The following is a 40,650-nucleotide window of genomic DNA, read 5'->3' as shown; positions in this document are numbered from 1 at the left end:
GCTCCCGGTCGGCGAGTCCAGCATCGACCGGACCTCCGCCTGACTCAGCGCCCGGTCGAAGATGTGGAACTCGTCGATGCTCGCGTCCAGGAACGGATCGCCGTACTGCGACCGCCCGATCCACCGGTTACCGGGATTCCCGAGGTTGGCCGGGCTCAGCGTCATGGCCGTGTTCTGGCCAGCCTGCTGACCGTTCACGTACAGCGTGCCGGTCTGCTGGGTGAGCGTGACGGCCAGGTGCACCCACTGGTTGGTCGGCAACGCCGCGTTACCGTCGATCCGTTGCTCCCCACCACCACCGCTGACCGTGATCGCGAACCGCGGCACGTTTCCGGTAACCCCAGCACGCGGAGTCAGGAACATGTTGACCGTGGTGTTCTGACCGAAGTCGAACAGCCGGCTCCAGCTCTGAGTGGCCGCGAGGTTCACCCAGGTGGCGATCGTGAAGTCGGCGAGCTGGCTGATCGCCTCCTGCGGAAGGGTCACATGCTGCGCCCGACTGGGACCATTCAGACGCAGCGCGCTGCCAAAGCGGCCCGGCACCCGGCCAATCTGCGGCTCCTGCGGCTCCTCACCGCCCGGACCGCCATCGCCCATCCGCGCGGTGATCGCGGCCTGGCACGCCGCGAGTTCGCCGACCATCCAGTCGAGCTTGGTCTTGAAGATCGGCTCGCCAAGGTCGGCGTAGCCCTGCGCCAGGGCCGTCATGAAGTGGCCGGCCCAGTGGCCGCTGAGCAGACCGCCGTCCTCCCACCCGCCAGGGACGGAGACGCCCGCCGGGTTCGGCCGACCAGCCTGGTTGTTGAACAGCACAAGGAAGCGCCGCTCGTCGAACTGCCGGAGCCAGGCCTTCATGCGGTCGCGCTTCTCCTGGAGCAGTCCGTCGCCCAGCTTCACCTCCCGCAGCTGGAACGGCCTGACCGGGGCGGTAGCGCCGGGGCCGAGATCGGCCGGGGTCGCGGCGAGCGCGCTCAGGCCTGCTGCCGCCTCGACGGCTGGTGCCGCCTCGGCGGCTGTCGCTGGCAACGCGCCTGCGGTGGCCGCCGCGGCCACACCGATGGCTGATGCCTGAAGAACTTTGCGCCGACTGATGGGGCGCTTGTCGGGTTGGGTCACTTGGAATCGTCCTCACATGTCGGTCGGTACTGACCGCTCGGCCAGCCTCTTGCTCGCGGTCGATCCGCTTGATGGATTGGCCTCGGCCGGGGTGGTCAGCTGTCATGCCGGACGGAGGTAGCGATGACCGAGCGAATGATGGGCCCGGATGACAGCGGTCGGCCAGTAGCGGGCGGGATGCCGCTGGGCGTGTTGGGGTAGTCGCTCAGGGAGTTGTCGACGGTTGGCCCCCGTGGCGGTCCGTCTCGTGTGCAGGTGTCATGCGTGCGGCGCGAGCCCGGCGACTGCAAGGAGGGACGCCGCGGTGCTCGGCGCGTTCCGCCCTCCAAGCCGTGACAAGGCTCGTCGATGGGTTGGCGCTATCTCATCGAAGCTCCTCCACTAAACCGTTGTGCTGGCCCACAGACGCCGGTGCCCGCGGCGGCCCACGGAAGGCGCTGAGTCAGCGGCGGGGGGCCTTGATCACCAACCAATGTGAGCGCTAACTCTAAGGTCGACAGTGCCGTCGGGCAAGCAAAAACGCTCGATTGACACGTGCTGGAAACATCTCTATGTTAGCGCTCAACAGGCCTGGCTGGTCGGCCGTCAGCCGTCCGCTCCGAAGCCAGACACACGACGTGGTGACCAGGCGTGCGCCATCCGACAGGATGCGCAAGGCGACCGGAGCACACAGTGCACTTCCCGCTGATGGAGGCGACGTGGCCACCGAGTTCGGCGTCTCGGAGTTGTGGGATCCGGTGGTGCGCCGTGACCCGCACAGGTTCTACGACCGGGTGCGAGCCACTGGCAAGCCGGTCCTTCAGATCGATCCCGCAGGCAACCGGTTCTGGATGATCGCCGGACATGCCGATGTGCTGGAAGGGCTGCGTCACCCGGCGATCGGACACGAGATTCACCGGCGTTGCCCCGGCGGTAGGCAACCCGCCCGGCACGAACTGTCGGAGGTAGCGAGGATCGAGGCCCGCCAGCTCATCAGCCTTGATCCGCCCGACCACACCCGCCTGCGAGGGCTGGTCAGCGGCGGCTTCACGGCACGGGCAGTGGCCCGGTTGGAGCCGTGGATCAGCCAACTCGCCGACCGGCTGGTCGCGCGGGCGCGCCAGCAGGGACGGATCGACGGGATCGCCGACCTTGCCGACCCGGTGCCGGTCAACGTCATCGCCGAGCTGGTCGGCATTCCGGAACCGGACCGGCCACAGTTCCGCGCCTGGTCGGCGGCGATCGTGTCGGCCAGCATCGACAGCTCGGCCGCCACGCTGGCATTCGCGGCATACCTCGACGAGCTGGCGGCCCGGCGGCGGGCCGTCCCCGCCGATGACCTGATATCGCAACTGGTGGCCCACGAGGAACAGGGCGACCGACTCGACCGGGACGAACTGGTGGCGCTGGTGCAGCTGCTGCTCATCGCCGGCCAGGAGACAACCGTCGACCTGATCAGCAACGGCATTCGACTCCTGCTCACCCATCCCGACCAATGGCAGGCACTGCGGGACGATCCGCTGCTGGCGGCAGCGGTGGTCGAGGAGACACTCCGGTTCCGGGGCCCGGTCGAGATCGTGCCACCGCGATTTGCCCTCGAGGACGTCGAGATAGCTGGTGGGCGGATCCCTGCGTTCGACCGCGTGGGACTGTCGTTGTGGGGAGCCAACCGTGACCCCACAGTGTTCGACCGGCCGCACGTGTTCGACATCCACCGCACCGACGTTCGCAAGCACATCGCCTTCGGGCACGGGATCCACTTCTGCCTCGGCGCCCACCTGGCCCGGCTGGAGAGCCGGATCATGTTCGAACGAATCGCGCAACAGCTTCCTAACCTGCGTCTCGCGGTCGATCCCGCTGTTCTTGACGGCTTTCGTCTACATCACGACGGACTGCCGCTGCAGGTTTGAAGCGGGACGCTCGGTCACGCCGTCCCGCGCACACCAGCGAACACCACCGCACAACGGGAGCTGCTGACCACGTTCATCGCGGCCGCCCGCTCGGGCGACATGACCGCGCTGGAGCGGCTCTTCGCGGCGAACGTGACCAGCCTGTCCGACGGCAACGGCGCGTTGGGCGTCGCCCGCCGGCCGCTGGCGGGAGTGGTACGCGTGGCGAAGTTCCTGAACGCGATCACCTGGTTCTGGGACGGCCTCGATGTGGGGTGGGCGAACACGAACGGCCAGACCTCGCCGTGCTGCGGCGCGACGGCACCTTGGCCGCCGTGCTCATGGTCAGCGCCTCGACCGAGGGCATCAATCACGTGCTGTGGATAATGAACCCCGAGAAGACCGCAGCGGTGTCCGGACTGGCCTGATCCGCCGACGTCACAAACCAGCGCGCTACCTGGTCATATAGGTGTCGACTGCGAGAGAAACAGAGGACACCGTGCGAACGATTCTGGTGGCCGGCGGCGGCTACGCCGGCTTCTACACGGCCTGGAAGCTGGAGAAGAAGCTTCGGCGGGACGAGGCACGGGTCGTCGTGGTCGATCCGCGCCCGTACATGACGTATCAGCCGTTTCTCCCCGAGGTGCTGGCCGGATCGGTCGAGGCGCGACACGCCGCGGTGTCGCTGCGCCGGCACCTACGCCGGGCCACGCTCATTTCGGGTACGGTCGTCGCGGTCGACCATGCACACCGGACGGCTACTGTGCAGCCGGCCGAGGGTCCGGAGTTCGCGCTCGGCTACGACATCATCGTCGTCACCGCCGGCGCGGTGACCCGCAAGCTGGCCATTCCCGGCGTGGCGGAGCAAGCGATCGGTATGAAGCACGTCGAGGAAGCGGTGGCGATCCGGGATCGGCTGCTGACCGCCTTCGACCGGGCGTCGACGCTCGAGCCGGGGCCGCTGCGCCGGCGGCTGCTCACCGTGACGTTCGTGGGCGGTGGGTTCTCCGGCGTCGAGGGCTTCGGTGAGCTGCTGTCCCTGGCGACATCGCTGATGCGGGCGTACCCCGAGCTGAACCCTGCCGAGCTGCAGTTCCACCTGGTGGAGGCCCGGGACCGGATCCTTCCCGAGGTCTCCGACGGACCCGGGCAATGGGTAGTGCGGTCGCTGGAGAAGCGCGGCGCACGCATACACCTCAATGCCCAATTGATCTCCGCGCGCGACGGTCACGTGGTGCTGTCGACTGGGAAGGAGTTCGACTCCGATCTGATCGTGTGGACCGTCGGCAACGCCGCCAATCCGATGGTGCGCAGCCACACCGATCTGCCCATCGACGGGCGCGGGATGCTGATCGTACGAGCCGACCTGCGGGTCGGCACCGAGAGCGACCCGGTGCCGGACGCCTGGGGTGCCGGCGACGACGCGGCGATTCCGGACCTTGCCGTGAGCCGGCCCGGCGCCGTGACGGTGCCGAACGCCCAGCACGCCGTGCGGCAGGGAAAGCTTCTGGCGAGGAACATCGTGGCCAACCTCCGCGGGCGGAAGCCGAAGCAGTACGTGCATCACAGCCTCGGCACCGTCGCCACGCTGGGCCTCGGTCGGGGCATCTTCCAGTACCGGGGCATCGTTATCAAGGGGCTGCCGGCCTGGCTGATGCACCGGGCGTACCACGTCCTCGCCGTACCGAGCTGGGAACGGAAGACCCGGGTGCTGGCGGTTTGGCTGACCGCCGTGGTGTTCGGCCGCGACATCGTCTCGCTGGCCTCGGTGCAGGATCCCCGCCGCGCGTTCGTCACCGGCGACGACCCGGTGGAGCCACCCGCGCAGCCGCCTATCCGGTCCCAGCATGTTCAATCGGCATGACGATGTCGTGCGCAGGTTCGCCGAGGCCTGCCGGCTAGGAGACATCGCCGCGCTCGGGGCGGCCCTGGACGCTGACGCGATCGCGGTGTGCGACGGCGGCGGGCTGCTGCCCGCCGCAATGAGCCCCATTCACGGCGCGGAAGACGTTGCCCAGATGGCCGCGGTCCTGCTGTCCGGGCAACCGGACGCCGAGCTGACCATCGAGGCCGTCAACGGCCGGGCCGGGCTGGCCCTGCGCCGCTCCGGCCAGGCTATCGCGGTGGTCGGCATCAAGACGGCCGACGCCAGGGTCGCCGTCCTCTGGATTGTGCTTAACCCGGCCAAGCTGAGCGGCTGGCACCGCCGTTGATCGTGGTCAGGGTCGCACCGTGCAGGGCCTTCCCGTACGTCGGGTAGGAGCCGGTGACGACTAGGAGTTGCCCGGCGGCAAGGATGATCGCCACGGTGACCACGGCGAGCCAGGCCAGCCGGTCGGGCAGCAGCCGGCCCGCCGATCGGGAGCCGCGGACGGCGGCGGCGACCACGCCGGTGCCGCGCGCGGCCCGCAGCGCGTTGGCGGCGCGGGCGAACCGCAGGAAGGGTACGGCGAGGAAGATCGCCTGCCACCAGTTGCGCTCCGGAACTCGCGGGCGCGGCGGCGGGCCAGCCAGGCACGCAGCGCGAACTCGGCGACGAAGGCCGCCCACAGCGCCCAGCTGGCGGCGGTCAGCACGCCGGTGAGTGGCTGGTCGCGGGTGACGGCTTGGCCGAGCACCAGCAGCAAGAACAGGATGCCGAGTACGCCCATCGGCTTGTCCAGCCGACGGGCGAGACCGTTGAGCCGGTCGTCCTCCTTCTCCTGCCGTGCCAGGCGCGCCCCCTCCTCGCGAGGCGCTTGGTCGGTCATGGTTCTGCCCCGGGGGTCACGCCGGTCCGAGTGCTTCGGATCGACTCGGCATGTGCAACCGGTACCCGCTGCCGTCCCCGTCATACCGCCGTGTCCGGCGGTGTGTGTCGGTGCCTTCGGGTAGGGATCGGGGAACCATGAGAGAGGATTCCCTGATGCCGAGCACCAGATGCTGATGCGGTAGATGTACCCGAAGTCGATCAACGGACCGCGCGAAGCTGGCGGCGGCGATCGACGCCCTCAACGACTGCGCCCAGGCCTGCACCGCGTGCGCGGACGCCTGCCTCTCAGCGAGGACATGGTCGCCGAGCTGACCAAATGCGTACGGACGAACCTGGACTGCGCACCCGTCAGGGTGCCGGCACCGCTCGTGCGCTTACCGCTTGGTCTCGTGCTTGGCCATCTGGGGCCGCTCGCCCTTGCCGACCTTGCGCAGCGCGTCGCGCAGCTGCTCCTCAGTCATCTTGGAGTTGCCCTCGATGCCCGCGTCGTGGGCCTGCTGGCGAAGATCGTGCAGCCGTTCCCGGTCACTATGTCGGCCTCCCCGTGTGTGCGATGGCGCGGGCGGCTCCGCGCGCCACTGTCCCCGTCGCCTTCCCGGCGCCGGGGGGCGCAAACGGCGTCAGCTAGCACCTCGTCCCGGGAGCTTGCCGGCGTCGCGGGTGATGACGCTGATGTGGCCCTCGGACTCCATCCGGACCTCCTTGACGTCGTCCAGACGCTCGACGCCCTGCTCGGGCCGCCGCCTTTCGATCGGGTGTTTCCCTCTACACGAGGCGGGCATGCACCTTGTTGCCCACCTGGGGAGGGCATGAGTTCCTGCGGGGCGGCTGCCGCGCCGGGCGTTCCGTTCCGCCGGCATCACCAGGAGAGAGGCGTTGTCATGCCCGACAAGCACGAGCAGGCCGAGCAGATGCGCGACGACGTGCCGTCGACCATCGCCCGCTCCGACGACAAGGCGGTACGGACCTACAAGAAGACGCTTGAGTCGGCGGAGGAGTCCTACGGCGACGGCGAGCGCGCCCACCGCACCGCGTTCGCCTCCCTGAAGCACACCCATGAAAAGGTCGGGGACCACTGGGAGCCCAAGGAGCACAAGGGCCCATCGGACCCGCAGGCCGAGCAGGGGACGCCAGAGTCGGCGCGTGGACGGCGGGACACCGCCCAGGGGGTCGACGCGAACGCCAGCAAGGAACACCTCGACGATGTCGCACACCGGGTCGGCATCGACGACCCGGAGAACCTGAACAAGGGCGACGAGGTCGGCGCGATCGAGAAGGCCAACGCCCGGGCCACCGCGCGGGCCCGGAAGCGGTAGCGCCGAAAGATGCCGGATCAGGTGACGGTGGTTGCGGCACGGGCGACGAGCTCGGCGAAGACCGACGGGTCGTCAACGTCCACGACGGGGAAGCCGGCGCCGGGCTCGCCTTCCCAGTGCATCGTGATGCCCGGGTTGTGAACCTGGTGTCCGCCGGCGAAGAACAGGTGGGGACTGCCCCGCACGTCGTCGCGGTGCCGCTGGTAGTCCCGCATCATCGTGCCCCGGGCCTGCCCGGTGTCGAGGGCGTCGGCGAGGCGACTGCTGTCGACGCTGCGGCAGCGTCGGCGATGTCAAGAATCTCGTGGCGGAGGGAGATGCACCGGCTGTCGCGGATGAACGCCATCCGTAGCGCGAGATCGATCTCCTCGGCGGCGGCGGCAGACTGTTCCTTGGCGACGTGGACGGCCCTCGTTGGGCAGCAGGGTGGTGACCGGCCAGGTGGATGACGATGCTGCCGAGGGCGACGTCCGGTTTGACCGATGAGCGCGGCGGCCACACGTGAGAACGGTGCCGCTTTTGAAGAGTTTGAGGAGGGTCTTGATCCTCGTACCTCCGCATGGTGGTCGCCGGAACGGGAAGGTCAGGGCCGCCAGCGGGACTGACCGAGGAGGATGCGCCATGACGGACACACGGGGCACCGGGTCTGGTAGCGCCGGGCCGCCGGGCCGCGGCGGCTTCGCAGTCGTGGAGATGTTCACCTCCCAGGGCTGCAACAGTTGCCCTCCGGCCGAGGACGTGTTGTCCGAGATCGACCGCGACGCCCGGGATCGGGGCGAGCCTGTCTACGCGCTCGGGTTCCACGTCGACTACTGGGACCACCTGGGCTGGGCCGACCCGTTCGGCGCCGAGGCGCACACCCTGCGTCAGGAGGCGTACGCGCGGGCGCTCGGCTCCCGGGGGCTGTACACCCCCCAGATGATCGTCAACGGCGTCGTTGAGTTCGTCGGATCCGACCGCCGGCAGGCTTCGTCTGCGATCAGCTCCGCCCTTTCGGAGGCGGCGGATACCACGCCGCTCGCGCTGTCCTTGCAGGATGCTCCCGAGGGCACGGGCGATGGACGCCGGGTCGTGGTGGAGTACCAGGCCGGGCGACTGCCACAGCCGGCGGCGTTCAACGTGGCGGTCGTGGAACGTGGCTTGGAGAACGAGGTACCCCGAGGCGAGAACGCCGGGCGGCGGCTTCGGCAGGACGGCGTGGTGCGCGCCTTCACGTCGATTCCAATGAACGTGGAGCGCGGGCGGGTCGACCTCGAGATGCCGCCAACTCTCGATCCTCGAAAGGCCTCGGTGGTCGGCTATGTCCAGAACGACGGCGACAAGGCCATTGTCGGGGCTGCGTCCGTCGATGTGGCGGCGCGACGACGGAGGTGACCTTGCTTTCGAGAGCCCGGATGGGAGGGCGAAGCGATGGCTGACACGACTGAGATGGCGGTTCTGGCCGGCGGTTGTTTTTGGGGGATGCAGGACCTTATCCGGAAACGCCCTGGCGTGCTCGCCACCAGGGTGGGATATACGGGCGGGGATGTGCCGAACGCGACGTACTACAACCATGGTTCCCATGCCGAGGCGATCGAGATCGCCTTCGACCCTGCCGAGGTGTCCTACCGGGACATCCTTGAGTTCTTCTTCCAGGTTCACGACCCGACCACGAAGGATCGCCAGGGCAACGACGTGGGAGTCAGCTACCGGTCAGCCATCTTCTACAAGGACGACCAGCAGCGGCAGGTCGCGGAGGACACGATTGCCGACGTCGACGCGTCGGGCCTGTGGCCGGGCAAGGTGGTCACCGAAGTTAGTCCTGCCGGCTCGTTTTGGGAGGCCGAGCCGGAACACCAGGACTACCTGGAGCGGAACCCCGGCGGATACACCTGCCACTTCGTTCGGCCGGACTGGAAGCTGCCCCGCCGAGGGGGGAACGCCGCGTAGTGGCCCCGGTCGTGCGGCCGGCTTACTCCCAGGTACCAGGAGCGATGTACGTATCGGTCTTCCTCAAGTAGGGCACGGCTCGCGTCCACTCGCTGAGGATCTTGGCGAACTCGTCATCGTCAGTAGCCCAGACCACGCCCGGCTCGACGGGGCTGGAGTCCCAGAGCGACTCGACCGCCACCAAGCTGAGCTGCTCGCGGACGTCGACGTTGAGACCGCTACTACCGACCCGCACGAGGGGGTCAATTTTCACCCGTCGCGTCGCCTGGGGTTCAAGTTCAGCCGCCGTTGACGATCAGGAGAAGTGCGTCTTCGGCCGGGTGAGTCGCTCCCCGTCGATGATCAGGTCGACCTTCTCGTTGTAGAAGGCGATCAGCCCGGCGATCGGCAGGAGCGCGCTTGTGGGGAAGCTGTACGACCAGGCCAGGTCCGGGTGGACCGTGCCGTCGACGCGCACGGACCAGTAGCGGCTGGTCCGGCCCTTGTACGGGCAGGAGGTCGTCGTCTCTGACGGCACGAGGTGCCCGAAGGCCACCTCGGTCCGGTTGAGGTAGTAGCGAGTCGGCAGACCGGTCTCGAAGACCAGCACCGGCGACGCCGATTCGGCCAGTACGACCCCGTCGAGTTCCACCCGTACGCGTCGGGTGGACCGCATTGCGTCCACCCGGGCATACGGATTCCGGGGGTGCACGAAGACCTCCTCGTCCTCCTCGAACCAGCTGTCCATGGCGGCCCCACTCGAACCGGACGGTGTCGGCCAACCCGGGCAGCGCGTCGTCTCCGTACCACCGAGCGGACGAAGGACGAGTCGTCTCGCCGACCCGCAGCCCATGCACCCGCCCGGTCCCACACCGGACCCGCTCCGTGCGGTGCTCGTCGACCAGGAGGCTCCGGTTCACGTCGGCGGCCGGGATGTAGTACTGGGGGTAGAAGGGCCACTCCCACACGTACTGCGCCCGCTTGGTGTCCAGCACCAGTTCGCCGGCGAGGTAGGCGCGGATCCGGCGGGGCACCGGCTCAACGCGGTCGTCCGGGCCGATCGCCTTCGGATAGTCCGGCACCCTGTCCTCCAGTTCAGCAACAGCCCGGTTCGGGGGGGGTATTGGCTCAACGATCGGGAGGGCTTGGGTGTCTCGCCGATTCGGTGAGGCGCCAACCTGCACGAGTTCGTACAGCGTCAGCGTCTACCCATATGGCAACGCTCGGCCGGAGGCTCACGGTCAGCGTTCACGGCCTGGGCTATCGACGCAATGCCGCTCGGGTGCCCGGGTCGTGTCCGGCTGAGTCGAATGAGCCTTCATGATGAGAGTGCGGCCTACACCTCATCGTCCTAGCCGTGGGACAGGCGCGGAGACGCACCTACAAAGGTGGCCTGGGGTTACTCCGATCGGTTCGATGGTGGTGCGGAATCGATCGACGCTCCACTTGGGGAGTTGGGCAAGTCGCGGCTACGCCGGTGGGCGAGAGCCTCGGCGGGTGGGGCGCCGGCCTGTTGGAGGTTCAGCGGCGCTGGCGACGATGGCAGCCAGGGCGGCGGCGGAAAGCGCAGGTGCTTGCCGAGGAAGATGCAGGGGTTTTGGCGGCCGGCGCGCCGGCGCAGCCACGATTCCGGGATCCGCAGCCGGCGGTGACCAGGACTCCCCGGGCGGCGGCGAGTGCCGCCCGGTCCGGTGAACCCGATGGCACCGCGTGGCGGCCCCCACCCTGCCGGCACCACCATCCGCACATCGGGCACGCTCGCGCCCACAGTCCGCTGCGCTTCATCGGCCACCCGACCTTCTTCGAGTGGGAGGGGTAGTACGGCGAGCAGCGCTATGACGGCATGGATGAGCGCTATGACCTGATGGAGCATCCCTACCGATGCCCGCCCGTTCTGCCGTCCGAGCGATCGGCGCTGCAGCCGGTGCTCGGCGCCGTTTATCAGACGTACCAGCACGCCCTGAGCCCGATGTGGGCGGCGCTCGACCGCTCGATCACCGCCCGCTACGCGATCCAGCTGGCGTGGTGCTGGGACGACGACCACGGAGTCGTCCGCCAAGACGACGAGGCCCGCGCTGTCGTCCGCTACAGCACGCCCAACCTCGACGATCGATTCTCCGACGCCGCCTCGTGCTACTACCCCGACCTCATCGTCCTTGCCGCGATCGACACCTATCGCACCGCCCTCGGGGCCGCCCCCGATCCCGCCTGGCAAGGGATGCCGCGATGTCGCGCTCACTTCCGGACCCTGGTGGCCCTTCCCAAACACCGCTCTGATGAGCGAACGACCATACCTGCTCAAACTCGATGACCGGGGCCGCCTGCACGCCGACGACGGACCAGCCATCCAATGGCCCGACGGTCACCAAAGTGCGGGCGCGTAAAGGGACCCTCACCGGCACACCACGCCGCGAATCGGCACCAACGGACGCATGACCGAGAAACCCGCCATGATCGTTCCTTCATCCACGAGCACCTGAGTTATCCACAGATGACGCCGCGACGCTTGATGCCGCCAGCCGCGCCCTGCTGAAGTAACCCGGAGGGACGACGCCACGTCCCATCGATCCGTTGAAGGGCTAGAGAGCAGCCATGACCAGGGGCGGGCACGGCCGAACGCGCCGCACGGATACGCCGGCGCCACTCGATTACCTCGCCGCCGTCACTGGCCTCGTCGGCGCGGCGGCCGCTGTCATCGCGGCAGTCGCCGGGCTGCTGGCGGCCGCTGGGCCGATGGTGAAGCACTGATGCCCGCGGTGGAGGCCTGGCTGCTCGGCGGGCCCGCCGATGGCCGCATCACCCCCATCGAGGTCGACGAGGACGGGTCCCTTCCGCAGGCCATTCTCCTGCTGCAGGCCGGCGCCTACCTCGGCGCACGTGAGCATCCCAGTCCGCCTGTGCAGCACCGCTATCTCCGTTGCGACGGCGAGGGCCAGGGGGACCCGCCGACATTCCGGTACGACGGGCCCCTCCCTCACGGCCAGTGACCTCATCGAGGGCGGGCAATAAGGTGAAGGGCGGCCTTCGAACGCCTACCGCCGCACGAAGGCTCAGCTTGGCGAACTCGCCACCCCACACCCACCGATGATCGAACACTTGTACGGTGCGCTGGTGGAGGACGTGGCGGGACGCTGGTGGAACGGCATCTGGGGGCGCTTGGGCCGCCGGGATGTGTGGCTGACCCGTGAGGTCCGGTGGAAGGTCGTCGCTCGCGCTGGCGACAGCGAGAACGGCCGGGTGCTGCGCTGGGAGTTCGACACGGAGGCGGATGCTCTGGCGATGGTCAAGCGCCTCCTGGCCGCCGACGCGGGCGGCCAGTGGCGCAAGCAGGCTGGCGACAGCGCACCGTCTTCGCCATAGCAGGCATAGTCCGGCCGGCGGGGCGTCCCGCAGAGGACGCCCCGGCGGTCGAGGGGCTGTGTCAGGAGCTGCAGGTGTTGAGCATGCTCTGCAGGGCTGACTTCTCCGACGACTGCAGCTTCAAGCCCCAGCTGTACTTCACGGTGATCCACATCTTGCTGTAGGTGCACCGGTACGACGACAGGGACGGCTGCCAGGTGGAGGGGTCCTGGTCGCCCTTGGACTGGTTGACGTTGTCCGTCACCGCGATCAGTTGGGGGCGGGTGAGGTCGTTGGCGAAGCTCTGCCGGCGGCTGGTCGTCCAGGAGTTGGCGCCGGAGCGCCACGCCTCCGCGAGGGGCACGACGTGGTCGATGTCGACGTCGGAGGCGGCTGTCCAGGTTGCGCCGTCGTAGGGGCTGTACCAGCGGCCCGAGGTCGCCGCGCAGGAGCTATTGACGACGACGGAGGTGCCGTCGCGCTTGAGGACCTGCTCGCGGGTGTTGCAGCTGCCACTGATGGTGATCCAGTGCGGGAACAGGTCCCGTGAGTAGCCGCTGGTGGAGCCCTGCGCCGCCACGGTCAGGGCGTTGAGCTGCGACTGGGCCGTGGCCTTCGACGGGATCCCGGGAGGTGTGGCCGACGCGGGTTGCGCGCTGACGCCGGCCAGACCGGCGCCGGCGAGGGTGGCGAGGACGACTGCGGCGGCGTGGCGCGTGACGCGAAAACGGGCTGAGACTTGGGTTACACGCATGGGGGCCTCCTGGGCGCCGGGTGGACGGCAACCGTCTCTGACGATCATGTCCATCGAAAGGCATGTTTGGAAAGGGGTGAGGAAGCGGCGACAAAACTTCGAAGCACTTCACTGGCGTGCGGACACGAGCTGGGGGGACCCAGCCGGACCTCGTCCGCCTTTCATTCCGCATACCGCCATCGACCGTTCGGCATCTTCCGGCGCCACCCCCGTACGCCCCTCAACCATGAGAGAGGAGGTGGGCGAAATTCGAGTTCGATGTCGTCGGTCGGTCCTGCGGTGACTCCGGCCCGCCGGCGTGTCGGCACCACCGAGGGGCTGCGTCCGCCGCTCACGCCGATGCTGGCGAATGCCGTCGACGCTGTCCCTGAGGCATCGGATCTGGCCTACGAGCCGAAGTGGGACGGCTGGCGGGCGCTGGCCTTCCGCCGGCCCGACGGCGTGTACCTGCAGTCCAGAGCCGGCCGGGACGTCACCACCTACTTTCCCGACATCACCCGAGCTGTCACCGAAGCCGTCGAGCCGGGTGCCGTCCTCGACGGCGAACTGGTGGTGTGGGAAGGCGAACGAACCAACTTCGCCCACCTGCAGCGACGAGTCACCGCCGGCGGCCAGCTTCCGGACATCGCCCGACGCCACCCCGCGCACTATGTCGTCTTCGACCTGCTCAGCGCCCCACCGGGCCGACCACTATTGGACCGGCCCCTGCACGAGCGACGTGCCCTGCTCACACAGCTACTCGCCGACGCACCCGCCCAACTCACCCTGTCACCACAGACCACCGACCTCGACCAGGCCGCCGAATGGTTGACCACCTGGACAGCCGCGGGCATCGAGGGCGTCGTGATCAAACGCCTCGACGGGCGCTACGAGCCCGGCCGACGAGGATGGCAGAAAGTCCGGGCCTACCGCACCACCGAAGCGATCATCGGCGGCGTCACCCCCAGCACCGACAACCCCGAGACCCTCCTGCTCGGCCGCTGCGACCAGCACGGACGACTGCGCTACACCGGCCGCACCAACCCCCTACGACCGGCACAACGCGCCGAAATGGCCGCCCTGCTCACGCCCCTCGACCCGACGGGGGCACACCCCTGGCCGCAACCCCTCCCCGCCGCGTGGACCGGACAACTCGACCGACCCCAACCACTCCCCTACAGGCCCGTTACACCCACCATCGTCGCGGAAATAGACGTCGACACCGCCTACGAACACCACCGGTGGCGACACCACGTCCGCTACCTACGCCCCCGACTCGATCTCACCGCCGCCGACGTACCGCCCGGCTGATTGCCAGCTTTGACGGTGCCCGCACCCCGTCCGGGGCGGGACGTCAGCTGTAGCAGTCGGACCCTCCCAAGCCTGGCGTGTCTGATGATCGCGGCGCTCCGCTCGGTCATCTGACCGGGGTTGTGATGCCGGTGCTGATGGGCAAAACGCCGCACCGGCCGCGCCCTCGGCTCGGCCACCGTGATTGGCGACTCCTCCCAAACCCTGCTGTGCACGTACCTGTCGGCGATCGTGCTCGTCCGCCTCGTCCTCAACGCCTGGCTCGACTGGTCCTGGGCGAACCCGGTCGCCGCACTGATCATCGCGGGGATCGCGATCCGAAGGCTGTGAGGCGTGGCGCGGTGAGCAGTGCGCGGACTGCGTCGTACTTGCCGGCAGCGGCGAGGCCGACGGCAGCTGCGGGTGCGAGGCGGGCTGCACTGACGCGTGTTGCGAAGGGGGACGGTGACGCGATGCCGCATGACTGACGGCTCTATCTTGTCTGAAGGGGTGCGCGTCAGGACCTACTGGAACATCCTGTGGCTCATCGATTTATGTGCCCCTGATGTCAATCGTTGACACAGTAGTCGGGTGGGTGGCGGCGATGGGGAAGTGGCGTCGCGCGGCGCATTCCCGTCGGCTGGGCGGATCAAGGCCGCGACGCATGGCGGGGTGACGCGCCCGGAGCTCTTTCTGGATCTGGTATTCGTCTACGCCTTCATCAACGTCACCCAACTCATGTCGGAACGCCCAGCTCTGGACGCGCTGCTTCAGGGAGGGTTGGTGGTGCTGCTGCTCTGGCGCAGTTGGATCGGCTACGCCTGGGTGGGAAACCTGGTGAGGCTTGACCGGGGCAGCCTGCCGGTCACCATATTCGCGGCGGCCACCGCGATTTTGCTCGCCGCCGTCGCCATCCCGGAGGTCTTCGTTGACCAGCCGGGCGGGCTATCCGGACCCCTCGTTTTCGTCGTCGGCTTCTTGGCGGCTCGCGTCGGGTCCCTATTGATCATCTCTCGCGAGCAACGAGGCTCGGCAAAGTCGTCCGCTCCAGCCAGGCGCGCGTGGCTCCCGCTGGCCGGCAGCGCCCCACTGCTGCTGTGCGCGGTCCTGCTGCCCCACCACCTACCACCGGGCCGGAATGCGGAAGCGCTTCAACTTCTGCTCTTCGCGGTCGCGATCGTCATCGACTACGCGGGCCTGCGCGCGCCAGGTACCGGTAGTTGGCAGCTGACATCGGTGCGACACTGGGCGGAGCGACACAACCTGATCATGCTCATCGCCTTAGGCGAGACGATCATCTCGATCGGCACGAGTCGCGGCCTCACCGGCAACCATCCGATCACCTGGTCCGTGCTCGGCGGGTCGGTGCTCGGTCTTGTCGTCGTGGCGTTCCTGTGGTGGGCCTACTTCGACATCGCAGCACCCAGCGGTGAGCAGGTATTGCAGTCCACCTCACATCACGCGCGGTCCCGCCTCGCCCGCGACGCCTACTCACTTTTGCACCTGCCGATGATCGGTGGGCTCATCCTGGTCGCGTTCGGGCTCAAGAAGGCGCTGAGCGCAGGCCCGGTCGGCCACCTCGAACGGTGGGATGTGACCGACCTGGCATCTCTTTACGGTGGTGTGGTCCTGTACCTACTAGGGCTGGTGGCGTTCGAATGGCGCATCGTCCGACGGGTCGGCCGCGGTCCGGTACTCGGCCTTGTCCTCGTCGCGCTGCTGGTCGCGCCTGCCCGTCACCTGACAGCTCCGGGATCCCTCGCGCTCCTCGCCGGCGCCCTAGTCTGCGTGGTGCTCGCCCATGTGACGCTGCTGCGACGGCGCCACCGCCAACTACACCGCGCTATCGCGGTAACGGCCGGTCAGGAGGTCGATGCCACCCCGGAGGAACTATTCCTGGATCTGGTCTTCGTGTATGCGTTCATCCAAGTCACCGTGCTGATGACCCGGCACCCTTCGATGATCGGAGTGCTTCAGGGACTAGCTGTCCTGGCGCTGCTGTGGTGGTCCTGGGTCAACTACACCTGGTTCACCACGACGATCCGCAGCGCGGGAAACCTGCTGCGGCTGGTCGTCCTCGCCGCCGTGGCCCTAATCCTGATGCTGGGTATCGCCACGCCACAGACGTTCAGCTATGTATCCGCAGGGCTGCCCGGGCCGCTGATCGTCGTCACCTCGTATGCGGCGGTGCGCCTCCTGCATCTGGTGTCGTTCTGGCTGGCGGTCCGGCGCGACACCACCCTTCGCGCCCCCGTTGTCAGGGCGGCCGGACCGACCGGGGTGGGAATAGTCCTGCTGCTCTGCGCGGTGGTGCCCGCCCAGGCCACTGGTGATCCGCTCACCCCGTTCACCACATTCTGCTGGGCCGCCGCCATTCTCATTGACGTGGGCGGCGGCTACCTCATCCGATCCCGAAACTGGTGGTTGCATTCCGTCAGTCGATGGATGGGTCGCTACAACCTGATAATCCTCATCGCGCTCGGCCAAGCGGTCATCTCCACCGGAACAGCCATCGGCGATCCGCCCATCTCGATTGGCAGCCTCGGCGCCGTCGCACTCACCGCCGGACTGCTCTTCGCGTTGTGGTGGACCTACGTGGGCACCGACGTCGTCATCGGCCAACGATTCGCCGAACTCGCCACCAGCCGCCAACGCGGCGCCCTGGCCCGAGATGCCTACGCGTACCTTCACCTGTTCCTCGTCGTCGGCCTCGTGCTGGTCGCCTTCGGGCTGCGCACGACCTTGCCGCATCCGACGCAGCATTCAGGTGCCGCGGTGATGATGGGGCAGGCCACACTGGTGTGCGGAATCATTGTCTACCTACTCGCCGATCACCTCATATGGCGACGCGCCCGCCGCCCAGTGGGTCGCCGGCGGGCACTGAGTCTGGTAGTCGCCGCGCTGTCGCCGGTGACGATACTAATGCCAATATTGTGGGCGTTGGTCGCGCTCACATTGGCGCTGCTCGCCGCTCACGTGCTCGGGCGTTCGGCCACCCCGCCACTAGACACGGTACTCAGCGACAGGCCATGACGTGGCATGCGAGACAGGCCCTGTCCCTGTTGCCCTGGTCGTCCCCCCGCGCACGGTGCGAACGCGGCTGGCGGTACGCGCACACCATTGTGCCGACCCTCCCCAGCGGACGAGCCGGCGCGGTGATGTGAAGGTCAGCGGACGCGCCGACGGCCGTAGGCGCCAGCGGCGATCGCGACGCCGATGGCGGCGAAGGCGACCTGGAGGTTCAGCTCGATCCAGTCGATACCGCAGGTGTCGTCGACGCAGAGGACTCCGGCGACGAGGGTGCCCAGGATCGCGGTGACCACGCCGATGAGCAAAGTCAGCCAGATCGGGATGTTCTGCATGCCCGGTACGACCAGCCGGCCCAGCGCGCAGATGAAAGGACCGGTGATGATGGCCCTGAAGAAGCCCGTGGCTTCCACGAGGGTCGTGTCTCCAGAGGGGTCGTCGTCGGCCCGATCATTGCCCAGCCCACGTGGAGCAAAACCTTCGGTGGTCTGCAGCGCGCTCCGACAGAGGCACGGGCGGCGCGCCGCTGGTGGTCCTGCCCGACCAGCGCACAGCCCCGACCATGTCGACGTCGCACCACACGGGCGATGCTGCTCTTACCCGAGCCTGAGTTGCCTCGAATGCAGACGACGCGCACCTGGCATCCTGGGCGAAGTTCGCACCCATCGACGCCCGGTCAGCCGGCAAGAAGAAAGGCAACTCCACCGGCAAGGGCAACCCCTGGCTAGCCGGCACCCTCGGCGAAGTCGTCGCCGCAATCGCCCGCACCAACACCTTCCTCGGCGAACGCTACCGCCGCCTGACACGCCGACGAGGTAAGAAACGCGCGATCGTCGCGGTCGGCAACTCGGTACTGACCATCATCTGGCACCTACTGTCCGACCCCGACGCCCGCTACCACGACCTCGGCTCCGGCTACCACGAATCCAGGATCAACACGCAGCGTCGCCAACGCGACCTGATCCGCCAGCTTGAACGGCTGACCGGCCAGAAGGTCGATCTTCAACCCCGACCGGAGCTACCCGCCGCCGCATGAGAACGCCAAACCCAATGCCCGGCTCCGCTGCGCTACGCCGGGCGCTGCCGCCTGCCCACTCACTCACCGATTTTCGAGTCAGCCGGCCGTGATCGGCTTCTATCGGGTTGTTCGCGTGTTGCTCGACGTGGTGCCGTGCCTGCGGGATCAGCTCATCCAGCACGCCGGGGTAGACCAGCGCGGCATCCGTGACCACCTCATTGGGCGTCACCTTCAGCGTGGACATCGCGCGTCGGAAGAACCGCCGGGCCGCGGCGGCGTCGCGGCGGGTCGAGACCAGCACGTCGATGACCTGCCCCTACTGGTCGACCGCCCGGTACACGTACCGCCACACCCCGTTTCACCTTGACGTACGTCTCATCAACGTGCCACCGGTCGCCCGGTGAGTGGCGGCAGAATCGGGCGGCGTCAGCCAGCAGCGGGGTGAACCGCTGGACCCACCGGAACACGGTGACGTGATCGACCTCCACGCCGCGCTCGACCAGCAGCTCCTCCACGTCCCGGTAGGACAGGTTGAAGCGCAGATACCAGCGCACCGCGACGACGATCACCTCCGGCGGGAACCGGAACCCGGCGAACGCCGACGTCGGAGGCAGCCACGGGCGAGAGCGAGTCAATGACTTCACTGCTCAAGCCTGCCTCGATCATGCCAACACTCAACGCAACTGTGAGTGTGAGGCTGCGGTTCTGAGATCGTAGGAGCCGTGCTCCCGCGGGCCGCGGTCTGACCCGCAACGCAACCGGCCCAGTCGATGCCTTCGCTCCGATCTGTCGACTGTGGCTCGCGGGAGGGCCTGCTGTCACCGGACCGGTAGAGCGTGTCCCGATAGGGGCCTTGCTGCAACAAGGGCACCATCACAGTTCTGACCGCCCTGCCGGCCCGGCGATGGCCATCCGCCGTCCCGAGCCACCAGGAGACAAACGGTCCATGTCCAGCATGCCAAACCCCGCCCCGGACAGTCAGCCCGACCCGACCGGCGAGGAGGTCATCCTCGGCGTCGACACCCACAAGGACGCCCACGTCGCCGCAGTGACCACTCCGCTCGGCGTCCAGGTTGCCTCTGCCAGCTTCCCGACCACCGCCGCCGGCTACCGCGACCTGCTGGCCTGGGCACGTGGTTTCGGCGACCTCCGACGCGCCGGTGTCGAGGGAACCGGCTCCTTCGGCGCGGGCCTGGCCCGCTACCTGCGCAACCAGCGTCTGACCGTGATCGAGGTCAACCGCCCCGACCGCGCGGCGCGCCGCCGCCACGGCAAGACCGACACCATCGACGCGATGGCCGCCGCCCTGGCGGTGCTCTCCGGCCGGGCCACCGCCACCGCAAAGACCGCCGACGGGTCGGTGGAGATGCTGCGCATGTTCCGCCTGGCCAGAGCCTCCGCGGTGAAGTCCCGCACCCAGGCGGTCAACCAGCTCAAGGCCGTAATCGTCACCGCCGCAACGACGCTACGCGACACCTTGACCGGCCTGTCCGACACAGCGTTGATCCGCCACTGCGCCGCCCTGCCCGACACCGCCCCGACCGACGTGGCCACCGCCACCGTCTACACCCTGCGCCGCCTGGCCCAGCGCATCCAGGCACTCACCGCCGAGGAACGCGAATTCCAGCGCCAGATCACCGCCGTGCTGAACTCGAACGCACCACAGCTGCTGCAACGTCACGGGATCGGCCCGGACAGCGCCTCCGCGCTGCTGGTCACCGCAGGTGACAACCCCGACCGGATGCACAGCCAGGCGTCCTTCGCCGCGCTATGCGGCGTCAACCCGATCGAGGCGTCCTCGGGCAAGACCCGCCGGCGCCGACTCAACCGCGGCGGTGACCGCCGCGCCAACGCCGCCCTCTACCGCATCGCCCTGACCCGATCACGCGGTGACCAACGCACCCGCGACTATCTCGACCGACGCAGCAGCCAAGGCCTCACACGCCGCGAAGCCATGCGATGCCTCAAGCGCTACATCGCCCGCGAGATCTACCACCTGCTCCGCCAGCTCGATCCCGTAGATCCGACCTCACGAACCGCTTGACAGAACATAGGGGCATCGGAACCCTCCGGCCGCATCGCCGTCCGGTCGGACCGCCACTGGCGGGCTGCGGCGCGAGGTGTCCGGTCGGGCAAGGCAGGTGCCCTGGCGGGCTGGCAAGCGGCCGCCGCAGCGCCTCCGACCGCTACACGTTCGCGGCGACGTACTTCGTCTCCAGGTACTCCTCGATGCCCTCGCGGCCACCCTCACGTCCGACCCCGGACTGCTTCATTCCGCCGAACGGGGCTGCGGGGTTGGACACGATGCCCTGATTGAGGCCGACCATGCCGAACTCCAGCGCCTCAACCACGCGGAAGCAACGCCGCATGTCGGAGGTGTACACGTAGGCGGCGAGACCGTACTCCGTGGAGTTCGCGATCGCCAGCGCCTCCTGCTCGCTCGAGAAGGATGCGATGGGTGCGATGGGACCGAAGATCTCTTCCCTGAACACCCGGGCCCCTGGGTCCACGTCAGCGATGACGGTGGGCTGATAGTAGTAGCCACCCCCGTCGAGAGCGTCGCCCCCGGCGAGCACCCGACCGCCTCGCTGACCCGCGTCATCGACGAACGCCCGCATACTGTCCCGCGCCTTCGCGGTGATCAGCGGCCCTACCTGGACGCCGGGTTCGGTGCCGCGCCCGACCTTCAACGCGCGCATCCGTACGGCCAGGCGTTCGGCGAAGTCGGCCGCGATTGACTCTGCGACGAGGAACCGGTTGGCCGCCGTGCAGGCCTCCCCGATGTTCCGCATCTTCGCGATCATCGCTCCCTCGACCGCCGCGTCCAGGTCGGCGTCGTCGAAGACGATGAACGGCGCGTTGCCGCCGAGTTCCATCGACACGCGTAGCACCTGATGGGCCGACTGAGCGATGAGGGTGCGACCGACCTCCGTCGACCCGGTGAACGACATCTTGCGGAGGCGCGGATCGGCGATGAGCGGTGCGGTCACCTCACCCGCGGTGGAGGAGGTGATCACATTGAGGACACCGTCGGGCAGACCGCCGTCGGACAGGATCTTGGCCAGTGCCAGCATGGAGAGCGGCGTTTCCCGGGCCGGCTTGACGACCATGGTGCACCCGGCGGCGATCGCCGGTCCGATCTTGCGCGTACCCATGGCCATCGGGAAGTTCCACGGGGTGATCAGCAGGCACGGCCCGACGGGCTGCTTCATCACCATCAGCCGGCCCTGCCCGTTCGGCGCGACGGCGTAGCGCCCGTCGATCCGTACGGCCTCCTCGGAGAACCAGCGCAGGAACTCCGCCGCGTAGACGATTTCCGCCTTCGACTCCGCGAGCGGCTTACCCATCTCGAGGGTCATCAGCAGGGCCAACTCGTCAGCGCGGGCGATGAGCTGCTCGAATGCGCGCCGGAGGATGTCCGAACGCTCCCGGGGCGGGCACTTGGCCCAACCCAGCTGGGCCGCGGCGGCCGCGTCAAGCGCGGCCACCGCATCGGCCGGCACCGCATCCGCCACGTGGCACAGAACCTCACCGGTCGACGGGTCGTGCACCGGCAACTGGTGCCCATCCGTCGCCGGCCGCCACCGCCCGGCGATCAGGAGCTCCTTCTCGACCGCCTCGACGACCGCTCGTTCGTCTTCCGTTGAGGGGCTGAGGAACCTGCCCTGTTCGATGGCCGACCGATTCACTTCGTCCTCCGTGTCGCTCTCAACCGGTCACCACGTCAGCCATCGAGGGCCGGGTGCGCGACCGGGTGTCACCCGTGGTCAGCTGTCGGACAGTCCGGGGGTGCGCGGCTCCAGCGGGCGCTCGACCGCCTCCCAGTCGCTCGCCCGGTAGCCAGCGGTGAGCCCGCCGTCGCACATCACGACCGAGCCGGTCATGTACGAGGCGTCGTCGCTGAGCAGGAAGCAGGCCACCGCCGCCATCTCCGCCGGCTCGCCCGGGCGGTCGAGCGGAATGCGAGTCCGGTGCTTGCTCCAGATCGCGACGTCGTCCACCTCGGCCACCGTCGCCCGGGTGCGGACCCAGCCCGGCGCGAGGGCGTTGACCCGGATGCCGTACCGCGCCAGGTCGACGGCGAGCGACCGGGCCAGCGCCATGACGGCGCCCTTCGAGGTGTTGTAGATGATCTGCCCCTCCTCGCCGAAGAGCGAGGCGGTCGACGCGGTCATGACCATGGCCCCACGCCCGCGCCGGCTCATGTGCCGGGCGACGGCGCTCGTGATCGCGTACTGGCCGCGGGTATTCACGCGCATCACCCGGTCGAACTCCTCGATCGGCGTCTCAAGGATGTTCTCCCAGATGCCGATCCCGGCGTTGCTCGCCAGCAGGTCGACCCCGCCGAACGCGTCGCACGCCGCCGCCAGGGCGCGCTCCGCGGTGTCGGCGTCACCGATGTCGCCGGTCACCGTCACGACCTTCGCCCCCGACTCGGCGCGCAGCTTCTCCGCCACCTCCTTCAGGTGGGCCTCATCCTGTGGCGCGGCGAGCAGGCACAGGGATGCGCCTTCGGCCGACAGCCGCTCGGCGATGGCCGCGCCGATGCCGTTGCTGGCACCGGTGACCAGCGCGTTCTTGCCTTCGAATCGCATGATGTCCGCCTCGCGAGCGTCGGGGCTAGAGGATCTCTTCGCCGAGGTTTGCGTAAACGCCAGCGGTACGGAGCACGACGGGCGCCGTCACGTCCTGCAGTTCGCTGCCGATCTCATCCAGGTGTGCGTAGTCCGGCAGGCCCCACACCGCGATGCACCGCGGGTCCGGGCCGAGGTGGCCGATGCGGTCGGCAACGACATGGAGCTTCAATGCCGGGTGCTCGCCCGCGCGCTTGTCGAAGAAGGCGGCGACCTCGTCGGGCGTGGCGCCGGGGGCGAAATCGAGGTACTCGGCGTAGTAGGGACCGACCCGGCCGGCGACCGGCTCCCGCAGCGGCCGGTAGAAGCCCGCGCGGTCCAGCCGGCCGACCACCTCCATGGGCTTCTCGAACGCGTCGGCCTCGCCGGACCCGAAGGCCCGCTCCCACTCCCCCAGCAGCTCAAGACCCGCCTTGCGGTTCAGCCACACGGCGAGGTACTCCGGCTCCGGACCGATACGCCAGGTCCGTCCCAGGTTCACCACCAGCTCGTCGTCGCCGTACTGCTTAGCCCACCCCGTCTGCCCGGCGCCTGCGATCGCGTGGAAGTGCTCAATGGAGATGCCGGGACGGCGGGAAATGAATTCGATGTAGACGATCATGTGGTGACTCCTCCTCTGCTCGCCGGGGTGTGGTCAGTCGGTGAGAACGTGGACGGGGTGATCGGGCAGAAGGACCCCCACGGTGTCGCCGACGCCGTAGCCCAGGGGCGAGCCGGCCGCCGGCTCCTGCACCCGCAGGGTCATGCCGCCCAGGTCGACGTGGAACTGCACGCAGGATCCGAGAAACGCGATGTCCGAGATGGTGCCGGAGAGTCCTTCGTCGGCGGTCGCCGACAGCCGAAGCAGCTCCGGACGTACCACCAGGGTGGTGTTGCGCTGCGGCAGCTTCTGCCGCAGCCGCAGGCGCTGCCCGGTCTCGACGACCTTCACCTCGCTGCCGTCCCCCGCGCTGTCGAGGGCCTCGACGGCCATCAGGTTCGCGTCACCGACGAAACCGGAGACGAACTTGGTGGCCGAGCGGTGGTAGACCTCGGCGGGCGTGCCAATCTGCTCGATGCGGCCCGCGTTCATCACCACGACCCTGTTCGAGAGCGACATGGCCTCCTGCTGGTCGTGCGTGACGTAGACAAACGTGGTGCCCGTCTCCCGGTGGATGCGCCGCAGCTCAGCCTGCATGGTGATCCGGACCTTCTGGTCCAAGGCCGAGAGCGGCTCGTCGAGCAGCAGCACCTTCGGGCGCTTCACCAGCGCCCGGGCCAGGCTGATCCGCTGCGACTGGCCGCCGCTGAGCTGCGTCGCCCGCCGGTCGGCGAGATCCTCCAGCCCGACCAGCTCCAGCGCCTCCCGCACGCGTCGCTCGATGTCCTGCTTGCCGACCTTGTCGATCCGCAGCCCGAAGGCGACGTTGTCGAAGACCGACAGATGGGGAAAGAGCAGGTAGCGCTGGAAGACGATGTTGATCGGGCGGCGATGCGGCGGCGCGTCGGTGATGTCCTTGCCGGCCAGGACCACCCGGCCGCGGTCCGGCCGTTCGAACCCGCCGATGATGCGCAGCATGGTGGTCTTGCCGCACCCGCTCGGACCTAGCAGCGACAGGATCTCACCCTCTTGGACGTCGAGGTCCACGCCATGCAGGATCGGCACCTTACCGAAGCTCTTGCTGATGCCCGTCAGGCTGAGAACGGTATTCACGAGGCCTTGACTCCCTTTCGAGCAGCCCTGCCCGTCCGTGCCAGCACGGCGATCACGACGCCGGACAGGAAAGTGACGAGCAGGAGGAGGGTCGCGAACGCATTGATCGACGGATCGATCGCACGACGCATCGCTGAGTAGATGACGAGGGGCACCGTGCTCTGCGGCCCGATGACGAAGAAGGTGATGAAGAATTCGTCGAAGCTCAGGACGAAGGAGAGCATGCCGCCGGCGACGAGCACCGGCCACGTCATCGGCAGTGTGACCCTCGTGAACCTCAGCAGCGACGACGCTCCCAGATCGGCCGCCAGCTCGTCGTACTGCGGGTCGATCCGGTCCAGGACGGACTGAGCGACGAGCAGGAAATACGGGAACGTGTAGACCACGTGCGCGGCGGCCACGGTCCATAGTGAGAGCTCGATGTCGAGCTTGGCGAACCACGCCAGCAGCGACAACCCGAGAAAGAGCCCGGGAAGCGTGATGGGCGCGAAGAACAGCACCGCGAGCCACGGGCGCACCCGGGGACTCACGTGGGTAAGCCCGAACGCCGCCAGCGTGCCCAGAACGGTGGTGGTGATCGCGCAGACGACCGCCACGATCAGACTGTTTCGCAGGGCCGACGTGTAGGTCGGGTCGGTCAGCACCGCCTCGTACCAGCGCAGCGAGAAGCCCTTGATTGGGAGGTTCAGGGTGCTGCTGGAGTTGAACGAGAAAAGCACGACGACCGCGATCGGCAGGTACAGGAAGGCTAGGACGACGGCCAGGTAGAGACCCGGCGACCGTCGCCTGCTCCGCAGAAGACTCATGCCGCTCACCCCTTGATAACCACGGAGTTCAGGCCCAGCACGCGGAGGAACACGGTGACGACGGCGTAGGCGAGCATGAACAGCAGCAGCACGATGATCGAGGTCGCCGCGCCGAGCGGATAGTTACCGAACTGCGTGAACTGCTGCGAAATCTGCAGCCCAACCATGTTCCCGTCCGTTCCTCCGAGAAACTGCGGGGTGACGTAGTCGCTGGCGGCCAACACGAAGGTGTAGAGGAAGCCGGAGGCCGCCGCCGGCGCGACCAGCGGCAGGACGACGCGGCGCCACCGCTGCATCCGGCCGGCGCCGAGGTCGGCGGCGAGATCGAAGAAGTCGCCTGGGATGTTGCGGAACGCGGCATAGGCGACGAGAGCGACGTACGGCACGAAGATATGTACCAGCGCGATGACGACGGCCGGCTTCGAGAACAGCAGCGATCCGTCCTGCGGGGCCAGACCGATCGGTCCGAGGACCTGCGTGAGCAGCCCGTCCTTGCCGAGAATCACCCGCCAGGCGTAGATGCGGACGAGGTAGCTGGTGAACATCGAGAACACGACGAGCGCCAGCAGCGGGTACTCCATGCGCCCGGCGCGGTACCGAATCGCGTACGCGAGCGGCACCCCGATCGCCAGGGTCAGGGTCGCGGTGACGAACCCGATTCCGAGCGCATTCAGCGTGAGCCGGCGGGTCAACTCCGAACCCACAGCCGAGGCGAAGTTCGACAATGTGACGGTGCCCGTCACCTCGTAGAAGCCGCCCTGCAGGAAGGCGTAGACGGTGAACACCAGGAAGGGAGCCACCAGGAGGAAGCCCAGGACGACAACGGCCGGCAGGGTCAGCAGCCAACCGCGCCGACGAGCCGGTGCGGGTGGCTGTGCCGCGGCGACGTCCGCCTGAGGCGGTACGACGGCCGCAACCATCACACGCCTCCCTGGATGTTCGACCACTCGCTGAGCCACTCCTCGTGCTGCACGATCCCCGACCGCCCCTTGTCTGGGAAGCCGAAGACCGGGGCCTTGGTGAAGAACCCGTCGAGGTTGTCGTACGGGTAGAGCTTCTGCTGTTTGGCAGGCAGCAACTTGACCGCCTCCGGCGAGGTCACGGCCGTGCCGAGCGCCACCGCCGCCTCCGCCTGCACCTCGGGCGAGAGGGCCTGGTTGACCCAGGCGTACGCGGTGTCGCGGTTTTGCGTCGTCTTGGGCACCGCCCACGCGTCACAGGAGGTGTAGGTGCCCTCCTTCGGGATGATGCTTTCCACCTTGGCGCCCTTGTCCCCGGCCCACAGCCCGACCGTCGACCAGCCGGCGAAGGAGGCGATCACCTCACCGCTGACCAGCTGGTTGGTGAGGTCACCGAAGGAGGGCGCGAAGCCCTTGATCTGCCCGCGGAACCGGCGGAGCAGTTCGACGATCTGCTTGAACTGGTCCTGGGTGTAGTTGGGGACGTCGAACCCGAGGATCCGGCCGCCGAGGGTGAACGCGGCCGTCGCGTCCGGGACCCATCCGATCTTGCCCTTGAACTCGGGCTTCAGCAGGTCGAGCCACGACTCGGGCTTCGCCATGCGGTCGGTGCGATAGTCAAGCGTGGTGGCGCTCCAGAACATCGGGATGCCCACCTGGTTGCCGTCGATGTTCCAGAACTTCGCCGCGGCGTCACCCTCGCGGAAGAACGGGAAGAGCTTCGCGGCGTTCGGGATGTGCGCCAGGTCGAGCGGCTCGATGATCTCCAGCGGCTTCTTGGAGTACAGGGGTCCGTACGCCTGGTAATAGGTGATGAGGTCGTAGCCGACGCTGGAGCCGGACTTGATCTTCGCGAGGATGTCGTCGCTCGTCGAGATGTAGGTGGGGTTGACCTTGACGCTCTTCGCGCCCTGCCACGCCTTCATCTTCTGTGATCCGGCGAGGTCGTAGCCCTCCCAGGACAGGAAGTTCAGCGCCCCACCGACCTTGTCACCCACCCTGGGCACCGCTGCGGACTCCCCACCGTCGCCGCAGGCGGCCAGGAGGGTCGGCGCGGACACGGCGAGGGCGGCGAGGAGCCCTCCACGGCGCAGCAGACCGCGGCGGGTCAGACCTTGCGCGTTCATCGGCATCTCAGCCATGTGTATCTCCTGTCACACATCGACTTGGTGGGCGCTACTGTTCCACCGCACGGACTGGTTGTCCATAGGGCGGTACAGAGTTTCTTGCCGTCGCCCCTCCGGCACCGACCCGCGATCCCGATACTTGTGCCCGGATGCGGCGGGCGCACCCCTACGACCTGCAATTGTTCGGCTACGACACATCGGAAACAGATATGCACTGTGGTCTTCACAGCAGCCGCCCTGCTCCGATATAGTCCCGGCCTACGGTCATCCTGACCGCTACGCGGGACAACGGGAGACGTCATGCCGCCGGTGAATGTGCTCAGCAAGGCCGACCGGGTGCTTGAACTGCTCGCCGACCAGGGCGAGATGCCGATCGCCGGGCTCATCGAGGCGTTGGACGAGCCTCGTACGAGCGTGTACCGCCTCCTCGAGAGCATGCAGGAACTCGGGTGGGTGGAGCCAGGTGGGCGGCGGGGGCAATACCGGCTCGGGCTCAAGGTGTTCCGGCTGGGCGCGGCGGTTGCTCGGCGGTTCGACGAGCGTCAGGCCGCGCTTCCCGTCATGGAGAGGCTGCACGAGCAGACCGGCGAAACGGTTTTCCTGTGCGTACGCCAAGGGCTCGAGGCGGTGTGCATCGAGCGCATCGACGGCGCGCGCGTACAGATTCTCGAGCTCAGGCTCGGCGGCCGGCTGCCGTTGCACGTCGGCGGGGCGCCTCGTGCCCTCCTCGCTTTCGGGGGCGAATCCCTCTGGGACGAGTACCTGTTCCGTTCGCCGCTTACCACCTACACAGGCAAGACCCTGAACACCCCCGAGCTGGTGCGGCAGTCCCTCGTGGCGGACGTGAACGCGGGAGTCGTCATTAGCGACGAGGACGTGACCCCCGGCATCGCGTCGATCGCCGCACCCGTCTTCAACCACACCGGCAAGGTCTGCGCCGCGCTGTCACTGGCCGGCGTGTCTCCCGTGCTGCTCGGTGACAACCGACAGCGACACGAGTCGATGGTGCGAGAGGCGGCCGCGGAGGTCTCCCGCTCGCTCGGCTACTCCAGATAGGAGAAATGCTTTGTCTGACGGAACAACCCCCGTCGTACGTCGTGATCAGGGACGAGAGTTCCTCGCGCTCGGTGCGCCGGTCTACCGACTGGTGCATCCGAAGACCGTGGGCTCCGTCGGGGTCGGCGTTTCGCTGTGCGTCATGCAGCCCGGCCAAGAGGTCCGCCGCCACCGGCACGACTATGAAGAGGCCTATTACGTCGTACGCGGCACCGGCCTGATGTATCTCGAGAACCACGAGCCCATCCGGCTCGAGCCCGGGCTGTCCGTCTACATCGCGGCGAACCGCGTGCACGGACAGGTCAACGACGGTTCGGAGACGCTCGAGATCGTGTGCTCCCTGTCGCCTCCCCCGGTCGAGGGACAGGTTCCGGAATTCGTGGAGGAGGACCAGTGAGTGCAGCAGCCGACGACGGCGAGCTGATCGCCCGCATCAAGGAGAAGGCGCTCTTCGCCCGCGAGGAAACGGTGCGCCTGACCGGCATCGCGAAGACCGGGCACTACGCCTCGGCCTTCTCGTGCGCCGAGATCCTCGCGGCGCTCTACTACGGCGACATCATGCGGCTCAAGCCGGGCGAGCCGCAGTGGAAGGAACGCGACCGCTTTCTCTTCGGCAAGGGCCACGCGGCGATCGCGCTCTACCCCTTCCTCGCGGACTACGGCTTCTTCGACAAGTCGGTGCTCGACGAGTACACCCGCCTCGGCAACCCGCTCGGCGACCACCCGGACATGCGCAAGGTGCCGGGCATCGACTTCAGCTCCGGCTCGCTCGGCCACGCGCTCTCCGCCGGTCTCGGGATGGCCCTCGGCGGCCGGCTCAACAACATCGACTACAACGTGTTCGTCCTGCTCGGCGACGGCGAGCAGCACGAAGGCCAGGTGTGGGAGGCGGCACTGTCCGCGGCCCACCACCGCACCGGCAACCTGATCGCGATCGTCGACCGCAACGAGTACAGCCTCGACGGCAAGGTCGACGACGTCATCGGCATCGAGCCGGTGCTCGACAAGTGGCAGGCCTTTGGCTGGAACACGATCGACATCGACGGCCACGACGTACCGCAGGTGCTGCAGGCCCTGCGCGAGGCGACCGCCGCCAGCGACGGCGGCAAGCCAACCGTCATCGTGGCCCACACCGTCAAGGGCAAGGGCATCCCCTACATGGAGACCCAGTTCGGCTGGCACCTCGGCTACCTGCACCCCTCCGACGAGAAAGCCGCCCTCGCGCACCTGAGGAGCAACGCGTGACCACCACTGAGCCCGAGCTGCACGCCGACTCCTGGCACCTGCTCATGCTGCTGGACCAGGCCCCCGGGTTCGCCGCCATCTCGCAGGCTCTCATCGAGCTGACTGACGAGGGACACAACATCGCGGTCGCCACCGCCGACCTCAAGTACTCCAACGGCTTGGTCCGCTTCCAGGAGAAGCACCCGGAGCGGTTCCTGCAGTTCGGCATCTCCGAGCAGAACATGGTGTCGGCGTCGGCCGGGCTGGCGACGACGGGCCTGCTGCCCTACACCGCGACGTTCGCGTCGTTCCTGGCGCTGCTGTGCTGCGAGCAGATCCGCACCGACCTGGCGTACTGCAACCAGCCGGTCCGGCTCATCGGCCACCACGCCGGCATCAGCCTCGGCTTCTACGGCACCTCGCACCACGCCACCGAGGACCTGGCCATCATGCGCAGCATGGCCAACATGACGGTGATCGCTCCGTCGGACCCGGCCCAGTTCCACGCGGCGATCCGCGCCACGGTGAACCACCCCGGACCGATCTACTTCCGCGCCAGCCGTGGCCGCGACCCGATCATCTACGAGGATGGTGTCGACTTCCAGCTCGGACGCGCCATCGCGCACGGCGAGGGCAGCGACCTCATGCTCATCGCCACCGGTTCGTCGGTGCACCCGACGCTGGCGGCGGCCGAGCTGCTCCGCGGGCAGGGGGTCTCGGTGGGCGTGCTCGACATGCACACCGTGAAGCCGCTGGACCGGGACGCCGTGCTGGCCGCAGGACGGGGGGCCGGCCGGCTCATGACGGTGGAGGAGCACAACGTGCTCGGCGGGCTGGGCGGCGCCGTCGCGGAGGTGCTCACCGAGGAGGGCGTGGCCACCAAGCTGCACCGGCACGGCATCAAGGACGAATACAGCCTGATCGGACCGCCGACGCACCTCTACCGGCACTACGAGCTGGATGCCGACGGCATCGCGCAGGTCGCCCTGCGCTTCCTGAACGCGTGAACGGAAAGGTTGATCAGTCATGAGGGCGGTTGTCTTCACCGGGGCGGGTGGCAACGAGGTCATCGACCTCGTCGAGCGGCCCGACCCGATCCCGACCGGCAACGACGTTCGGGTCCGCGTCCGCTATGCCGGAATGAACCCGGCCGACGCGCAGCAGCGCACCGGCATCTACCCGGCCCCTCCGGGCAGCCCGGCGGACATCCCGGGGCTCGAGGTGTCGGGCGTCGTCGAGGCCATCGGTGACGCGGTCACCACGTGGAGGCCCGGCGACCGGGTGTTCGGGCTCGTGGGTGGCGGCGGCCTTGCCGACCGGGTGATCGTCAACGAGCGGCACCTGGCCCGCGTGCCGGACTCGCTGTCCGACTCCGACGCCGCGGCCGTGCCGGAGGCGTACATGACCGCGCACGACGCGATCCGGTCGCAGGCCGGGCTCCAGATGGGCGAGACGCTCCTCGTGCACGGCGCCGCCGGTGGCGTCGGGAGCGCGGCCGTGCAGATCGGGCTCGCGGCCGGCGCGCGGGTCATCGGCGTCGTACGCAGCGAATCGTCGCACCAGGCGGTGAAGGCGCTCGGCGCGGAGGTCGTCCACGACGCCAACTTCGCGGCCGAAGTCGCCGAGCTCACCGGCGGTCGAGGTGCCGACGTCATCCTGGAGCTGGTCGGCGCCCCGCACTTCCCGGCGAACCTCGACGCGGTCGCCGTACGCGGACGGATCATCGTCGTCGGCGTCGGTGCCGGCAGCGAGACTCAGATACCACTGCTGCGGCTCATGCAGAAGCGGCTGCGCGTCCTGGGCACAGTCCTGCGCGCCCGGCCCATCGAGCAGAAGGCGCAAGCCGTCCGCGCCTTCGAGCGGGAGGTGCTGCCGGGGCTCGCGAGCGGACGCGTCCGGCCGGTCATCGACCAGATCTTCCCGGTGGAGCAGGTGAAGTCGGCCTTCGAGCGGCTTGAGGGTAAGGGCAAGGTCGGCAAGATCCTCCTGGACTTCGGCGCCTGAGCAGGAGCTGCCCGCTCCGCACGCCTGATGCTGCGGAGCGGGCAATCTGCGGCGGCGGTCAGTTCCCACTGCGGTAGGGGCTGTTCACGTAGATGAGCGCGTCGCCGACGGCCCGCTCGGCCGACCCGCTCGGCCGGTTGACCAGGGCGGCCTCGACGGCCAACGCGGTGGATCCGCCGCTGGGACGCCGAGACGGGGAAGGTGCTGAGACGGGGAAGGTGCTGAGACGGGGAAGGTGCTGCGGTGGGAGTTTGAGACGGAGCGGGAGGCCATGCTCATGGTTGATCGTCTTCTGCGCGCCGACGTCACCGGTCAGTGGCGGGATCAGGCTCCCCGACCGTCTCCCGGTTCGCAGCAGCGAGAGCAGCGCCGGCTGCGACATCCCGGCCGGGTGAGCCCAGATTCACTCATGCCGGGAGAGCCGGAAATGGTGTAGATCCCCCGCGATCCCGGCACGTTGACGTCAATTGGCTCCAGGACGCGCGCTGCGTGCCCGACGCCCCCGGATATCACGTTCGCGTGACGTCGAACCCCCGGTGGGTGAGCCGGGGGGTTCGACGTGCCACGGGGTGGCTACTGTGGCGCGCCCGCCGCGGCGGGCAGGACGAGGACGTCGTCCAGGTTCGCGTACATCACCCGGTGGCCGAACTGGATCTGCACGTACCGGTTCTCGCCCCGGACCACCGTCCGGTCGCCCAGCGCCGAGCCGTCGAAGGTGACCGCGCGGTAGTACTCGCCCGGCAGCACCCCGCCGAGCGCGTACCGCTGGCCCGCGGAGAAGGTGTACTGCAACGGCGAGATCGGCTGGTACGGGATGGTGGACGGGTAGGCGGCCTGCTCGGGGTAGGCCCGCCCGTACACCGGGATGGTGGCCCGGCCCGGTTTGGGTGTCACCACGAAGCCCGCCGCCCACTTCGCCGTCGGCGCCGACGACGGGTTGTGGAACCACGCCTTCTGCCCGAGGTACCAGATGGCGGTCCAGTCGCCCTGGACGTCCGCGAGGGCGTACGTCTGGCCGGCCGAGGCCCGGGCGCCGTGGTCGGAGATGTACATGGTGTCCGGCGTGCCGTTCGGCCGCAGGCCACGGTCGTTGACCAACGGGGCGTCCGGGCTGGGCGCGGTGCGCAGGATGACCGAGGAGGAGCCGCGCAGCGGGCAGGGCACGGCGGGCGGGGTCGGCTTCGGCACGCCCGGCGGCTGCTGGTTGCAGCCGATGAAGGCCGGCTGGTTGGTGGCGTAGTCCGGGTCGATGGTGACCAGGCCGGTGTGCGGCGTGCCGGTCGAGTGGAACGGCGCCTTCATCAGCTCGAAGTAGTGCGACCAGTCCCAGTACGGGCCCGGGTCCCAGTGCATGCCGGCGACGTTCCCGGCGGTGATGCCGGGGACGTTGTCGTGGCCGAGGATGTGCTGCCGGTCCAGCGGAATCTGAAACCGCAGCGCGAGGTGCCGGACCAGCTTGGCCGAGGTCCGGTACATCGCCTCGGTGTACCAGGTGCCGTGGCCCGCGAAGCCCTCGTGCTCGATGCCGATGGACTTGGCGTTGACGTACCAGTTGCCGGCGTGCCAGCCGACGTTCTTGGCCTTGATGTGCTGGGCGACGTAGCCGTCCACCGACCGCAGCGTGTAGTGCCAGCCGAGGTAGGTCTTCGTCTGCACCAGCTTCACGCTCGGGCCGAAGTAGCCCTCGGTGTCGTGGATGACGATGTACTCGATCTTCTGTTGGGCCGGCCGGTCGCCCAGATCATGGTTGCCGTAGTCGCCCGGGTTCGGGCCGTACTTCTCGTACGGCGCGGGGATCCACTCGCAGGCGAGGCGGACCGGGCACTCCAGGCCGTCCGGCCGCTCGGCGCGGCGCAGCCCGAGCCGGTGCAGCCCGGACTCGTCCGGCGTCACCGCCGAGGCGGCGAGGGTCACCCGCTGGCCGTCGTCGGTGGTCCGGCTGGCGCCCTGGCCGATCTGGTCGTACACCTCGTCGGCGAAGGCCGCCGCGGCGTCCTCGGTGTCCGCGCCGGAATACCGGGCCACCGCGCCGTACCAGGCCGCCGGGTCGCTGCCGGCGCCGTCCGGCGCGCCAAGGTCCTTCTGGTGCGACGCCAGCAGCGCCGCCCCACCGCGGATGTTGGCGGCGGCGTCGGTGCGCAGCGTCTCCTCGGGTACGCCGGTGAGCGCGGCGGCGGCGTCGAGGGTCTGGAGGGACGCCTGCGGCAGGACGTCGCCGGTCGGCTCGGCCGCCGCGGCGGTGTCGACGACCAGCGGACGGTACTCGTCGCCCCGGGGATCCTCGTCCTCGTCGACGTGGGCGCTGGCGGGGGTCGACGCGACCTGCGCGGCGTCGGTCAGGTGCATCGGCCCGTAGCCGCCGCTGATGCTCGGCTGCCCGGGATGGGTGTCCCAGCGGGACTCCAGGTACGACACGGCGAGCAGGACGCTCTCCGGCACGCCGTACTCGGCGGCGGCAGCGGCGAACTGCTGCTGGCGGTCAACGGGTGTGGTGGTCCCCGCAGGGAGTGGATCGGCGGCGACCGGTCCGGTGGTGAGCAGGGCGGTGGCTGCCGCGGCGGCAGCGGCCAGCAGCACACGTCCGCGCAGCGCGGCGGTGAGGTGCATGGAACCTCCAGGTGGGACGAGGGTCACTGCACGCACACCCTCACCCCGGACAACAGCTGTTGTCAATGGCTTACTTACCAGTCACCCCGCATGAAAAATTCCTTCAGGTGGGAGCTCTCAGTCCAGGCCGCGCCAGGCGAACGACCGCGGTTGACGGCCGGCGAGCAGCCAACCGGCGGCCGTGGCGAGCAACGGCAGCCCGACGGTTGTGGCAGCTGGGTGCGCGACGGGCACGGGGCCGAGGGCGGCCAGGTCGCGGTGCAGGACGCTGACCAGCGCCAGATACGCGCCGGCCAACCCGAGGACGGCACCGAGCAGGGCCAGCGCCCCGGCGGTGGTGGCGGTCAACGTGCGACGCACCCGCCTCGACGCGCCGGCGGCGGCGGTGAGCGTGCGCATGTCGCCCGCCGCCTCGCCGCGGATCAGGCCGACGGTCGTTGCCAGGACGCCGAGGGCCAGCAGCGCGCCGGCGATCGTCGCCCCCGTCCGGAGGTTCTGCAGGGACGCTTGTGCGCGGCGGGACTCGATGGTGAGGCCGACGCCGGCCGCCAACTCCTGCTCGGTGAGGGTGTGGTCGGCCTCCAGGAGCCAGCCGACCCGCGCCGGCTGCCAGCCGTACCGGCTCAACGCGCCCGTCGTGAGGAGCGAGTTGGGCACGCCGGAGTAGCCGAGGTCCGCCAGCGGCCGCGTGATGGGCCGGACGCCCCGGGCGGGAATGTTGACCAGCTTCAGCTGACCATCACGGGCGGTCAGCACGTCGGTGTCGGGACCGACGGTGGCGGCGTCCACGGCGCCTTTTACTTCGGGCTGGTCCGCGCCCTGGCCGAATCGGACCGGCCACTCGGTCACAGATGTCGTTCAGCGCACCACGGCCTGGACCGGTGGGGGCTCGACCCGGGCGAGCGCGACCGGCTGCTCGGCATCATAGAGCAGCGCTGCCTGACCGGCCGCAACGGCGCGGCCTAGCAGGTGGAGACGCTGCACCGGCTCGACTCCGCCGAACATCTGGACCGGCCGGAGGCGCTGCGCGAGGTGGTCCGGCACTACGTGACGTGATGCACAGCAACCGGCCAGTCCACGAGTGGCCGATCCCATAATGGGGGGACGCCGCCGGTTCCCTACCGGGCCGCCGCCGCGCCCTCACTCAGGCGGGTCGACGGGCACCGGCACTTGCCACGATGGCGGGCGGAAGCCCTCGTACGGCGAGGTTCTGATTCTTGTACGACGGCGAGCCGGTGATCTCGTCTCCGAACCAGTCCGGAACCGTGAACGTCTGCGCGAGAGTCTCCGTATCGAACTCCACCTCGACGGTGCGTAGGCCCGCCAGCGCACCCCGGTGCACGTCCACCTTTGCCGTGACACCCGAAAGCGGAACGCTATAGCGGGTTTTCAGGAGCCGGGCCCCCTCGGTCGCCGGCCAGAGTTCGTCAAACTCCTGCACGCCGATGAGGCACTCCACTTCGGTCCGGGCCAGTCCGGTGCCGCGCTTGACGCCCAGCACACACCGGTCACCGATCCTGCGCGGGCGGACCTCCGTGCCATCGGCGGTCACCGCCAAGTACCTGTACCGTGCCAAAACTCGTCGCACAGGGTGTGAGCTGCTGTTTCGCGACAATGACGCAGGATGGCAGGCGTGTTGGTTCGGCTGCTGTACCTGAGCGCGGTGCGGATGTTCGGCTGGTTGCCGCTGGCCACGCGCACAGAGTCCGCGCTGGTCGCTGAGTTGCTGGTGCTGCGCCACGAGGTGGCGGTGCTACGCCGTCAGGTCGGTCGGTCGGTCGGCCGCGCCTGTCGTGGCCGGAGCGGGCGGTGTTGTCCGCGCTGGTCCGGGCACTGACGCGGGAACTCTGCAGGCATCGGATCGTCACCCCAGCCACCCCGCTGGCCTGGCACCGCCGGCTGGTCCACCGGCACTGGACCTACCCGAACCGGCCCGAACGACCACCGATCAGCGACGACCTCCGGGACCTGATCCTGCGCCTGGCCAGGCGAGGAGAAGGAGTTCCTCCAGGCACATCGGGCGGCACTGTTGCATTGAGCGTTGGCAAGAGCGAGGCAGGCTTAAGCAGTGAAGTCATCGACCCGGCCTGACCCGTGGCTGCCGCCGAAGTCGGCGTTCGCCGGGTTCCGGTTCCCGCCGGAGGTGATCGTGGTCGCGGTGCGGTGGTATCTGCGGTTCAACCTGTCCTATCGCGACGTTGAGGAGTTGCTGGTCGAGCGCGGCGTGGAGGTCGATCACGTCACGGTCTACCGCTGGGTGCGGCGGTTCACGCCGCTGTTGGCCGACGCCGCCCGCTTCTGCCGGCACTCGCCAGGCGACAGGTGGTTCGTTGATGAGACGTACGTCAAGGTCAACGGGGTTTGGCGGTACGTGTACCGGGCGGTCGACCAGTACGGGCAGGTCATCGACGTGCTCGTCTCGGCCCGTCGGGACGCCGGCGCGGCCCGGCGGTTCTTCCGCCGGGCGCTGTCGACGTTGAAGGTGACACCCACCGAGGTGGTCACCGACGCCGCCGCGGTCTACCCCGGCGTCCTCGACGAGCTGATCCCGTCCGCGTGGCACCACGTCGAGCAGTACGCCAACAACCCGATCGAGGCTGATCACAGCCAGCTCAAACACCGATTGAGACCGATGCGCGGGCTACGAACGGACCAGACAGCACAAGTGATCATCGCCGGACACGCCTTCATGCAGAACCTCCGACGCGGACACTACGAACTCGCCGTCGACACCCCGCCCGCTCTGCGGGTCGCCGCTGCGGTTACCGAACTCGCCCAAGCGATCTGACCGCCGACCCGACACAGGTTCAACATGTCCGCCGGTCCCCCAACGCAACAGCGCCGGCGGAACACCAGCGGTGTCACGAGCGCCATGACCACCCCGACGCCGAGGAGCAGGCCGCCGACGTGGCCGGCGATGTCGATCCACAGGATGAGGTCAGGCCACCGGTCGGCCGTCAGGGAATACTGGATCAGCGCCATGCCGGCGGCGGCCGTGACGACGGAGCCGGTCGGCACGGCCAGCAGCGCCGACCAGCCACCGTGGGGTGCGCGCCATTGCCGGGCGGCGACGACCGCCATGGCGGCGGCCATCAGCACGGTCGGGGTGATCGGCCAAAGGGCCCATCTGAGGAACGCGCCTACCGGCTGGCCTAGGTACTGGCTGGCAACCACCGCGTAGAGGCCCGCGATCGCGAGGCCGAGGGAGACGGCGGCGAGGATGCCGACGCTGATCTTTCCGCCTTCGGACCGGGTGTCGGGGGTGGGGCTGTGGGCGGCGGCGAGGGAGCCGAGGATGATGCCCGCTCCGAGGCATGCCAGGAGGGCGAACACGGCGGCCATGGTGAGCTCGCCCCAGTTCAGGGTCACCCAGTAGTGCACGTTCAGCGTGCTGTGCTGCTCTGCGGTCATGAGGCACTGCCAGATCAGGGCCAGGGACGCGAAGCCGGGCACGGCGATGGCGACGGCCCGCCGCACCGGCGGCACCGGCACTTCCACGGCGCTCGCCGTGCTGGGGTTGGCGGCGCCGGCGTCCGCGGCGCCTCTGGCGGCAACGAGCGCCGGCTGCGTGACCACCGTCGGAGCGACGCCGGTCTGGTCGGCGATGAGCTTCTCCAGTTGCGGCAGGTGCGCGCCGCCGCCGACGCAGTAGACGCCGGCGAGTTCGTCGGTGCTGATCTCGGCTGCGGTGACCGCCTCGCTGGTCAGCTGCGCAGCGCGCTGCAGGACCGGGTGGGCGGCCTGCTCGAGCATGGTGTTGTTCACGATGATGGGTGGCCGGTCGGGAAGCGGCACGGTCACGGCCGGGTGATGCGCCAGGGCTTCCTTCGCGGCTTGAACGCTGGCGGCCACCGTCCACCGCAGCGCGCCATCACCGGCGTCCTCGGGCATGGGGTCGCCGGTGAGGGACGCGGCGAGAGCTTGGTCGATGGCGGTGCCGCCGGCGGCTGGGTCGGCGAGGGTCGCGAGGACCTCGAAGCCGGCAGGGCCACGGCGCAGGACAGTGGCCTCCGCGCCCGCACCCAGATCGCAGACGGCGATGAACGACCCCACCGGCCATTGCAGGCCGGTGGCCACCAGGTGCTCGGCGACGGCCACCGGCGCTTCCACCAGGCGTGGCTGTGGAAGACCGGCCCGGTGGGCGGCCTGCCGCATCCAGGTGCGCCGCCGCGGCCCCCACCCCGCCGGCACCACCAACCGCACATCCTGCACTGGGCCGCCGGCGACCCGCTCGGCCTCGGCAGCGACGCGGCGCAAGGTTGCCGCCGTCAGCTCGAGAGCGTCAACGACGGCTCCGTCGACGGTGAGCTGGTCGTCGATGGGACGGCGCGGCGCCGGGATGAACCGCTTCGGCTGGTCCGCCGCGGCCTGCCAGGCCCGCTGCCCGGTCCACACATCGCCGTCCGGGGAGAGGTAGACGGCGCTGGACAGGTGTGGTGCGCCGTCGAAGGACAGTGGCGACCAGCTGCCGTCGGGCCAGGCAAGGACGGCGACGGTGCTGGTGGTGCCGCAGTCGATTGCTAGCCGCGCCTCCCCCGCCTGCATAGGCATAGTCAAACATGAACATCTCGCTTACGTCACCCCGCAGCTACAGGCAGGAATGGGGCCCGTCCGCTCTGGTCCTCGTGACGTCGCATCGGTGAACCTGTGCGCAGGGCGTCCTGACCTTTGCCGTCGTCCTGCGCCGGCCGGTCCTGCGTGAAACGTCAGTCGGATGGAGGTGTTGTTGCGCGGCGGGCCAGGCGAAGGGCACGTCGTCGACGGCGGCGGCGAGTCCGTGGTGTGGGGTGCGTGCCTGTACGAGCGCACCTCGAACATCGGGCGGTCCCGCGGCCGGGACCTGCGCGTGTACCAGCACCGGCCCGACTGTTGCCAGCCGTACGGGCGCGGCTCGGAGGACCGCTGCGAATGACGTCGACGGGTGGACGGCACAGCATCCTCAACCAGTCAGCCCAGCGACTGGGTTCCTGCCGGACATGCGCGTCGTCGCCGACCGCGTCAAGGGGGCCGGGTCGGCGGGCTCCATGTGCAGGGGGCACTCCGCTTCGGCGACGGCGGTCGCCACAGGTGGTCCCCGGTCGCCGAGGCCGATGAACCCGATCGGAGGTTGCGCGGTGGTCGTGTTCACGACGCGATGGCGTTCAGTTCGGTCAGCGCGTCCTTGGGAAGGGTCAGCCCAGCAGCGTTGACGTTCTCACGCAGGTGCGTGACGGATGAGGTGCCGGGGATGAGCAGGAGGTTCGGGGAGCGCTGGAGCAGCCACGCCAGCGCGACGGCCATCGGTGTGGTGTCGAGGCGGTTGGCGACGGCGTTGATTTCCTCGGACTGCAGTGGGGAGAAGCCGCCGAGCGGGAAGTAGGGCACGTAGGCGATGCCCTGTGCGGCGAGGGAGTCGATCAGGTCATCGTCGTTGCGGTTGGCGATGTTGTAGAAGTTCTGGACGCATACGATCGGCCCAATGGACTGTGCTTCGGCGATCTGCTCGGCGTTGACGGTGCTGAGACCGAGATGCTTGATCAGGCCGTCCTGCTGCAGCTGCGCGAGCGCGGTGAACGGCTCGGCGATGGGGCCGGGAGTGGGTCGGTCGAGCCCACCGACGCGCAGGTTGACCACGTCGAGTGCGTCTAGCCCGAGGTGATCCAGGTTGTCGTGCACAGCCTGGCGCAGTTGCTCGGGAGCCAGCGCCGGCGGCCAGTTCCCCTCGGCGTCCCGCAACGCTCCGACCTTCGTCACGATGTGTAGATCGTCAGGGTACGGGTGCAAAGCCTCCCTGATGATCTCGTTGGTGACGTACGGGCCGTAGTAGTCGGCGGTGTCGATGTGGTTGATACCCAGGAGAACGGCCTCGCGCAGCACGGCCACGGCAGCGTCGCGGTCGGCCGGCGGGCCGAACACGTGCGGGCCGGCCAACTGCATCGCGCCGTACCCCATCCGGGTGAACGTCAAATCCTCCGCCAAGGTGAACGTCCCGCCAGGCAGTGGGGTCGATGTCATGAGAGTTCCTCTCCTCGTTGTCGCAGGTCCACGCGCTTCCCGCCGACGCGGGCGCCAAACCGCGGCGCCCGCCAGAGGTGATGGCTAGTGCCGTGACCACGAACGTTCACGGTGTTGGTTGACACGCCGTCCGGCCTGTCGGTCTGGCGGCGTTGCGGCGGTCAGGCTGTGGCGGTGGC

42 protein-coding genes and 5 pseudogenes are annotated in these 40,650 nt (G+C 68.7%); 24 read left to right on the top strand and 23 right to left on the bottom strand.

Features of this window, described 5'->3' with window-relative positions; translation table 11 throughout:
- Positions 1-1,116, bottom strand: a 1,116-nt coding sequence (locus ABZU69_RS34085; protein WP_354968379.1) for a LamG-like jellyroll fold domain-containing protein, incomplete at its 3' end; no start/stop codon positions are given.
- A gap of 527 nt (positions 1,117-1,643) precedes the next feature.
- Here ABZU69_RS34085 and ABZU69_RS34080 point away from each other — a divergent pair.
- Positions 1,644-3,005, top strand: a complete 1,362-nt coding sequence (locus ABZU69_RS34080; RefSeq protein WP_354968378.1) for a cytochrome P450 — start codon at positions 1,644-1,646, stop codon at positions 3,003-3,005.
- 14 nt (positions 3,006-3,019) lie between these two features.
- Here ABZU69_RS34080 and ABZU69_RS34075 read toward each other — a convergent pair whose 3' ends face one another.
- Entirely contained in the window at positions 3,020-3,232 is a 213-nt protein-coding gene (locus tag ABZU69_RS34075) for a hypothetical protein (RefSeq protein WP_354968377.1), read from the bottom strand.
- 27 nt (positions 3,233-3,259) lie between these two features.
- Between ABZU69_RS34075 and ABZU69_RS34070 the strand changes: the two genes are divergently transcribed.
- From ABZU69_RS34070 to ABZU69_RS34060, 3 genes are all read left to right on the top strand, one after another.
- A complete protein-coding gene (locus ABZU69_RS34070; protein ID WP_354968376.1) occupies positions 3,260-3,412 on the top strand; it encodes a hypothetical protein in 153 nt (50 codons plus the stop codon).
- A gap of 71 nt (positions 3,413-3,483) precedes the next feature.
- Complete coding sequence (locus ABZU69_RS34065) at positions 3,484-4,848, top strand: NAD(P)/FAD-dependent oxidoreductase (protein WP_354968375.1); 1,365 nt, start codon at positions 3,484-3,486, stop codon at positions 4,846-4,848.
- Positions 4,832-5,197: a siderophore-interacting protein gene (locus tag ABZU69_RS34060; protein ID WP_354968374.1), complete on the top strand. Its 366-nt coding sequence runs from the start codon at positions 4,832-4,834 to the stop codon at positions 5,195-5,197. The genes ABZU69_RS34065 and ABZU69_RS34060 overlap by 17 nt, the downstream gene beginning before the upstream one ends.
- On the opposite strand, the gene ABZU69_RS34055 is transcribed toward ABZU69_RS34060, so the two are convergent.
- Positions 5,160-5,534: a hypothetical protein gene (locus ABZU69_RS34055; protein WP_354968373.1), complete on the bottom strand. Its 375-nt coding sequence runs from the start codon at positions 5,532-5,534 to the stop codon at positions 5,160-5,162. The two genes, ABZU69_RS34060 and ABZU69_RS34055, sit on opposite strands and share 38 nt — an antisense overlap.
- 1,083 nt (positions 5,535-6,617) lie before the next feature.
- Here ABZU69_RS34055 and ABZU69_RS34050 point away from each other — a divergent pair.
- A complete protein-coding gene (locus tag ABZU69_RS34050; RefSeq protein WP_354968372.1) occupies positions 6,618-7,052 on the top strand; it encodes a ChaB family protein in 435 nt (144 codons plus the stop codon).
- Between the two features lie 17 nt (positions 7,053-7,069).
- On the opposite strand, the gene ABZU69_RS34045 is transcribed toward ABZU69_RS34050, so the two are convergent.
- Positions 7,070-7,267 carry a hypothetical protein gene (locus ABZU69_RS34045; protein ID WP_354968371.1) on the bottom strand — a complete coding sequence of 66 codons (198 nt, stop codon included), beginning with the start codon at positions 7,265-7,267 and terminating at the stop codon, positions 7,070-7,072.
- A 478-nt stretch (positions 7,268-7,745) separates the two neighbouring features.
- Between ABZU69_RS34045 and ABZU69_RS34040 the strand changes: the two genes are divergently transcribed.
- On the top strand, positions 7,746-8,426 hold the full coding sequence (locus ABZU69_RS34040; RefSeq protein WP_354968384.1) for a DUF1223 domain-containing protein: 681 nt from the start codon (positions 7,746-7,748) through the stop codon (positions 8,424-8,426).
- Positions 8,427-8,462: 36 nt separating this feature from the next.
- A complete protein-coding gene (gene msrA / locus ABZU69_RS34035) occupies positions 8,463-8,981 on the top strand; it encodes a peptide-methionine (S)-S-oxide reductase MsrA (RefSeq protein WP_354968370.1) in 519 nt (172 codons plus the stop codon).
- A 22-nt stretch (positions 8,982-9,003) separates the two neighbouring features.
- On the opposite strand, the gene ABZU69_RS34030 is transcribed toward msrA, so the two are convergent.
- From ABZU69_RS34030 to ABZU69_RS34020, 3 genes and pseudogenes are all read right to left on the bottom strand, one after another.
- Complete coding sequence (locus ABZU69_RS34030) at positions 9,004-9,234, bottom strand: hypothetical protein (protein WP_354968369.1); 231 nt, start codon at positions 9,232-9,234, stop codon at positions 9,004-9,006.
- A 42-nt stretch (positions 9,235-9,276) separates the two neighbouring features.
- The gene (locus ABZU69_RS34025; protein WP_354968368.1) at positions 9,277-9,708 is read right to left on the bottom strand and encodes a DUF427 domain-containing protein; all 432 of its coding nucleotides are present in this window, start codon (positions 9,706-9,708) and stop codon (positions 9,277-9,279) included.
- Between the two features lie 106 nt (positions 9,709-9,814).
- A pseudogene (locus tag ABZU69_RS34020) lies at positions 9,815-9,928 on the bottom strand (hypothetical protein); the annotation flags it as partial.
- A gap of 875 nt (positions 9,929-10,803) precedes the next feature.
- Here ABZU69_RS34020 and ABZU69_RS34015 point away from each other — a divergent pair.
- The 4 genes from ABZU69_RS34015 to ABZU69_RS34000 all read left to right on the top strand — a co-directional run bounded on the left by ABZU69_RS34015 (position 10,804) and on the right by ABZU69_RS34000 (position 12,320).
- Entirely contained in the window at positions 10,804-11,271 is a 468-nt protein-coding gene (locus ABZU69_RS34015) for a hypothetical protein (RefSeq protein ID WP_354968386.1), read from the top strand.
- The gene (locus ABZU69_RS34010) at positions 11,234-11,344 is read left to right on the top strand and encodes a DUF6745 domain-containing protein (protein WP_354968383.1); all 111 of its coding nucleotides are present in this window, start codon (positions 11,234-11,236) and stop codon (positions 11,342-11,344) included. Before ABZU69_RS34015 ends, ABZU69_RS34010 begins: the two co-directional genes overlap by 38 nt.
- A 363-nt stretch (positions 11,345-11,707) precedes the next feature.
- Entirely contained in the window at positions 11,708-11,947 is a 240-nt protein-coding gene (locus tag ABZU69_RS34005) for a hypothetical protein (protein ID WP_354968367.1), read from the top strand.
- Positions 11,948-12,044: 97 nt separating this feature from the next.
- On the top strand, positions 12,045-12,320 hold the full coding sequence (locus ABZU69_RS34000; RefSeq protein ID WP_354968366.1) for a hypothetical protein: 276 nt from the start codon (positions 12,045-12,047) through the stop codon (positions 12,318-12,320).
- A 61-nt stretch (positions 12,321-12,381) separates the two neighbouring features.
- Here ABZU69_RS34000 and ABZU69_RS33995 read toward each other — a convergent pair whose 3' ends face one another.
- Positions 12,382-13,053, bottom strand: a complete 672-nt coding sequence (locus tag ABZU69_RS33995) for an HNH endonuclease family protein (RefSeq protein WP_354968365.1) — start codon at positions 13,051-13,053, stop codon at positions 12,382-12,384.
- 279 nt (positions 13,054-13,332) lie between these two features.
- On the opposite strand from ABZU69_RS33995, the gene ABZU69_RS33990 reads away from it, so the two are divergent.
- The 3 genes and pseudogenes from ABZU69_RS33990 to ABZU69_RS33980 all read left to right on the top strand — a co-directional run bounded on the left by ABZU69_RS33990 (position 13,333) and on the right by ABZU69_RS33980 (position 17,355).
- Complete coding sequence (locus ABZU69_RS33990; RefSeq protein WP_354968364.1) at positions 13,333-14,343, top strand: ATP-dependent DNA ligase; 1,011 nt, start codon at positions 13,333-13,335, stop codon at positions 14,341-14,343.
- Positions 14,344-14,484: 141 nt separating this feature from the next.
- A pseudogene (locus ABZU69_RS33985) lies at positions 14,485-14,791 on the top strand (hypothetical protein); the annotation flags it as partial.
- Positions 14,792-14,913: 122 nt separating this feature from the next.
- Entirely contained in the window at positions 14,914-17,355 is a 2,442-nt protein-coding gene (locus ABZU69_RS33980; RefSeq protein WP_354968363.1) for a low temperature requirement protein A, read from the top strand.
- A 134-nt stretch (positions 17,356-17,489) separates the two neighbouring features.
- Here ABZU69_RS33980 and ABZU69_RS33975 read toward each other — a convergent pair whose 3' ends face one another.
- The 3 genes and pseudogenes from ABZU69_RS33975 to ABZU69_RS33965 all read right to left on the bottom strand — a co-directional run.
- Entirely contained in the window at positions 17,490-17,762 is a 273-nt protein-coding gene (locus ABZU69_RS33975; RefSeq protein WP_354968362.1) for a GlsB/YeaQ/YmgE family stress response membrane protein, read from the bottom strand.
- Positions 17,763-17,869: 107 nt separating this feature from the next.
- A pseudogene (locus tag ABZU69_RS33970) lies at positions 17,870-17,971 on the bottom strand (kinase); the annotation flags it as partial.
- 493 nt (positions 17,972-18,464) lie between these two features.
- Positions 18,465-18,981 (bottom strand): annotated as a pseudogene (locus ABZU69_RS33965) (IS6 family transposase); the annotation flags it as partial.
- A gap of 341 nt (positions 18,982-19,322) precedes the next feature.
- Between ABZU69_RS33965 and ABZU69_RS33960 the strand changes: the two are divergent.
- Positions 19,323-20,411 (top strand): IS110 family transposase, encoded by a 1,089-nt coding sequence (locus ABZU69_RS33960; RefSeq protein WP_354968382.1) that lies wholly within the window; start codon positions 19,323-19,325, stop codon positions 20,409-20,411.
- Positions 20,412-20,553: 142 nt separating this feature from the next.
- Here ABZU69_RS33960 and ABZU69_RS33955 read toward each other — a convergent pair whose 3' ends face one another.
- From ABZU69_RS33955 to ABZU69_RS33925, 7 genes are all read right to left on the bottom strand, one after another.
- The gene (locus ABZU69_RS33955; protein WP_354968361.1) at positions 20,554-22,056 is read right to left on the bottom strand and encodes an NAD-dependent succinate-semialdehyde dehydrogenase; all 1,503 of its coding nucleotides are present in this window, start codon (positions 22,054-22,056) and stop codon (positions 20,554-20,556) included.
- 78 nt (positions 22,057-22,134) lie between these two features.
- A complete protein-coding gene (locus ABZU69_RS33950; RefSeq protein ID WP_354968360.1) occupies positions 22,135-22,962 on the bottom strand; it encodes a glucose 1-dehydrogenase in 828 nt (275 codons plus the stop codon).
- Positions 22,963-22,987: 25 nt separating this feature from the next.
- Entirely contained in the window at positions 22,988-23,602 is a 615-nt protein-coding gene (locus tag ABZU69_RS33945) for a hypothetical protein (protein WP_354968359.1), read from the bottom strand.
- A 33-nt stretch (positions 23,603-23,635) separates the two neighbouring features.
- Entirely contained in the window at positions 23,636-24,694 is a 1,059-nt protein-coding gene (locus tag ABZU69_RS33940) for an ABC transporter ATP-binding protein (protein WP_354968358.1), read from the bottom strand.
- Positions 24,691-25,500, bottom strand: a complete 810-nt coding sequence (locus tag ABZU69_RS33935; RefSeq protein ID WP_354968381.1) for an ABC transporter permease — start codon at positions 25,498-25,500, stop codon at positions 24,691-24,693. Before ABZU69_RS33935 ends, ABZU69_RS33940 begins: the two co-directional genes overlap by 4 nt.
- A gap of 5 nt (positions 25,501-25,505) precedes the next feature.
- The gene (locus ABZU69_RS33930) at positions 25,506-26,420 is read right to left on the bottom strand and encodes an ABC transporter permease (RefSeq protein ID WP_354968357.1); all 915 of its coding nucleotides are present in this window, start codon (positions 26,418-26,420) and stop codon (positions 25,506-25,508) included.
- Positions 26,420-27,601 (bottom strand): extracellular solute-binding protein, encoded by a 1,182-nt coding sequence (locus ABZU69_RS33925; RefSeq protein ID WP_354968356.1) that lies wholly within the window; start codon positions 27,599-27,601, stop codon positions 26,420-26,422. The genes ABZU69_RS33930 and ABZU69_RS33925 overlap by 1 nt, the downstream gene beginning before the upstream one ends.
- Positions 27,602-27,886: 285 nt before the next feature.
- Between ABZU69_RS33925 and ABZU69_RS33920 the strand changes: the two genes are divergently transcribed.
- From ABZU69_RS33920 to ABZU69_RS33900, 5 genes are read left to right on the top strand one after another with little or no spacing between them, the layout of a single operon-like run.
- Positions 27,887-28,642 (top strand): IclR family transcriptional regulator, encoded by a 756-nt coding sequence (locus tag ABZU69_RS33920; protein ID WP_354968355.1) that lies wholly within the window; start codon positions 27,887-27,889, stop codon positions 28,640-28,642.
- A 10-nt stretch (positions 28,643-28,652) separates the two neighbouring features.
- Positions 28,653-29,039, top strand: coding sequence for a cupin domain-containing protein (locus ABZU69_RS33915; protein ID WP_354968354.1), 387 nt, complete (start codon positions 28,653-28,655; stop codon positions 29,037-29,039).
- On the top strand, positions 29,036-29,887 hold the full coding sequence (locus ABZU69_RS33910; RefSeq protein WP_354968353.1) for a transketolase: 852 nt from the start codon (positions 29,036-29,038) through the stop codon (positions 29,885-29,887). The genes ABZU69_RS33915 and ABZU69_RS33910 overlap by 4 nt, the downstream gene beginning before the upstream one ends.
- Positions 29,884-30,873, top strand: a complete 990-nt coding sequence (locus tag ABZU69_RS33905) for a transketolase C-terminal domain-containing protein (protein ID WP_354968352.1) — start codon at positions 29,884-29,886, stop codon at positions 30,871-30,873. Before ABZU69_RS33910 ends, ABZU69_RS33905 begins: the two co-directional genes overlap by 4 nt.
- Before the next feature lie 19 nt (positions 30,874-30,892).
- Positions 30,893-31,870, top strand: a complete 978-nt coding sequence (locus ABZU69_RS33900) for an NAD(P)H-quinone oxidoreductase (RefSeq protein ID WP_354968351.1) — start codon at positions 30,893-30,895, stop codon at positions 31,868-31,870.
- A 573-nt stretch (positions 31,871-32,443) separates the two neighbouring features.
- Here ABZU69_RS33900 and ABZU69_RS33895 read toward each other — a convergent pair.
- Together ABZU69_RS33895 and ABZU69_RS33890 are read right to left on the bottom strand one after the other, a co-directional pair.
- Positions 32,444-34,477: a peptidoglycan recognition family protein gene (locus ABZU69_RS33895; protein ID WP_354968350.1), complete on the bottom strand. Its 2,034-nt coding sequence runs from the start codon at positions 34,475-34,477 to the stop codon at positions 32,444-32,446.
- Positions 34,478-34,594: 117 nt separating this feature from the next.
- The gene (locus tag ABZU69_RS33890; RefSeq protein WP_354968385.1) at positions 34,595-35,326 is read right to left on the bottom strand and encodes a hypothetical protein; all 732 of its coding nucleotides are present in this window, start codon (positions 35,324-35,326) and stop codon (positions 34,595-34,597) included.
- Here ABZU69_RS33890 and ABZU69_RS33885 point away from each other — a divergent pair.
- Positions 35,264-35,574: pseudogene (locus tag ABZU69_RS33885) on the top strand (glutamate--cysteine ligase); the annotation flags it as partial. The gene ABZU69_RS33890 and the pseudogene ABZU69_RS33885 overlap by 63 nt on opposite strands.
- Before the next feature lie 47 nt (positions 35,575-35,621).
- Here ABZU69_RS33885 and ABZU69_RS33880 read toward each other — a convergent pair.
- The gene (locus ABZU69_RS33880; protein WP_354968349.1) at positions 35,622-36,035 is read right to left on the bottom strand and encodes a hypothetical protein; all 414 of its coding nucleotides are present in this window, start codon (positions 36,033-36,035) and stop codon (positions 35,622-35,624) included.
- Positions 36,036-36,110: 75 nt separating this feature from the next.
- Between ABZU69_RS33880 and ABZU69_RS33875 the strand changes: the two genes are divergently transcribed.
- Both ABZU69_RS33875 and ABZU69_RS33870 read left to right on the top strand, forming a co-directional pair.
- On the top strand, positions 36,111-36,314 hold the full coding sequence (locus tag ABZU69_RS33875; protein ID WP_354968348.1) for a hypothetical protein: 204 nt from the start codon (positions 36,111-36,113) through the stop codon (positions 36,312-36,314).
- 261 nt (positions 36,315-36,575) lie between these two features.
- A complete protein-coding gene (locus tag ABZU69_RS33870) occupies positions 36,576-37,265 on the top strand; it encodes an IS6 family transposase (RefSeq protein ID WP_354968380.1) in 690 nt (229 codons plus the stop codon).
- On the opposite strand, the gene ABZU69_RS33865 is transcribed toward ABZU69_RS33870, so the two are convergent.
- A complete protein-coding gene (locus tag ABZU69_RS33865) occupies positions 37,190-39,028 on the bottom strand; it encodes an Hsp70 family protein (RefSeq protein ID WP_354968347.1) in 1,839 nt (612 codons plus the stop codon). The two genes, ABZU69_RS33870 and ABZU69_RS33865, sit on opposite strands and share 76 nt — an antisense overlap.
- Before the next feature lie 163 nt (positions 39,029-39,191).
- On the opposite strand from ABZU69_RS33865, the gene ABZU69_RS33860 reads away from it, so the two are divergent.
- Complete coding sequence (locus tag ABZU69_RS33860; protein WP_354968346.1) at positions 39,192-39,389, top strand: hypothetical protein; 198 nt, start codon at positions 39,192-39,194, stop codon at positions 39,387-39,389.
- 212 nt (positions 39,390-39,601) lie between these two features.
- On the opposite strand, the gene ABZU69_RS33855 is transcribed toward ABZU69_RS33860, so the two are convergent.
- On the bottom strand, positions 39,602-40,471 hold the full coding sequence (locus ABZU69_RS33855; RefSeq protein ID WP_354968345.1) for an aldo/keto reductase family oxidoreductase: 870 nt from the start codon (positions 40,469-40,471) through the stop codon (positions 39,602-39,604).
- Positions 40,472-40,650: the final 179 nt, after the last annotated feature.

The organism is Micromonospora sp. NPDC005206 (assembly GCF_040608175.1).
Classification (GTDB): Bacteria; Actinomycetota; Actinomycetes; order Mycobacteriales; family Micromonosporaceae; genus Micromonospora.
The sequence above is the reverse complement of the archived record's forward strand: the minus strand, read 5'-3'. Positions and strand labels throughout refer to the sequence as shown.

Excerpts from the sequence above, each read along its gene's own strand:
- ABZU69_RS34060 (WP_354968374.1), top strand. The coding sequence starts at position 4,832 with ATGTTCAATCGGCATGACGATGTCGTGCGCAGGTTCGCCGAGGCCTGC.
- ABZU69_RS34050 (WP_354968372.1), top strand. The coding sequence starts at position 6,618 with ATGCCCGACAAGCACGAGCAGGCCGAGCAGATGCGCGACGACGTGCCG.
- ABZU69_RS34045 (WP_354968371.1), bottom strand. The coding sequence starts at position 7,267 with ATGCGGGACTACCAGCGGCACCGCGACGACGTGCGGGGCAGTCCCCAC.
- ABZU69_RS34040 (WP_354968384.1), top strand. The coding sequence starts at position 7,746 with ATGTTCACCTCCCAGGGCTGCAACAGTTGCCCTCCGGCCGAGGACGTG.
- msrA (WP_354968370.1), top strand. The coding sequence starts at position 8,463 with ATGGCTGACACGACTGAGATGGCGGTTCTGGCCGGCGGTTGTTTTTGG.
- ABZU69_RS34025 (WP_354968368.1), bottom strand. The coding sequence starts at position 9,708 with ATGGACAGCTGGTTCGAGGAGGACGAGGAGGTCTTCGTGCACCCCCGG.
- ABZU69_RS34015 (WP_354968386.1), top strand. The coding sequence starts at position 10,804 with ATGGATGAGCGCTATGACCTGATGGAGCATCCCTACCGATGCCCGCCC.
- ABZU69_RS34005 (WP_354968367.1), top strand. The coding sequence starts at position 11,708 with ATGCCCGCGGTGGAGGCCTGGCTGCTCGGCGGGCCCGCCGATGGCCGC.
- ABZU69_RS34000 (WP_354968366.1), top strand. The coding sequence starts at position 12,045 with ATGATCGAACACTTGTACGGTGCGCTGGTGGAGGACGTGGCGGGACGC.
- ABZU69_RS33995 (WP_354968365.1), bottom strand. The coding sequence starts at position 13,053 with ATGCGTGTAACCCAAGTCTCAGCCCGTTTTCGCGTCACGCGCCACGCC.
- ABZU69_RS33960 (WP_354968382.1), top strand. The coding sequence starts at position 19,323 with ATGCCAAACCCCGCCCCGGACAGTCAGCCCGACCCGACCGGCGAGGAG.
- ABZU69_RS33950 (WP_354968360.1), bottom strand. The coding sequence starts at position 22,962 with ATGCGATTCGAAGGCAAGAACGCGCTGGTCACCGGTGCCAGCAACGGC.
- ABZU69_RS33945 (WP_354968359.1), bottom strand. The coding sequence starts at position 23,602 with ATGATCGTCTACATCGAATTCATTTCCCGCCGTCCCGGCATCTCCATT.
- ABZU69_RS33935 (WP_354968381.1), bottom strand. The coding sequence starts at position 25,500 with ATGAGTCTTCTGCGGAGCAGGCGACGGTCGCCGGGTCTCTACCTGGCC.
- ABZU69_RS33930 (WP_354968357.1), bottom strand. The coding sequence starts at position 26,420 with ATGGTTGCGGCCGTCGTACCGCCTCAGGCGGACGTCGCCGCGGCACAG.
- ABZU69_RS33925 (WP_354968356.1), bottom strand. The coding sequence starts at position 27,601 with ATGGCTGAGATGCCGATGAACGCGCAAGGTCTGACCCGCCGCGGTCTG.
- ABZU69_RS33920 (WP_354968355.1), top strand. The coding sequence starts at position 27,887 with ATGCCGCCGGTGAATGTGCTCAGCAAGGCCGACCGGGTGCTTGAACTG.
- ABZU69_RS33900 (WP_354968351.1), top strand. The coding sequence starts at position 30,893 with ATGAGGGCGGTTGTCTTCACCGGGGCGGGTGGCAACGAGGTCATCGAC.
- ABZU69_RS33895 (WP_354968350.1), bottom strand. The coding sequence starts at position 34,477 with ATGCACCTCACCGCCGCGCTGCGCGGACGTGTGCTGCTGGCCGCTGCC.
- ABZU69_RS33865 (WP_354968347.1), bottom strand. The coding sequence starts at position 39,028 with ATGCCTATGCAGGCGGGGGAGGCGCGGCTAGCAATCGACTGCGGCACC.
- ABZU69_RS33860 (WP_354968346.1), top strand. The coding sequence starts at position 39,192 with ATGGAGGTGTTGTTGCGCGGCGGGCCAGGCGAAGGGCACGTCGTCGAC.
- ABZU69_RS33855 (WP_354968345.1), bottom strand. The coding sequence starts at position 40,471 with ATGACATCGACCCCACTGCCTGGCGGGACGTTCACCTTGGCGGAGGAT.